46 protein-coding genes and 3 tRNA genes (1 of these 49 running past the window's edge) are annotated in these 56873 nt (G+C 71.7%); 22 read left to right on the top strand and 27 right to left on the bottom strand.

The features are described 5' to 3' along the window. Positions 1-189, bottom strand: the 5' portion of a protein-coding gene (locus tag ABD378_RS14625) for a YtxH domain-containing protein (protein WP_344521246.1). It extends 114 nt beyond the left edge of the window; the window shows 189 of its 303 coding nt (coding positions 1-189); its start codon is at positions 187-189; its stop codon lies beyond the left edge, outside the window. Positions 190-367: 178 nt separating this feature from the next. Here ABD378_RS14625 and ABD378_RS14620 point away from each other — a divergent pair. The 3 genes from ABD378_RS14620 to ABD378_RS14610 all read left to right on the top strand — a co-directional run bounded on the left by ABD378_RS14620 (position 368) and on the right by ABD378_RS14610 (position 770). Next, a tRNA-Asn gene (locus ABD378_RS14620) sits at positions 368-440 on the top strand. A gap of 5 nt (positions 441-445) precedes the next feature. Beyond that, positions 446-518 (top strand) — tRNA-Asn (locus tag ABD378_RS14615). A gap of 175 nt (positions 519-693) precedes the next feature. Next, positions 694-770: transfer RNA gene (locus ABD378_RS14610), tRNA-Ile, on the top strand. A 128-nt stretch (positions 771-898) separates the two neighbouring features. Here ABD378_RS14610 and ABD378_RS14605 read toward each other — a convergent pair. After that, complete coding sequence (locus ABD378_RS14605; protein ID WP_344521244.1) at positions 899-1300, bottom strand: nitroreductase family deazaflavin-dependent oxidoreductase; 402 nt, start codon at positions 1298-1300, stop codon at positions 899-901. A gap of 222 nt (positions 1301-1522) precedes the next feature. On the opposite strand from ABD378_RS14605, the gene ABD378_RS14600 reads away from it, so the two are divergent. Further along, a complete protein-coding gene (locus tag ABD378_RS14600; protein ID WP_344521242.1) occupies positions 1523-1756 on the top strand; it encodes a hypothetical protein in 234 nt (77 codons plus the stop codon). 26 nt (positions 1757-1782) lie between these two features. Here ABD378_RS14600 and ABD378_RS14595 read toward each other — a convergent pair whose 3' ends face one another. The 3 genes from ABD378_RS14595 to ABD378_RS14585 are packed head-to-tail and all read right to left on the bottom strand — an operon-like array spanning position 1783 to position 4753. Continuing rightward, positions 1783-3402: a GAF domain-containing protein gene (locus tag ABD378_RS14595; RefSeq protein ID WP_344521240.1), complete on the bottom strand. Its 1620-nt coding sequence runs from the start codon at positions 3400-3402 to the stop codon at positions 1783-1785. A 58-nt stretch (positions 3403-3460) separates the two neighbouring features. Continuing rightward, positions 3461-3664 (bottom strand): CBU_0592 family membrane protein, encoded by a 204-nt coding sequence (locus tag ABD378_RS14590; RefSeq protein WP_344521238.1) that lies wholly within the window; start codon positions 3662-3664, stop codon positions 3461-3463. A 51-nt stretch (positions 3665-3715) separates the two neighbouring features. Further along, complete coding sequence (locus ABD378_RS14585; RefSeq protein WP_344521236.1) at positions 3716-4753, bottom strand: rod shape-determining protein; 1038 nt, start codon at positions 4751-4753, stop codon at positions 3716-3718. Between the two features lie 235 nt (positions 4754-4988). Here ABD378_RS14585 and ABD378_RS14580 point away from each other — a divergent pair, with 235 nt between their 5' ends. Further along, positions 4989-6278 (top strand): MFS transporter, encoded by a 1290-nt coding sequence (locus ABD378_RS14580; protein ID WP_425583845.1) that lies wholly within the window; start codon positions 4989-4991, stop codon positions 6276-6278. A 3-nt stretch (positions 6279-6281) separates the two neighbouring features. On the opposite strand, the gene ABD378_RS14575 is transcribed toward ABD378_RS14580, so the two are convergent. The 4 genes from ABD378_RS14575 to ABD378_RS14560 form a co-directional block, all read right to left on the bottom strand. Beyond that, complete coding sequence (locus ABD378_RS14575; RefSeq protein ID WP_344521232.1) at positions 6282-10406, bottom strand: SAV_2336 N-terminal domain-related protein; 4125 nt, start codon at positions 10404-10406, stop codon at positions 6282-6284. Then, positions 10396-11412, bottom strand: a complete 1017-nt coding sequence (locus ABD378_RS14570) for an AAA family ATPase (protein WP_344521231.1) — start codon at positions 11410-11412, stop codon at positions 10396-10398. The genes ABD378_RS14575 and ABD378_RS14570 overlap by 11 nt, the downstream gene beginning before the upstream one ends. Before the next feature lie 51 nt (positions 11413-11463). Next, a complete protein-coding gene (locus tag ABD378_RS14565) occupies positions 11464-13299 on the bottom strand; it encodes a VMAP-C domain-containing protein (RefSeq protein ID WP_344521296.1) in 1836 nt (611 codons plus the stop codon). A 288-nt stretch (positions 13300-13587) separates the two neighbouring features. After that, positions 13588-13920, bottom strand: a complete 333-nt coding sequence (locus tag ABD378_RS14560) for a CU044_2847 family protein (protein ID WP_344521229.1) — start codon at positions 13918-13920, stop codon at positions 13588-13590. Positions 13921-14150: 230 nt separating this feature from the next. On the opposite strand from ABD378_RS14560, the gene ABD378_RS14555 reads away from it, so the two are divergent. The 4 genes from ABD378_RS14555 (at position 14151) to ABD378_RS14540 (ending at position 22480) form a co-directional block, all read left to right on the top strand. Beyond that, positions 14151-17873: a S8 family serine peptidase gene (locus tag ABD378_RS14555; RefSeq protein WP_344521227.1), complete on the top strand. Its 3723-nt coding sequence runs from the start codon at positions 14151-14153 to the stop codon at positions 17871-17873. A gap of 249 nt (positions 17874-18122) precedes the next feature. Then, the gene (locus tag ABD378_RS14550; protein WP_344521225.1) at positions 18123-20492 is read left to right on the top strand and encodes a glycosyltransferase; all 2370 of its coding nucleotides are present in this window, start codon (positions 18123-18125) and stop codon (positions 20490-20492) included. Further along, positions 20489-21715 carry an acyltransferase family protein gene (locus tag ABD378_RS14545; RefSeq protein ID WP_344521223.1) on the top strand — a complete coding sequence of 409 codons (1227 nt, stop codon included), beginning with the start codon at positions 20489-20491 and terminating at the stop codon, positions 21713-21715. The genes ABD378_RS14550 and ABD378_RS14545 overlap by 4 nt, the downstream gene beginning before the upstream one ends. 393 nt (positions 21716-22108) lie before the next feature. Continuing rightward, positions 22109-22480 (top strand): DUF488 domain-containing protein, encoded by a 372-nt coding sequence (locus ABD378_RS14540; RefSeq protein ID WP_344521221.1) that lies wholly within the window; start codon positions 22109-22111, stop codon positions 22478-22480. 42 nt (positions 22481-22522) lie between these two features. On the opposite strand, the gene ABD378_RS14535 is transcribed toward ABD378_RS14540, so the two are convergent. Continuing rightward, on the bottom strand, positions 22523-24226 hold the full coding sequence (locus tag ABD378_RS14535) for a serine/threonine-protein kinase (protein WP_344521219.1): 1704 nt from the start codon (positions 24224-24226) through the stop codon (positions 22523-22525). A gap of 219 nt (positions 24227-24445) precedes the next feature. Between ABD378_RS14535 and ABD378_RS14530 the strand changes: the two genes are divergently transcribed. Both ABD378_RS14530 and ABD378_RS14525 read left to right on the top strand, forming a co-directional pair. Next, positions 24446-24742 carry a hypothetical protein gene (locus tag ABD378_RS14530; RefSeq protein ID WP_344521217.1) on the top strand — a complete coding sequence of 99 codons (297 nt, stop codon included), beginning with the start codon at positions 24446-24448 and terminating at the stop codon, positions 24740-24742. 117 nt (positions 24743-24859) lie between these two features. Further along, positions 24860-25654, top strand: a complete 795-nt coding sequence (locus tag ABD378_RS14525) for an HAD family hydrolase (protein ID WP_344521215.1) — start codon at positions 24860-24862, stop codon at positions 25652-25654. Here the strand turns inward: ABD378_RS14525 and ABD378_RS14520 are convergent. Both ABD378_RS14520 and ABD378_RS14515 read right to left on the bottom strand, forming a co-directional pair. After that, on the bottom strand, positions 25588-26424 hold the full coding sequence (locus ABD378_RS14520; RefSeq protein WP_344521213.1) for an ABC transporter permease: 837 nt from the start codon (positions 26422-26424) through the stop codon (positions 25588-25590). The two genes, ABD378_RS14525 and ABD378_RS14520, sit on opposite strands and share 67 nt — an antisense overlap. Continuing rightward, complete coding sequence (locus ABD378_RS14515) at positions 26421-27329, bottom strand: ATP-binding cassette domain-containing protein (RefSeq protein WP_344521211.1); 909 nt, start codon at positions 27327-27329, stop codon at positions 26421-26423. The genes ABD378_RS14520 and ABD378_RS14515 overlap by 4 nt, the downstream gene beginning before the upstream one ends. A 132-nt stretch (positions 27330-27461) precedes the next feature. On the opposite strand from ABD378_RS14515, the gene ABD378_RS14510 reads away from it, so the two are divergent. The 4 genes from ABD378_RS14510 to ABD378_RS14495 all read left to right on the top strand — a co-directional run bounded on the left by ABD378_RS14510 (position 27462) and on the right by ABD378_RS14495 (position 31823). Beyond that, a complete protein-coding gene (locus ABD378_RS14510) occupies positions 27462-28670 on the top strand; it encodes a sensor histidine kinase (protein WP_344521209.1) in 1209 nt (402 codons plus the stop codon). Beyond that, complete coding sequence (locus ABD378_RS14505; RefSeq protein WP_344521207.1) at positions 28667-29362, top strand: response regulator; 696 nt, start codon at positions 28667-28669, stop codon at positions 29360-29362. The genes ABD378_RS14510 and ABD378_RS14505 overlap by 4 nt, the downstream gene beginning before the upstream one ends. Before the next feature lie 118 nt (positions 29363-29480). Then, entirely contained in the window at positions 29481-30365 is an 885-nt protein-coding gene (locus ABD378_RS14500; RefSeq protein WP_386545223.1) for an ATP-grasp domain-containing protein, read from the top strand. Positions 30366-30608: 243 nt separating this feature from the next. Continuing rightward, entirely contained in the window at positions 30609-31823 is a 1215-nt protein-coding gene (locus tag ABD378_RS14495) for a Cmx/CmrA family chloramphenicol efflux MFS transporter (protein WP_344521205.1), read from the top strand. Here ABD378_RS14495 and ABD378_RS14490 read toward each other — a convergent pair. From ABD378_RS14490 to pgfA, 10 genes are all read right to left on the bottom strand, one after another. Beyond that, positions 31751-32368: a hypothetical protein gene (locus ABD378_RS14490; protein ID WP_344521203.1), complete on the bottom strand. Its 618-nt coding sequence runs from the start codon at positions 32366-32368 to the stop codon at positions 31751-31753. The two genes, ABD378_RS14495 and ABD378_RS14490, sit on opposite strands and share 73 nt — an antisense overlap. Continuing rightward, positions 32349-33188 (bottom strand): FkbM family methyltransferase, encoded by an 840-nt coding sequence (locus ABD378_RS14485; RefSeq protein ID WP_344521201.1) that lies wholly within the window; start codon positions 33186-33188, stop codon positions 32349-32351. The genes ABD378_RS14490 and ABD378_RS14485 overlap by 20 nt, the downstream gene beginning before the upstream one ends. Continuing rightward, positions 33185-33412, bottom strand: a complete 228-nt coding sequence (locus ABD378_RS14480) for a Trm112 family protein (RefSeq protein WP_344521199.1) — start codon at positions 33410-33412, stop codon at positions 33185-33187. Before ABD378_RS14480 ends, ABD378_RS14485 begins: the two co-directional genes overlap by 4 nt. Next, on the bottom strand, positions 33412-34317 hold the full coding sequence (locus ABD378_RS14475; RefSeq protein WP_344521292.1) for a hypothetical protein: 906 nt from the start codon (positions 34315-34317) through the stop codon (positions 33412-33414). The genes ABD378_RS14480 and ABD378_RS14475 overlap by 1 nt, the downstream gene beginning before the upstream one ends. 15 nt (positions 34318-34332) lie before the next feature. Further along, positions 34333-35067, bottom strand: a complete 735-nt coding sequence (locus ABD378_RS14470; RefSeq protein WP_344521197.1) for a class I SAM-dependent methyltransferase — start codon at positions 35065-35067, stop codon at positions 34333-34335. Next, positions 35064-36629 (bottom strand): condensation protein, encoded by a 1566-nt coding sequence (locus tag ABD378_RS14465; RefSeq protein WP_344521195.1) that lies wholly within the window; start codon positions 36627-36629, stop codon positions 35064-35066. The genes ABD378_RS14470 and ABD378_RS14465 overlap by 4 nt, the downstream gene beginning before the upstream one ends. After that, a complete protein-coding gene (locus ABD378_RS14460; RefSeq protein WP_344521193.1) occupies positions 36626-41218 on the bottom strand; it encodes an alpha-(1->3)-arabinofuranosyltransferase in 4593 nt (1530 codons plus the stop codon). The genes ABD378_RS14465 and ABD378_RS14460 overlap by 4 nt, the downstream gene beginning before the upstream one ends. Next, on the bottom strand, positions 41215-41934 hold the full coding sequence (locus tag ABD378_RS14455; protein WP_344521191.1) for a class I SAM-dependent methyltransferase: 720 nt from the start codon (positions 41932-41934) through the stop codon (positions 41215-41217). Before ABD378_RS14455 ends, ABD378_RS14460 begins: the two co-directional genes overlap by 4 nt. Continuing rightward, positions 41931-43097: a glycosyltransferase family 4 protein gene (locus ABD378_RS14450; RefSeq protein WP_344521189.1), complete on the bottom strand. Its 1167-nt coding sequence runs from the start codon at positions 43095-43097 to the stop codon at positions 41931-41933. Before ABD378_RS14450 ends, ABD378_RS14455 begins: the two co-directional genes overlap by 4 nt. Positions 43098-43317: 220 nt before the next feature. Then, positions 43318-44352, bottom strand: a complete 1035-nt coding sequence (gene pgfA, locus ABD378_RS14445) for a cell envelope lipid trafficking protein PgfA (RefSeq protein WP_344521187.1) — start codon at positions 44350-44352, stop codon at positions 43318-43320. Positions 44353-44542: 190 nt separating this feature from the next. Here pgfA and ABD378_RS14440 point away from each other — a divergent pair, with 190 nt between their 5' ends. The 4 genes from ABD378_RS14440 (at position 44543) to ABD378_RS14425 (ending at position 47743) form a co-directional block, all read left to right on the top strand. Beyond that, entirely contained in the window at positions 44543-44695 is a 153-nt protein-coding gene (locus tag ABD378_RS14440) for a hypothetical protein (RefSeq protein ID WP_344521185.1), read from the top strand. Positions 44696-44764: 69 nt separating this feature from the next. Then, positions 44765-46009 carry a PucR-like N-terminal domain-containing protein gene (locus ABD378_RS14435; protein WP_386546820.1) on the top strand — a complete coding sequence of 415 codons (1245 nt, stop codon included), beginning with the start codon at positions 44765-44767 and terminating at the stop codon, positions 46007-46009. Between the two features lie 39 nt (positions 46010-46048). Beyond that, positions 46049-46897: an SMP-30/gluconolactonase/LRE family protein gene (locus tag ABD378_RS14430; protein WP_344521182.1), complete on the top strand. Its 849-nt coding sequence runs from the start codon at positions 46049-46051 to the stop codon at positions 46895-46897. A 159-nt stretch (positions 46898-47056) separates the two neighbouring features. Continuing rightward, positions 47057-47743 (top strand): SCO2400 family protein, encoded by a 687-nt coding sequence (locus ABD378_RS14425; protein WP_344521180.1) that lies wholly within the window; start codon positions 47057-47059, stop codon positions 47741-47743. Here ABD378_RS14425 and ABD378_RS14420 read toward each other — a convergent pair. Beyond that, complete coding sequence (locus ABD378_RS14420) at positions 47740-48225, bottom strand: MarR family winged helix-turn-helix transcriptional regulator (protein WP_344521178.1); 486 nt, start codon at positions 48223-48225, stop codon at positions 47740-47742. The genes ABD378_RS14425 and ABD378_RS14420 overlap by 4 nt on opposite strands. A gap of 128 nt (positions 48226-48353) precedes the next feature. Here ABD378_RS14420 and ABD378_RS14415 point away from each other — a divergent pair, with 128 nt between their 5' ends. Next, positions 48354-49400, top strand: coding sequence for an NADP-dependent oxidoreductase (locus tag ABD378_RS14415; RefSeq protein ID WP_344521176.1), 1047 nt, complete (start codon positions 48354-48356; stop codon positions 49398-49400). A gap of 138 nt (positions 49401-49538) precedes the next feature. Then, positions 49539-49967 (top strand): organic hydroperoxide resistance protein, encoded by a 429-nt coding sequence (locus tag ABD378_RS14410; RefSeq protein ID WP_344521174.1) that lies wholly within the window; start codon positions 49539-49541, stop codon positions 49965-49967. 73 nt (positions 49968-50040) lie between these two features. Here the strand turns inward: ABD378_RS14410 and ABD378_RS14405 are convergent, their stop codons facing one another. Together ABD378_RS14405 and ABD378_RS14400 are read right to left on the bottom strand one after the other, a co-directional pair. Then, a complete protein-coding gene (locus ABD378_RS14405) occupies positions 50041-51195 on the bottom strand; it encodes a serine hydrolase domain-containing protein (RefSeq protein WP_344521172.1) in 1155 nt (384 codons plus the stop codon). Positions 51196-51438: 243 nt separating this feature from the next. Then, positions 51439-54039: a M14 family zinc carboxypeptidase gene (locus ABD378_RS14400; protein WP_344521170.1), complete on the bottom strand. Its 2601-nt coding sequence runs from the start codon at positions 54037-54039 to the stop codon at positions 51439-51441. A 166-nt stretch (positions 54040-54205) separates the two neighbouring features. On the opposite strand from ABD378_RS14400, the gene ABD378_RS14395 reads away from it, so the two are divergent. Then, the gene (locus ABD378_RS14395; RefSeq protein ID WP_344521168.1) at positions 54206-55039 is read left to right on the top strand and encodes an EI24 domain-containing protein; all 834 of its coding nucleotides are present in this window, start codon (positions 54206-54208) and stop codon (positions 55037-55039) included. Here ABD378_RS14395 and ABD378_RS14390 read toward each other — a convergent pair. Together ABD378_RS14390 and ABD378_RS14385 are read right to left on the bottom strand one after the other, a co-directional pair. Continuing rightward, complete coding sequence (locus tag ABD378_RS14390; protein WP_386546821.1) at positions 55020-56252, bottom strand: pyroglutamyl-peptidase I; 1233 nt, start codon at positions 56250-56252, stop codon at positions 55020-55022. The genes ABD378_RS14395 and ABD378_RS14390 overlap by 20 nt on opposite strands. A gap of 122 nt (positions 56253-56374) precedes the next feature. After that, positions 56375-56873: phosphotransferase (locus ABD378_RS14385; RefSeq protein WP_344521166.1), on the bottom strand; the 499-nt coding region annotated here is incomplete at its 5' end.

The raw sequence follows: 56873 nt of genomic DNA, 5'->3' as shown, positions 1-56873 counted from the left end.
GGTGTGGAAGGCCTTGCCCGCCACGTCGCGTCCCTGCTGCGTCGCGGACTCCACGGTGTTGCGCACGGCCGGGTTCTGCGAGAACTCGCGAGCGGACTTCTTCAGCTTCTCGTAGCGCTCGCGTCCGGCCCGGGTACCGAGCACGTACCCGAGAGCCAGTCCCGCCACGAATGTGAGCCGGTAGCGCATGGCTGCCACCCTTCCCTTGCGTCGGCGTCGAGCGTCTGTCGCCCGTCTGCTGCTCTGAGTCGGCGGTGGGGGATACCGATTGGCGGAGCACCCCCCTGCTTGCGCTAATGTATGTGTCGCAGCGACCGCCCGCCGCCTGGAGAGTTCCCAGCTAGGTGCGTTCGATGCAACGAGACGATCCCCTGTAGCTCAATTGGCAGAGCAGCCGGCTGTTAACCGGCAGGTTACTGGTTCGAGTCCAGTCGGGGGAGCTCGGTCTCCTGTAGCTCAATTGGCAGAGCAGCCGGCTGTTAACCGGCAGGTTACTGGTTCGAGTCCAGTCGGGAGAGCTGTGAGAAGGACCCTTGAGATTGCCCTCAAGGGTCCTTTTTCGTGCCTGGTGGAACCATGTGGGCAGCCCTGAGGTCCTCATGGTCGAGCGATGCCGACCATCCGAAGCAGGAGATCGTATGAGCGGCTATGCTGCGGCAGACGGCGCGCACAAATGTGCGCGACGCGCCGTTAGGGGCGGTAGCTCAGCCGGTTAGAGCAGCGGACTCATAATCCGTCGGCCGTGGGTTCGAGTCCCACCCGCCCCACCACAGCGCTGGGGCGCAGGAACGATTCCACCTGCGTCAACAGCGCAAACCTCCCGGTCCTTCCCTTTGCAGCGACACGCGGATGATCGTCGGCCGGCCCTCGCCGGTCTCCTGGTGGCCCGGAGCGGACCTCAGGCGCGCTCCAGGACCACGACCGGGATCTCCCGGTCGGTCTTGGTCTGGTACTCGTCGTAGGCGGGCCACGTCGCGGCCATGGTCCGCCACATGTCCGGCTTCTCCTCCGGGGTGGCGGTACGCGCGCGGGCGGTGAAGCGGTCACCCTTCACCTGCACCTGGACCTCCGGGTCCGCCTCCAGGTTGCGGTACCAGAGGGGCGGCGCGTCGGCGCCGCCGTTCGAGGCCACCACCAGCACCGCGTCACCGTGCGGCCGGTAGATCAGCGGGGTGCTGCGCTGCTCGCCGCTCTTTCGGCCGGTCGTGGTGAGGATCAGCACCGTGGTGCCCTGCCAGTCGTGGCCCTCCGCGCCGTCGGTCTCCACGTAGCGCTTCACATGCTCTTTGCCGAACAGCATCTGCCGTCTCCTCCGTGTCCTGGCGCTCTCGCGCCGTGCTGACCCGATGTCATGCCAACCCTGCGCTTTCCCACCTTCCCGACGCCGAACCGACACGGGCTCCGCGCGGGGGAGTGAGCTTCAGTACCGGGATCCCGGGCAGGAGGGATTCATGAAGATATTGATCCTCCTGGTGGTCATCGGCCTCGCCGCGGCTTGGTACCTGCAATCGCGGAAGCGCCGGTGAGCGCGCACGCAGGAGACGCCGCCGCCGCTCCGGTGGTCGTGCATCCGCCGTCCCGCACGGGCGGTCGGCGGGTGACGGTCCGCGGGGAGATCCTCGGCCTCGCGCAGTGCGACGCCGACGTCGTCGAGTTCCTGCGCCGGGCCGGGCTGCCGGACGCGGAGGGGCTGCTCGACGATCCGGTTCAGGTGAAGTGGCAGGGCGGCCAGGCGCACCGGTACGAAGCGGCGTGAGGCGTGGGCCGCACGGCCGCCGCTGCTCAGAGAGGGGCCTGCCAGGTGGTCGTCGTGCCCGCTCCGACGCCGTCCGTCGTGCCGTCGTCGTACACCGTCAGACGCACGCCCGTCCGGCCGTCCGGCAGCGTCGCCCGCGCGTCCACCGCCACCTCGATGCGGGTCACGTCGGGGCGGCGTGACGCGGTGGCGAGGGCGCGGCGCAGGGCGGCGAGCAGGTGGCCCGCCGCCGGGTCGGTGACGCGGGTGTCGACGGCGCCGGTGAAGTGCACGGAGGGCTGCACGCCGACCACGGCAGCCGCGCCCGCCGTCTCGCGGATCACCCTGCCGCGGAACGTGGTCGGGGCGTCGGCGGGCGGCTGCTGGAGCGCGAAGATCGCCGTACGGACTTCCTGGATGGTGGACTCCAGCTCGTCCACGGCCTGGTCAAGCGTGGACTCGACCTGGGGCGAGCGGTCCCTGCGCCGGGTCGACTCCAGCATCATGCCGGTGGCGAAGAGCCGCTGGACGACGAGGTCGTGCAGATCGCGGGCGATGCGGTCGCGGTCCTCGAACACCGCCAGGCGCTGCCGGCTCTGCTGGGCGTCCGCCAGGACGAGGGCAAGGGCGGCCTGCGAGGCGAACTGGGTGGCAAGGAGACGCTCCACGGAGGTGTAGGCGCGCTCGCCCCTGCGGCGGGGCAGCGCGAGCGTCCCGATGAGCCGTCCGCCCGCCTGCAGCGGCAGCATCAGGCTCGGCCCGAAGTTGGTCCGTACGTGCGTGGTCATCCGGGGGTCGGTCGCGGAGTCTTCGATGAACACCGGCTCGCCCCCGAGCAGTTGCTCGAGGACCGCGCTGCCGGGCTCGATGGTGGTGCCGATGAGGTCGTTCTGGAGCTCGTGGGGGTGGGCCGGGGTGTCGTTCGGTGCCTCGCGCGGGGGATCGCTCGGAGGCTCGGTGTCCTCCGCCGTCGCCGCCGCCACGATCCGCATGCCGCCCTGGTCCGTGGGCTGCAGGATCACTCCCGCCGAGGCGTTCGCGAGGATCCGGGCCTGCTGGGCGACCGTCATCAGCGCGTCGGCCGCCGGTTCGCCGGTGAGCAGGGCCGTGGTGACCGCCGCCGCGCCGTCGATCCACCGCTCGCGCTGCCTTGCCGCCTCGTACAGGCGGGCGTTGCCGATGGCGATGCCCGCCTGGCTCGCGAGGATGCGGAGCAGTTGCAGGTCCTCGTCCGTGAAGCGGCCCTCGCGCTTCTCGGTGAGGTAGAGATTGCCGAACGCCTCGTCGTGGACGTGCACCGGAACGCCCAGGAAGCTGTGCATCTCCGGGTGCCCCGGCGGGACGCCGCACGAGCGCGGGTCCGTCGTCAGGTCGTCGAGGATGAGCGGCTTCGGCTCGCGGATCAGGGCGCCGATGAGGCCCGAGTGACCGTCGGGGAGGGGGCCGATGCGGTCCCGCTCGGCCTGGGTGACGCCCGCCGTGAACAGGTCGGTCAGCTTGCCGTGCCCGGGGTCGATGACGCCGAGCGCACCGTATCTGGCGCCCGTCAGCTCGGTCGCGCTCTCCACGATGTGCTGGAGCGTGGTGTGCAGTTCGAGGTCCGTGCCGACGCCGAGCACCGCGTCCAGGAGGGGGACGAGGGGGAGGGGCAGGTCGCCGCCGTTCATCGCACGGCTCCGGCTGTGTCCCCGGCGGCCCCGCCGCCCCGCGCCTTCTTGGCCAGGCTCAGCAACGAGACCACCATCCACGCCCCTCCAGAAGCCGAGAACCCCACTGCCGTTCGTGGAGAGCATCGCCCGCCGTGAGCCCTGACCCGGCGAAGTTCAGCCAGCGGCAGGACCAGGTGCCCGTGCCGAGCCTGCCCGCCTGGGCGAGGGCGAAGGCGAGCAGGATCAGCGCGGAGCCGGTCAGCCGCACGGTCATCGACATACGGGCACTCTTCCGCGGGGCGGTGCTGAGATCAGCGCGTGAGGGCCGGGATCAGCCGGACAGCGGGTCGAGGACCAGCGGCTGGATCTTGCCCTCCAGCATCGCCCCGAGCCCGAGCACGGCACACACGTCGGGCCGCTCGGCGATCGCCACCGGCATCCCCGTCGCGTCCCGCAGCATCTGGTCGAGGCCGGGGAGCAGCGCGCTGCCGCCGACCATCATGATCCCGCGATCGGCGAGGTCGGCCACCAGATCCGGCGGGCAGTCCCGCAGCACCTTGCCGATGCCGTCAAGTACGGCGGTGAGCGGGGTGTGGATCGCGTCGCGGACGGCGGCGGTGTCGACGTGCACCGAGCGGGCGAGCCCCGTGGCGACATCGCGGCCGTGGATCTCGGTCGACTCGGGCCCGTGCGGAGTGAGGCCGTTGCCGCGCAGGGCGAGCTGAAGCGGACGTACCGACTGACTGGGCAGCATCAGCTCGTGGTGGTGGCGCAGGTGCTGGACGATCGCGTGGTCGATGGCCTCGCCGCCGACCGGGATCCGCTCGGCGGTGACGATCGACCCGAGCGACAACACCGCGACCTGCGTGGTCGCCGCGCCGCACACCAGGATCATGGTCGCCTCCGGCCGCTCGACGGGCAGCCCGCAGCCGACCGCGGCCGCGATGAGCGTGTCCACAAGCTCGACCCTGCGCGCCCCGAGCCCGACCATCGTCTCGACGGCGGCGCGCTGGGCCAGCGGGTCCGCGTCGTGCGGGGTGCAGGCGGCGGCACGAAGCCGCGGCTTGCGGCGCAGGGTGCGGCGGAGCTTCTCGCCGAGGAGGTGGCGCAGCATGCGCTGGGCCATCTCGATGTCGACGACGGTGCCGCCGGACACCGGCCGTACGACCCGGATGTAGCCCGGCGTACGTCCCGTCATCTGCTCGGCGAACTGACCGACCGCGATGAGCGCGCCCGTGCGCGTGTTCACGGCGGCGGCGCTGGGTTCGTCGACGACGAGACCCGCGCCCTTCACGAACACCCGGGTCCTCGCGGCACCCAGGTCGACGGCGATGTGGCAGCGGCGCAACTGCTCCAGACTGACGGTCATGGCAGGTCCTCCCGAGAGCGCAGACCGTACGGACCGTCGGACGACGGTCCTGTCTCGCATCGTGCGGTGGCCGCGGGCGGCCCGCGCGTTGGGCTGAGCCGGGCGGGGTGCCGCCGCACGGGTGGTCTTGATCGCGTCGCGAGCGGCGCAGTTAGCATCCCGTGTGACGCATACGCCCCCGGAAGAAGACGAAGCCGAAGGACCCCGGATACCCGAGGCCGACAGCGACCCCCCGCTGTCCCCGCTACCAGTGGAGCCCCAGGGGCCCGTCACGAAAAGGCGGATACTCGCCGATCTGACGCCTTTGCGTACGTCCGTCGACTACCGCCGTCTCTGGGCCGGCAACACGATCTCCTGGATCGGCCAGGCGATGACCGCCCTCGCGGTCTCCCTCCAGGTCTACGACATCACGCACTCCAGCTTCTCGGTCGGCCTCGTGGGTCTCTTCTCGCTGGTCCCTCTCGTGGTGTTCGGCCTGTACGGGGGCGCGATCGCGGACACGGTGGACCGGCGGAAGCTGGGCCTCTACTCGTCGCTCGGCTCGTGCGGGCTCTCCCTCGCGCTCGCCGCCGGCGCGTTCGCGGGCTTCCACCACGTGTGGTTCCTGTACTCCGTGGTCGCGCTGCAGGCGGTCTGCGCGGCGCTGAACTCGCCTGCGCGCTCGTCGATGATCCCGCGGCTCCTTCCGCCGGAGCAGCTGCCCGCGGCCAACGCGCTGTCGTCGATCACGACGACAGGGGGCACGATGCTCGGCCCCATGCTGGGCGGACTCATCGTCGGCCTGTGGGGCTATCAGGCGGCGTACACGGTGGACGCGGTGGCCTTCAGCGCGTCGCTGTACGCGATGTGGCGGCTGCCGGCGATGCGGCCGGAGGGGGCTGAGGCGGGGGCTGAGGAGGGGGTGCGCAGGAAGCGGGCGTCGGTGCTCGAAGGGCTGCGGTTCCTCGCGACGCGGCCGAACCTGCGGATGACCTTCTTCACGGACATGTGCGCGATGGTGCTCGCGCATCCGCGGGCGTTGTTCCCCGCGGTGGCGGTGGTGTGGTTCGGGGGCGACGCGAAGACGGTGGGCCTGCTTGTCGCGGCGCCCGCGGTGGGAGCGCTGCTCGGCGCGGTGTTCTCCGGGTGGCTGGGGCGGATCCGGCGGCACGGCCTCGCGATTCTGCTGGCGGTCGCAGGCTGGGGCACGGCGATCGCCGTCTTCGGGCTGACACGGAATCTGTGGCTGGGGCTGTTCTTCCTCGCGGTCGCGGGCTGCGCGGACACCATCTCGATGGTGTTCCGGAGCACGATGCTGCAGGCGGCCGTGCCGGACGAGATGCGGGGGCGGCTGCAGGGGGTCTTCATCGTGGTGGTGGCGGGCGGGCCCCGGCTCGGGGACTTCGTCGCCGGGTCGGTGGGTGATCTGGCGTCGCCCGGGGTGGCGGTGGTGGGGGGCGGGGTCGCGTGTGTCGTCGCCGTGGGGCTGTTGGCCGTCAAGTGGCGGAGGTTCGCTCGGTACGACGCGAAGGCGCCGGAGGCGTGAGGGTCACCTGCGGTCCTGGGCGTCGGTCAGTTCCGACAGGGAGTCGATGGTGTCGAGGGCTCCGGCAGCCCGGAGGCGCACGCGGTCCCGCTCGTCGCGGGTGTGCCCGAGGAATCGGATGCCCAGGCTCCGGGCCGCGGTCGCCTCAGACACGGAGGCCCCGACCATCAAGCAGCGGTCCGGAGGTGTGCCCAGCTGTTGCAGGGTGCGACGCAGGCAGTCCGGATCGGGCATCAGAAGCCGGAGAAACTCGCTGCGGCCGTGGATTCCGCCCTCGGGGGCAGGGAGCTCACGTGCTTCCAGGTACGCGGACACGGCGCGCGGTGACACATCGGTGGCGATGGCGATGCGGGGGTGGCCGGACCGGGCGCGCAGCAGCGCGGCGGCGTGAGGTGTGGGCTTCCCGGTGCGGGCTGCCTGCGTCTCGATCCGCTCGAGCCGCAGGCTCATGTCCCGTCCGAGTCGCTGGTTCGTGGAGTCCCCGTACGCGCGGAGCACGTCCAAGGGATGGAGTCGGCCCTCGCTCCGGGTGATGCGGCCGCCGGGCACTGCCGGTAGGTGGGCTTCGCCTGTCAGGGCGGCGTCGACGTCGCGCTGTTCGACGGCGAGTGCGACGAGGCTGCGGGCGGCGGCACGGGCCGCCTTGCCCGGGTAGAGGTTGATGAGGGTTCCGTCGAAGCCGAGGATCAGGGTCTCGACGGAGGTGGGCCGGGGGGTGACGGGCGGCGTGGCCGTGATCTCGCAGTACCAGTCGTCGGACCGCGGGACCCGCTCGAACCGGGTGTCGCCCATGCGGCCGGAGCGGCTGAGCCTGTCGTGCAGGTCGTTGGAGACGATCACGGTGGCGCGGCTGCCGGGGCGGTTGAAGAGGTGCCGCAGCTCGGCGGGGAAGGTGAGGGCGGCGACCGTGGGGTCCGGCTCGTGCGTGACGGTGACACACAGGCCGATGTGCGGCAACTCGCCCAGCGCCGCGGGGAGTTGTTGCAGGAGGGCGGTCAGTACGTGCAGGACGTGGACCTCCGGGGCGACGTCCACGTCCCAGCCGCGGGCACGGGGCTGCAGCTCGAAGTGGTCGGGGCCGATGCCGCCGGTGATGAGGAGGTGGGAGATCTCCCGGCCCAGCTTGTGCAGGGTCTCCGACTGGGTTCCTGAGGGGCGGGTCAGGTACTCGAAGGTGAGGGTCGTCCCCGGGGGCGTGGGCTGGTCGTCCGGCAGCTCACGGCTGACGCCGAGGTCGTCAAGCTGGGTGCTGGGGAGTTCCTCGTGGGGGGCCAGTACCTCGTCCTCCGTGTGGGGGAACTCCTGGAGCAGCTCGTCCAGTTCCGTCCGCTCCTGCTCGGTCGCGCCGAGCTCCCGGTTCAGCTCCAGGTGTGTCTGGAGGAGTGACTGCCGCAGGCGGCTGATGTCGGCGCGGGTGGCCTGGGCGGCCGGGCCGGGGATGTCCTCCAGGGGGGCGCCCCGCCACAGGTCGAGCGCGGAGCGGACCAGCTCGCGGGCGCGCGTGAAGTCCCCCGCGAAGCGGGCGTCCTGGGCGTCGGCGGCGAGTCTCTGGCAGTGGAACAGGTCGACGACGTCGGGGCCGTACGGCAAGGGCAGGGCGTAGCCGATGTCGTCGGCGACCAGGGTGTCGGGAGCCAGCGTGTTGGCGAGGCGGTGCGCGCAGTTGCGCAGGTCGCCTTCCGCGCGTGGGGTGAAGGCAGGGCCCCAGATTCCCTCGGTCAGTTCGGCGAACGGCACGGTCCGGCCCCGCTTGAGCAGGAGCATGCACAGCAGCGCCTGCTGCTCCGGCTTTCCGACGGTGAGGAGGTGGCCGTTTTGGGTGACGTGAAGAGGGCCGAGCAGGGAGTACGTGCGGTCGCGCGACGCGGGCACGGAGAGCTGCGTGAGCTGCGTGAGCTGGTGGAGGCCCTGGCGTCGGCGGTCCGCGTCGGGGGAGTCGAGGTCCTCGACGGCGGACCGCAGGATGTCCCGGAGCCCGGCGGCCACTTCAGTGCCGTCGTACATTTCGTGTACGAGGCGGCCGAGCGAGCGGAGGTCGGCCGATCCGCTCTCCTCGCGGTAGGGGGCGAGCGTGAAGCCGCAGAGCACGGCGCCCCCTTGCGGCGGGATCCTCACGTAGGCGGGGGAGAGGGCGCCGTGGGCCAGGCCTTCGGCGTCCAGGGCGGAAACCGCGCGGGCGAGGGACGGGATCAGGTCCAGGAGGTAGTGGGTGGGCAGTCCGTTCGGATGGTCCGCCAGGAGCTCCGCGAGATTGCGGCCCTCGATGAACTCCATGACGAGGTAGGGGACTTCACCGTTGGCGTAGTCGTGCACGGCGGCCACCTGCGCATGGCGGAACCGGGACAGTTGCCGCGCGGCCCGCGTGAAGCCGTGACGGAGCCACTGCGGTGCCTGCGGGTAGCGCTGCACCGCCACGGGCCTGCCGCCCTGGCGCAGATCCTCCGCGAGCCACACCCTGCCGCTGTGCCCGATCCGCCGCACCAGCCGGTAGCGGTCACCGAGGAGCCTCGCGTCCCGCCCCCCGCCCAACCGTCGCGCACTGTCCCGCGTGACCGTCGCGAACGGCTCGCCCACCGGGGCCCCGGGCCCGGCGCCTCCGCCGGAGGGAGCCACCGCGCGCAGTACCCCCGGCGCCGCCCCCGCCCGCTCGTCGATCAGTCCGCCCACCCGGGCGAGAAGCTCCCGAGTACGCCCCCGCGCGGTACGCGGCAACGTACGCAGCAGCAACTCCCGTACACCGTCCCGGAATTCATACGCCCCGGCGGCCCCGCCCGAAGCCAGCATTCCGCTCAGGATCACCTCCGCCAGATGCTGCGGGCGCGGACGCTCCTCCACCGCCGCCTGGACGAGCCGCATCACCGGCAACTGCGGCTCGCCCACCGCCAGATGGCCCGCAAGGCGGAAGGCCTCGGGGGAGGCCGTGGAGCGGAAGCGGAGCACGAGGTCCTCGGGGGTGAGGTCCGTGATGGCCGTGATGTCCGAGGTGCCGGCATCGGGGGCCGGTGGCGGTGGGCCGTGGCCCAGCCACCCCACCGCGCCCGGCAGTTGCGCCCCACCCGCGTCCGCCACCAGCGCCGCCCAGTGCGCAAGCCACGTCCCGGCGGGTTCGAGCACCGGGACCGGCACCGCTCCGGCGGGGGGCGGCACATCAGCGGCGTACGAAGTGAACGTGAGAGCGCTCGAAGGTGCCGCAGGGTGCGGGGAGGAGAGGAGCCCCGGAGCCGTCGGGAGCGCCGTGGTGCGCCAGAGGCGTTCCGGGAGCGGCTGGATCACCGCCACCGGCATCTGTGTGGCCCAGCGGCGCAGCGTGCGGTACCAGCGATTGCCTGCCTCGCCCTGGCGCCACTGCGGGCCCATGCAGTCGCTGATCACGAGGGTGACCGTGCGGCCCGACGCGGGCGCGTGGGCCGCCTGGGGCGGGACCGTGCCGTCCGGCTCCGCGCGGTGCAGCTCCACCGTGCGGAAGATGCCGGACTGGGCGAGCGCCGTGTGGAGTTCGTGGACCAGGGGGCGCCAGATCGGCATGGTCGGGCCCGCGTCGTACACCAGCGAAAGGCGCAGCCATCGCTCCGACGCGGGGCGCAGGACCGGCAGCCAGCTTCGCGGATGGCCGCCCAGGCGGGCGATGCGGTCCGCCGTGGCTTCCTCGTCGATGACCTCGCCCACCGGGGAGGGGACACGGCGCTTCAAGGGGCGCAGGGCGCGTTGCAGGGTGAGGGGGTGGGTCACCATCGGGGGGACGGGGACCCGGACAGGAGTGTGGCCGGATGCGGCTCCTGAGTCGGGGGTGCCCGACGGGTTCCCGGACGCGGAGGGCTTCGGCCGTGCGTCGCCGCCCGCCGGGGACGGCAGCCGCAGCGGCACCCGGTCGTCCGGGCGAGGGGGTGGCGTGGGGTCGGCCGGTTCCGGGTTCGGCGGTGACGGGCTCGGCCGGGGTGGCGTGCGCGGTGTCTGCGGCGGGGCGGCGGAGGCTTCCCGCGGAGTCGGCGCGTCGCCGCCCATCTGCCGTGCGAGCCACAGCAGTTCGGCCAGCTCGATCGACGTGGGCCGTGAACCGTCCGCCGCCTCCGCGAGGAGATCGGCGAGGCGCGCGACGGGGCCCCGGTGCCGGGGCGCGTCAGAGTGCATCGGGGCCCGGATCCGCCGCCTGCGTCAGGTACGGCATCAACTGGCGCGCGAGCTCGTCCCGCGAGGCTGTGTCGACGCCCGCCGCACCGGTCAGGTAGATCGCGTTCAGGAGCTGGTCCGTGGCCAGTTCGCCGCCGGTGCCGCGCTCCAGGAAGCGGGCGATGAGGGTGCGGGCGTAGGCGTCGGGCTCGCCGAGGTGGGCCCGGACGATCTCCTCAAGGTGCTCGTCGCGCGGCTGGCGAAGGCGCAGCGTGACGCAGCGGCGCAGGAAGGCGGGCGGGAACTCGCGCTCGCCGTTGCTGGTGAGGACGACGAAGGGGAAGGCCCGGCAGCGCACGCGGCCGCGCTCGACCGTCACCGGGTCGTCCGAGCCGTCGGTCAGGAGGTCCGCCTTCGGGGTGTGCTTGGCGATCCGTACCAGCTCGGGGATCTCGTACTGGCCCTCCTCCAGGATGTTCAGGAGGTCGTTGGGCAGGTCGAGGTCGCTCTTGTCGATCTCGTCGATGAGCAGGGCGCGGGGGCGGCTGTAGGGGAGGAGCGCGGTGCCGAGCGGGCCGAGGCGGAGGTGGTCATCGACGCCCGCGCCCTCCCGCTGCGCCCTCGCCTTCGGGGAGCGGCCCGCCGCGTAGAGGCGCGACAGCGGGTCGTACTGGTAGAGGCCGTCGTGCAGGGCGCTGCGGCTCGTGATGTTCCAGCGCAGGACCGGGCCGAGTCCCAACTCCCGTGCCACCGCGTACGCGAGGCTCGACTTGCCGCTTCCCGGAGGCCCCGTCACCAGGAGTGGCCGTCGCAAGTACAGGGCAGCGTTGACCAGTTGGACGCAGGTCTCCGTGGCCCGGTACGTGTGCGCCCGGTGCACGCGGTCCGGGGAAGTGGCCGAGCCGTCGTCCGTGGGCGTGTCGAGGACCGGGCCGCCGTCGAAGGCGCGCCAGGGCGGGGGCGGGGGCAGCTCGGAGATCCCGTCGTGGGGCTCGTTCGTGCCGGTGTAGACGGGCCACAGGGACATGATCGGGGTTCTCCGTATTCGTACGTCGGGCTCGGGATGCGTACGTCGGGCTCAGGCGACGGGGGAGTGGCGGTGGGCGGCGGGTGCGGCGGGGAAACAGCGGGGGTCGTCCCAGAGGAGCTGCACGTCCCTCGCCCAGTGCGTGTCCGGCTCGTCGGACGCCTCGGCGCTCTCGCGCAACGTCAGGATGGTGCGGGGGAGTTGGGCGGGCGGATGGCCTTCGATGTGGGCGGCGATACGGTCGAGGAAGTCGGAGCCCGCGCAGCTCTTGTCGGTGCGGTGGTCGGTGTCCGCGCAGCCCGTGCGCGACCACAGGAGTACCGGCACGGGTGCGGTGAGCGTGACGTCGAAGTGCGTGACGTCGGTGTCGGGCCCGGCGCGGTCCGCCGGTGGCGGCGCCGCGAACCCCGCCAGGTCCGCGCCGTCCTGTCGCAGCCGGAACCTGAGCTTGTTCGGTTTCTCCTGGGTGCCGCACTCGACGCGGTGCAGGACGGTCGTGGGGCGGCCGTCCAGATGCTCCCACTTCCGGGCGAGGCGGTGGCGCAGACCGCCCTTGCGGCGGGACCGGTCGGTGACGACCAGGGGGTACGAGCAGCCGAGCGGGGTCGGGTCGTCGGCGCCGCATTCCCACTGGGCCACCGGCCAGTTGAGCAGTGCGCGGGGCAGCACGAAGGCCAGCAACTCGTCTGTGCCGGGGGTGAGATGGGAGAAGGCGTCGTCGACGCGCTCCTGGACGTAACGGCGGACGTGGCCTGCGGACAGGGTGTGCGAACCGACCGGGTGACGCAGGCCCTCGCGGTACGCGGACACCTCGACCAGGAGCTGGTCGTCGCCCGCGCCGCTGTGGTCGATCTCGATGAGGATGGGGGACCAGGCGGGTGAGTCGCCGGGCGCGCCGGGCTCCCCGGGCGTGGGCGGGGCGGGTGCCGCGGGTGCTTCGAGCAGGCCCGCGAGGCGGTCGGCGAGGCGCGCCATCGCGTCCGGCTCTTCGATCTCCGAGAGTACGTACCAGGCCGCCGACCACAGCGAGCCGAAACCCTCCGGCGGCACGGGCGGGCCGAGCGGGCCCACCGCGTCGCGGTACAGCCGCTCCGGGTCGAGGGCGAGGCCGGTGTCCGCGGCCCGGTCCACCAGGGCGCGCAGCCGTTCCTTCGCGGCCCGCTGGTGGCCGGGGGTGGGGATCAGATCGCCTAGCGGCGGCCAGTAGCGGGCCATGACGGAGGTGGGCAGCATCCGTCCGTTGCGTACGCCGGTGGAGGCGCGGGCGGCGGCCGACACCATGCCCACGACCCGGTTGCTGTCCGCGAGGGTGACCGCAGCGCCGCTGAACCCGGGCGCCAGGGGCTGCCCGTGGGCGCTCCACGCCTCCAGCTGGACCCACTCGTCGGCGATCCGCTGGGCCGCGGTGGCGCGGTACTCGGCGAGGGTGCCCTCGCGGTAGCCCTTGGGGAATCCGTACACGAGGAGGCGGGGGCGGGGTTCGGTGTACGCGTCCTCGGGGTCCGCGAACTCGGCGGGCCGCAGCGGCACCGCGTGCTCCAGCTCCAGGACGGCGAGGTCGCCGAGGTCGTCGCCGTGTCCGTCCCAGCCGCCGTGCGCGCCAACGGTGGCGGTCACCGTGCCGAGGTCATCGCGGTGCGGGAAGGAGACGGTGACGGGTGCGCCGTCGCTGGCGCCTTCGCTGGCGCGGGCGTTGGGGCGGATGCTGGCGCGGACGACGTGCGCACAGGTCAGGACGTGCCGGTCGGACACGAGGAACCCGGCCCCGACCTCGCTTCCGCACACGATGCGGGCATGCCACGATGTGCTGCTCATGGGGTGGGGGTGGCCTCCGGCGGGGGCGCGGCTAGGGGGCTCGTTCCCTCGGAGGCGTGGCCGGCTGCGGATGCGTCGTGCGTGCTGCGGTGCTGCTGTGTCTTGGGGCGGGGCCGCGCCGGTATGTCCGTCCTCGCTATCGTCCGGTGGCCGCTTTGGTGCTTCGGGGCCGGAGTGCTGGGAACCGTGCTCCGGGCGGACATACCGGCACGTCCCCTCACGAGCGTTGCCGACCGCGGGTGCATGCCATCTCCTGTGCTGCCGTGCGGGATGTCGGTCCTGGAGTGCTGGGAGCCGTGCTCCGGGCGGCGCGTCCCCTCGCGGGCGTTGCCGGCCGCGGGTGCATGCCGCCTCCTGTGATCACGTGGTGGCTGCCGGGCCGTCTGGGGTCCAGGCGAGGCGTACCACCAAGTGGCCCTCCGTCGTGCCCTTCACGATCACCGCGCCTGCCTCCGCCGACATCCGTACGCCGAACTCGATCTCCACCGAGTCCGGGCGCAGCGTGCCGTCGCGGAACACCCGCAGCGCGGACTCGGCGGCCGCGCGTGCCCCGGCGAGCGACTCCTCGAAGGTGTGGACCGCCCGGGAGGGGCCGTTGCCGCGGGAGACGAGGTGGGAGCCGTGCATGTCCTCCACGTCCGCCATGACGACGGGCGTGCCGTCGTCGGTCGTGAACTCCACCAGATCGTCCATCAATGCCCCCGTCGAGCCCTCGCCGCACCTGCCAACTGCATTGTTACGGAAGGTCCTTGTGGCTGTCATCCAAGTCCGGGGTAACGGACGCACACGGGTGGGGCTGGCGGGAAGGTGCCCTGGCGGCTTCCCGCCAGCACCGGTCAACACCCCGGCAACACAAGCCGCCCGACACTCTTCGCAGCACCCGGGAATCACCCCCGCCCGGGTCCGACGAAGAGAGGGCACCCATGACCCGATCACCCGCGTGGCGAAGAGCGAGGCTGCTGCCGGTTGTCGGCCTCGCGGTCGCGCTGCTTCCGGCAGGGCAGAGTGCGACCGCCGCTCCCGTGGACACACCGCAGGGGCGGGCCACCCCCGCCGCCCGCGCCGCCCACACGGTCACCCTGGTGACCGGCGACAAGGTCACCGTCACGGAACTCGGCGGCGGCAAGAAGACCGTCACCGTCGACCGGCCCGCAGGGGCCACCGGAGCCGTGCGGAGTGAGATATCCGGTGACCGCATCACCGTCGTACCGGATGAGGCGCGGCCCTATCTGAGCGCGGGCACCCTCGACAAGCGGCTCTTCGACGTGACGGAGCTGATACGCCAGGGGCTCGGGGACGAGAAGGGCGGCGCGCTGCCGCTCATCGTCACGTACGAGAAGGGCGCGCGGCGTGACGCGGGCCCGGCGACGCCCCGTGGCGCCGACAAGGTGCGCGCGCTGCCCAGCGTGGGCGGCGTGGCGGTGAAGGCGGCCGAGCCCGGTGCCTTCTGGCGGGATGTCGCGCCGGGTGCCTCTGAGTCGCCGAGTGCCAAGGCCGGTTCGGGGGGTGGCCTTGCCGGTGGAATCGACAAGATCTGGCTCGACGGGCGTGTCGAGGCCGACATGGCGCAGAGCAACGAGCAGATCGGCACCCCCAAGGCCTGGGAGGCGGGGCTCACTGGCAAGGGTGTGAAGGTCGCCGTCCTCGACACGGGGGCCGATCTCTCCCACCCCGGTCTCAAGGATCGTGTGGACGCCAGTAAGAGCTTTATCCCCGGCGAGGAAGTCGCCGACCGCAACGGCCACGGCACCCATGTGACCTCGACCGTCGGCGGCAGCGGCGCCGAGTCCGACGGCAACAAGGAGAAGGGCGTGGCGCCCGGCGCCGCCCTCTCCGTCGGCAAGGTGCTCAGCGACGAGGGCTCCGGCAGCGAGTCGCAGATCATCGCCGGAATGGAGTGGGCAAGCAAGGACGTCGGCGCCAAGGTTGTGTCGATGAGCCTCGGTTCGCGGGAGGCGAGCGACGGCACCGACCCGATGGCCGCCGCCGTCAACACCCTCTCCAAGGACACCGGCGCCCTCTTCGTCATCGCCGCGGGCAACACCGGCGCCCCCTCCTCGATCGGCTCGCCCGGCGCCGCCGACTCCGCGCTGACCATCGGCGCCGTCGACTCCGCCGACCAGGCCGCGTACTTCACCAGCCAGGGCCCGCGATACGGGGACAATGCCCTCAAGCCCGACCTGTCCGCGCCGGGCGTCGACATCCTCGCCGCCCGGTCCCAACTGGCCGGCGGTGAGGGCTACTACACCGAGATGAGCGGTACGTCGATGGCGACCCCGCACGTCGCGGGCGTCGCCGCCCTGCTCGCCGAGAAGCACCCGGACTGGAGCGGTGCGCGCCTGAAGGACGCGCTGATGTCCACCTCCGCGAAACTCGACGCCTCCGCATACGAGTTGGGCGTTGGGCGGGTGAGTGTGCCCGGCGCCATCGATGCGCAGGTCACCGCGAGCGGGAGCGCCGATCTCGGCTTCTACTCCTGGCCGTACGGGGACAACAAGCCCGTCACAAAGACGGTCACTTATGCCAATTCGTCCGACGCGGCAGTGGAGTTGAGTCTCGCCGCCGAGGGCGCGGCGGAGGGTGTCGCGAACCTCGCCGACAAGACGCTCACCGTGCCCGCGCACGGCACCGCTTCGACCACGGTGACCGGTGACGGTGCTAAGGCGCCCGTCGGCAACAGCAGCGGCCGCATCGTCGCGAGCGCCGCCGGGAAGCCGGTCGTGCACACCGCGTTCGGCCTGGTCAAGGAGGAGGAGCGGTACACGCTCACCGTCCACGTCAAGGACCGTGACGGGGCGGCGACCGGGGCCGGTCTGGTGCTCCAGCACCTCGTCAAGCAGACCGATCCGTTCCAGGCGGAGGTCGGTGATTCCGGCACCCTTGAGCTGCGCCTGAAGCCCGGGTCGTACGCCCTGTCCTCGTTCCTCGACGTACGCGGCAGCAAGGGGAAGGACTCGCTCGGCATCGGCTTCCTCGCCGCGCCGGAGATCGTCCTCGATCGGGACCGTGAAGTCACCTTGGATGGGCGGAAGTTGCGCGAGGTCGGCGTGGACGTCGGCAAGCGGACGGAGACCCGCCAGCTCCTGATGGAGTACGACCGCAAGGCGAACGGCGCCGAGCTGATGGGCGCGGTCCAGGTGCCGGTCAAGTACGACAGCGTCTTCGCGGCGCCCACCAGCAAGGTGGCCGAGGGCAGCTTCGAGTACCGCACCGTCTGGCGCCTGGGGAAGCCGACCCTCGACGTGAAGGGCCTCGGTCAGGTCGTCGCGCAGCCGGGCGGCACGGTGACCGACGGCCGCAGCAAGCTGCCGCTCGTGGACGTGGGCGGCGGCACGGACGCCGAGTACGCGGGCAAGGACGTCAAGGGCAAGGCCGTCATCGTGCGGCGCGCGCCCGGCTCGGACGTGACGCCCGCTCAGCTCGGGCAGGCGGCCCAGGACGCGGGCGCGAAGGCGCTGTTCGTGACCGATGACGTGCCGGGGCGGCTCAACGCGTGGTTCGGCACGGACGACAACGCGGACCGGCCGCTGCAGATCGGCACGGTCGACGCTGCGGACGGTGCGCGGCTGCTCGCGGCGGCGAAGGCGGGACGCGCCGTGGAGACGACGGCGACCTCCCGCACGCCTTATGTGTACGACGTGTCGGAGGGCCACAAGGGGGCGGTGCCCAGGGACCTGACGTACGAGCCGTCGAAGCGTGAACTCGCGGTCCTGGACACGAAGTTCCACGCGGTGAAGCCGGTGGCGGGCGGCGAGTTCCGCTATTCGCTTACGGACACCTTCTCCGTCGGGATCGGCTTCCAGGAGAAGATCGACTACCCGGTCGAGCGGACGGACTACGCCTCCACCGGCGCCGGTCAGCTGTGGCACGAGTCGGTGTCGGCCGGGCCCGGCGTCTTGGAGGAGCGGAGCGGTCTGGTCGGTTACCGGGGCGGCAGGCACGGCGAGCTGAACTGGTTCAAGCCCGTGTGGCACCCGTGGCTGGGGACGGGGCTCGGCTGGGGGCAGCAGCGGTCGGGCAACTCGCTGCAGTTCAACGTTCCCGGGTGGGGCGACTCCGGTCCTGATCACACCGGGTTCGGCGACGTGTGGAACGACGACTCGATGACGCAGATGAGCGAGGTGTACGCGGACGGGGAGCTGGTCGACCGGCGCAAGAGTTCGGGGGTCTACGTCTGGGACGCGGATCCCGCCGAGCGGACGTACAAGGTCGTGACGGACACGACGCTGGACGCGGACCGGTGGCGGCTCGCGACGAAGGGCCACTCGGAGTGGACCTTCAGGTCGAAGGAGACTCCTGCCGACCGGGACACGTTCCTTCCCCTGCTGAACCTCGGGTTCGACGTGGACACGGACCTCGCGGGGGACGTGCGGGGCGGGCGGACCGTGGATGTCGGGATCTTCTCCGAGTACGTGAAGGGGGCGCCGGACGTCGGGGCCATCGGCGGCGGCAAGCTGGAGGTGTCGTACGACGACGGGAAGAAGTGGACGGAGGTCGCCCTTGACCGGGATGGGGCAAAGGCTTCCTGGGGCGGGGAGTTGAAGGTGCCTGGTTCCGCCGAGTTCATTTCCCTGCGGGCTTCGGCGAAGGACGACCGGGGCGGATCGGTCACCCAGGAGATCGTGCGGGCGGTGGGGGTGCGGTAAGAGAGCGGCCTCAAGCGCCGGCCGGGCTGGATTCTCGGCCCGGCCGGCGCTGCTCGGTCTCTGTCCTGTCTGTCTCTGCCCTCTCTCTACACGTTGACGTAATCAGAGCGTTACGCCAGTGAAGGTGCGGTGTCACAGTGATCGTTGAGGCTGATGTGACCGATTTCCCCGTGTTTCAGGGGTAGTTGGTGGATCAACGAAAACCAATCGGTCCTCCCCCCACAATCCGAACAGGATGGGACCACATAGATGTCCGTCACACCGGTGCTGATACCGCACCCTTCCGAAACACCGCCGACCAGCGGCCATGTCCTGGCCGTCGGCTCACCGGGCCCCAGCCGTGAACTGCTCACCCGGACCCTGAGACTCACCGGGTACGAAGTCACCCACGCCGTCCCCGGCGACGTACACCGCCAGGTCAGGCAGGCGCCACCGGACGCGATCGTGGCCCTCGACGACGGCCCCGACGGCCGGCGTCAGGGCCTCGACGTCATACGCGAGGTCCGCGCCGACCCGGCAGGACAGGCGCTTCCGCTGCTCATGGTCACGGCGGCCCGCGCCCACGCCCCCGGTGCCGTCGCCGATCTGCTGCGGCACGGCGCCGACGACTGCCTGCCGGAGGCCTGTGACCCGCGCGAGCTGTCGGCGCGGATAGCGGCCAAGCTGCACCGCGTCCCGGTCCCGGTGGAGAACCTGCTGCGCGATCCGCGCACCGGCCTCTACTCGGGACCGCACTTCATGGACGAACTCGACCGCGAGCTCAGCCGTCCGTCCGCCGCCCGGCGCGGCGGTGTGCTCGCCGTGGTCGGCGTCGCCGAGATGGCCGCCCTGGAGACACGGCTCGGGCCCCGCGTGCGGCGCGAGGTCGCCGAGCGTCTTGCCGGAGTCGCGGAACGTCTCGGTGGCGTCTGCGACCGACTCGGCTGGGACGAGGCCGGGCAACTGCTCGTGCTCATGCCCGGTGTCGACGAGGAGACCGCGACGCGGAGCCTTCGGGAGTTCGCCGTGTCCGTGGCCGGTACGCGCTTCGTCGTCGCCGACGAGAACGTCCGGCTCACCCCGGCCGTCGGCTGGACCCCGCTCGCCGAGTACGCCGACCACGCCCGGGCGGCCGAGGACGCGCGGGACGCCGTCTCCGAGGCCGTGCGCCACCGGGACCTGCGCCCGGTCCGCTACGAGCCGTGGATGCGGACGAGCGCCCCGCACGGCCACCGCCGGGCCCGCGCGGGGCTGCGAGCGCTGGTCACCTGGGCCACCCGGCTGCTCTCGCCCGTGCTTCCGCTGGTGCTCGGCGTGGGCGTGCCGTTCCTGCTCTACCAGCAGGCGTACGAACTGGGCTGGGACGCGGCCGGGTTCGCGTACTGGGTGGTGGTGGCAGGGCTCGTGCTCTCCGCCCTGCTCATCATGCTGGAGTGCCTGTTCTCGCTGGACGCGACGCCCCGGCCCGACCGCCCTGGCCAGCCCTATCCGCCCGCCAGCGCGGTCATCGCCGCGTACCTGCCGAACGAGGCCGCGACCATCGTCGACACCGTCGAGTCGTTCCTGCGGCTCGACTACCCCGCCGACCTGGAGATCGTCCTCGCGTACAACACCCCGCACCCGCTGCCCGTCGAGGACACCCTGCGCGAGATGGCGGCCCGCGATCCGCGGCTCGTACTGCTTCCGGTGGCCGGGAGCACGTCCAAGGCGCAGAACATCAACGCGGCGGTCACGCGGGTGCACGGCGAGTTCGTCGGCATCTTCGACGCCGACCACCACCCCGCCCCGAACGCCTTCCGGCACGCGTGGGACTGGCTGTCCAACGGCTACGACGTCGTCCAGGGTCACTGCGTGATCCGCAACGGCGACAGCTCGTGGGTCGCGAGGACGGTCGGCGTCGAGTTCGAGACGATCTACGCGGTCAGCCATCCCGGACGGACCAGGATGTACGGCTTCGGGGTCTTCGGCGGGTCGAACGGCTTCTGGCGCACGGACCTGCTGGCCAGGACCCGGATGCACGGCTCGATGCTGACCGAGGACATCGACTCCACGATGCGCGCCCTGAACGAAGGCGCGCGGATCGCCATGGACCGCACGCTCATCTCGCGCGAGCTGGCACCTACGCTCCTTCGCCCGCTGTGGAACCAGCGCTCGCGCTGGGCGCAGGGCTGGCTCCAGGTGTCGCTGCGGCACCTGTGGGGCGCGCTGCGCTCGCCGGTGTACTCGCGCAGGCAGAAGACGGGCCTGTTCGTGCTGCTCGGCTGGCGTGAGGTCCAGCCGTGGCTGACGCTCCAGATCCTGCCGATCCTGGCCCACGCGGCCTGGCGTGCGGGCGGCGCGGACCGCCTGGACTGGGCGGTGCCCGTCTGCCTGACGGCGGCGGCGTTCACCATGTCGGCCGGGGTGGTGCAGGCCGCCTTCGCGTGGCGGCTCGCCGTGCCCGAACTGCGGCGCCGCAAGGCGTGGTTCTGGCGCTACCTGTTCGTGTCGACGTTCTTCTACACCCACTTCAAGAACATGGTGGCGCGCCAGGCGCATCTGAAGGAGGCGCTCGCCGACCGGCAGTGGCGGGTCACGCCGCGCGCCGCCGTCCCCGATGCGGCGACGGCCGCGGTCGCGGAGCCGGCGGTGCGGACATGAGCACGCTGACGGCCGCGCGGCCCCCAAAGGCGCCGGCTCCCGCTCCACCCGCCTCCCGCGGGCGCGCGCTCGAACTCCAGGGGTATCGCGGCCTCGCCGCCCTGAGCACGGTCCTCTTCCACGTGTGGCAGGAGTACTACACGTACGACGCGGCCGGATCGCACCCGCCGGTCGACAGTGCGTGGCTGGGCGCGCTGGTCTCGCTGGAGGTGATCGACCTCTTCTTCGTGATGTCCGCGTACCTGCTCACGCTGTCGTACGCCCGCGCGGCCATCGACGGAGGCTCGATCCGCACGGGGAAGACCTTCCTCTTCCGGCGGGCGATCCGGATCCTGCCGCTGTACTTCCTGGCGGTGCTCGTCGTCTGGGCGGTCCGCAATCCGACGCTGCCGGGCGACTGGCGCGACCTGGTCGAGCACCTCACGTTCACGCACATCTTCGACCAGGAGCGGATCTTCTACACCCTCGGGCCCACCTGGTCCCTGTCCCTGGAGGTCGCCTTCTATCTGGCGCTCGTCGCGCTCGGGCCGCTCGCGGTGCGGGTGTGCCGGGGGCTCGCGACACGGCGGGCGCGGGTCGCCGTGTGCCTGTCGGGGTGCGCGGCGCTCTTCGTGCTGCCGCTGGTCTGGATCTCCGTCGCGCATTACGTCGTCGGGGTGCCGCACACCAACTGGCCGGTGTACTTCGGCCCGCAGGCACGCTTCGGGGGCTTCGCGGCGGGCATGGCGCTCGCGGTGCTGCTCGTGGCGCTCGGCGAGCGGGGCAAGCTGAGCGCGCGGGCGACCGTGCCGCTCTCGGTGGCGGCGCTCGCGGGGCTCTACGCCCTGTCGTACCTCTCCGACGCGGGGAACTTCGCCCACACCTTCTACCACCCGATCGCGGCCCTGCTGTGGTTCGCGCTGCTCTACGCCACGCTGCATGTCCGTCCGCGTGAACAGGTGCGCTGGCACGGCCTGTTGAGGTCGCGCTGGGTGACGGCGGTCGGGCTCATCAGCTACAGCGTCTACATCTGGCACGAGCCGGTCATGCTGCAACTCATCAAGTCCGGGCTCGTGCCGACGAGTCAGGCGGGCTTTCCGTTCGCGGCGCTGATCGTCTTCGCGGTCGCGCTGGCCGTCGGGACGGCGAGCTACTGGCTCGTGGAGTATCCGGCGAGCCTGCTCGGCAAGGCGAAGGACGCCAAGGGCGCGACGCGGGACTTCTATCCGGAATCGACGCGCTGACGACCTCTGCCCGTCCCTGACGTGCACCGACGCGACGACGCCGCCTCCCCTGGGACGGGGGAGGCGGCGTCGCCGTGAGAACTTCGGGTGACGTCAGACCAGCCAGCCGAGGAAGTGGGCGAGACCGGCGACGACGTCAGTGATGAGGTTCATGGTGGTGCTTCTCCTTGTGGGACTTTCTCAGGATGTTCCAACTCCCGGCCGCCGTATGGGACATGGGCTGGGAACGCGGCAACTACGGTCTGCAGCCCGTCGCTTGCGTTCCGTAATCATCGTCAATCACATGCGTCACATGCAATCTCTGGCGCGACGATCACCTGTTCCAGGGAACAACTGCTCCCCTGTTCGCATTTTCGAGATGCGAAGGGTCCGCGGGGGCGCGACGATGAGCCTATGAAGGCCGCCGATGCGTTCCCCGTACGCCGCGTGTACGACCCGCCGGGCGAGGCGGACGGCGTGCGTGTCCTGGTCGACCGGCTCTGGCCGCGCGGCGTCTCCAAGGAGCGGGCAGCCGTCGACGAATGGCTCAAGGAGGTCACGCCCTCCAGCGAGCTGCGGACCTGGTTCCACCAACACCGCGACGAGTACGAGGAGTTCGGCCGCCGCTACCGCGCCGAACTGGCGGGCCAGGAGCAGCAGGACGCCGTCCATCACCTGTGCGAACTGGCGGCCGCCGGGACGGTCACCCTGGTCACCGCCGTGAAGGACGTCGAGCACGGCCATCTGCCCACGCTGCGGGCGGTGTTGATGGAGGAGCGGGGCTAAGGGCTAAGGGGTAAGGGCTATGAGTCAAGGGCGCCGGAGTGGTCAGCCCGTCCGCGTGAAGGACCTGTGCGCTTCGATGAAGTGGCGCTCGCCCTTCGCCGCCTGACCGGCGGGCGCGGAGACCCACAGGTCGTACATCTTGCCGCCCTCGTCCCAGCTCAGGTCGTACGTGCGGCGCGGCCCGCCGTCGCCGGCCCCGCCGTCCCAGGTGAACTCCCAGACGGCGGCGGGGTGGCCGTTGTGCGTGGTCTCCCGGACCGAGCCGTTGCGGTAGCCGGGGTAGTCCGACGGGCCGTCCTTGTGCGCCTGCCGCATCACCGCCACCGGCCCTTCCGGGTCCAGGGGCTGGGGGTGGACGCCGATGCGGAAGGCGTTGTCCGCCGAGTTGTAGAAGACGCGGGGCGGTTCGGCGGAGCGGACGAAGCCGGTGGGCGTCACCATCTTGAAGCCGGTCGGGTCGGAGGCCGTGCGGTAACCCGCCGGGGCCGGGTCGTCGTCGGCGGGCTTGCCCGGTCCGGCGGGCTTGCCCGTCCCCGCCGGGGTGGCCTTGCCGGTGCCTTCGGGGGAGGGCTTGGGGGCGGCCGGGCTCTTCTTGCCGTTGTTGCCGGGCCCCTTCGGCTTGTCGGCGCTCTTGGACGGCTTCTTGCTCGGCTCCTTGGTCTCCTGCTTCTCGCGCACCTCGTCCGCGGCGCCGCCGCCTCCCCTCGCCTCCGATCCCGTACTGGATTCGCCCCGCGTCAAGAGCCACGTTCCGGTGCCGCCCGCCGCGAGGGCGGCGACCAGGGCGCCGGCGAGCAGCGCAGTACGGACCCGGGGGCGCGCGGCCGGCGCGGGGGCGGCGGAGCCGAGTACGATCGCTTCGTCGGACGGGGGCGGAGGCGCGGGCTTGGGGGTCACCGGCGTGCGGGGCACGGTGGGCATCCGCTCCTCCACCAGGAAGCCGCGCAGCGCCTGCGCGGCCTCGTCCGCGCCGAGCCGCCGCTCGGGATCCCGCTCGAGGAGACCGCGTACGACGGGAGTCAGCGGTCCTGCGGAATCCGGGATCCTGATCTCGTCCATGACGACCGCGTGCAGGACCCCCGCCACCGAGTCGCGGTGGAACGGCGACTCGCCCTCGACGGCGGCGCAGAGCAGCACCCCGAGCGACCACAGGTCGGACTCCGGGCCCGTGCGCTTGCCCGACATGCGCTCCGGGGCGGTGTACTCGGGGGAGCCGACGAACGCGCCCGTCTCCGTGAGCGTCGTCTGCCCGTCGACCTGCGCGATCCCGAAGTCGGAGAGGACCACGCGCTCCGTCCCCGCCTCCAGGAGTACGTTCGCGGGCTTGAGGTCACGGTGCAGCACCCCGGCCGTGTGCGCGGCATGCAGCGCGGCGAGCAGGGAGAGGCCGATGCGGGCGGCCTCGGCGGGCGGGACCGGGCCCTCCAGGGCCATCCGGTCGGCGAGCGAGCGGCCGTCGATCAGCTCCATCACGAGCCAGGGCTGCGCGTCGTGCTGGACGACGTCGTGCAGGACCAGGATGCCGGGGTGCTTCACCTGCGCGACCGAGCGGGCCTCGCGCAGCGTGCGTTCGCGCCGGCCCGCGGCGTCGGCCGCCGACTGCCCCGCGTCGACGTGCAGCTCCTTCACCGCGACGGCACGGCCCAGAAGCTCGTCCTCCGCTCGCCAGACCGTGCCCATGCCGCCGCGCCCGAGCGGCGTCGTGATGCGGTAGCGCCCCGCTATGAGATCCCCGTGACTCGCCATGGCCGCATCATACGAACTCACGTTGCAGAAAGCTCAGTTGGGCCGATCGGTGACCGTGGTGCGTGAGTGGCGTGACCGAGTGGTGAAGAGAAGTGAACGGCGCACATGCTGACGGCAGATGCCTCCGCGCGCCGGATACGTGGCGTGTCTGATCGCCTACGGTGGGTGACTCCAGCGGATCGCGTCGGGAGTGGTCCGCACGGTGGAGGGGATCTCAACATGATGCGACGACGCATGGCCGTGACCCTGGGGGCGCTCACGGCCGCCGCGACCCTGACGATCGCGGTGCCGGGGTCGGCGTACGCGGCCGAAGGAACCCTGATCGTCAACGGCAACGCATACGACGACCCGAGCGGCTGCTATCCCGTCGAGTCGTTCCCGTCCTCGGTGGCCAACTACACCGACGCCATCGCCGAGGTCCACTCCGGGCCCGGCTGCGGGGGCCCGGTCGAGTGGCTCGTGCACCCCGGCGAGACGTACTACACGGAGACCGCTCAGAGCGTCTTCATTCTCTGAGCTCCACCAGGACGTAGTACGTGACACCGGCGCCTCGTTCCGCGGGGCGCCGCGTGCGCGGAAGTACGCGGAAGTGCCTTCATCGCGGCTTTACGCGGCGGCAGATAGGGAGGTCACATGCCAACTCCCCAGCTCCTGCCCCTCGCCGGCCCCGAGGGCCCGATCCGCACCGTCGCCCCCACTCCTGTGACGCCACCCAAAGCCGTGCTCTTCGACTTCTCCGGGACGCTCTTCCAGATCCAGCCGTACGAGGACCGCATCCGCGCCGCCCTGCCGGGCCCGGTGGACGAGCCCACGATGGACGCGATTCTCACCTCCCTGGAGACCGGCCTCTCGGACCCCGCCGTGGTCGAGGCCCAGCACGCACGCGACGTCTCGTCCAAGGCCCACCGCCACGCGTTCACCACGTGGTACGCATCGGCCCCCGCACTCGTCCCCTTCGCCGGCGTCCTCTACGAGCAACTCCGCTCCCCGGAGCACTGGTTGCCGTACGCGGACGCCGAGCGCACGCTGGCCGGGCTCGACGCGCGAGGGATCGCGCTCGGGGTGGTCAGCGACGTCGGCTGGGACCTGCGGCCGACGTTCGCCCGACACGGCCTCGACCGCTGGTTCGGCAGCTGGGTCCACTCGTACGAACACGGCACCGAGAAGCCCGACCCACGGCTCTTCGGCCACGCGTGCGCGGAACTCGGCGTGGCTCCCGCGGACACCCTGATGGTCGGCGACCACCCCGCCAAGGACGGCGGGGCCGCGGGCGCGGGGCTTCGGTCCTACGTCCTGCCGGGTGGCGCGGCGCCGGGTGCGGTGCGGGGGCTCGGGGCCGTGCTCCGTCTTGTCGACGGGCCTCACTTATCGCGGCGCCGCACCGCCGTCACCGCGACGGCCGCGGAGGCCAGGGCCCACACCCCGTAGACCGTCCAAGCCCCCGTGGCCGTCCACGGATAGAGGTCCGGCGGGCCGCCCGGCTGCGCCAGGCGGTCCCAGGCGTTGAGGGGCAGAGCGTGGGAGAGGACCGCCGTCCAGTGGCGGTCGTCGGTGAGGACGGCGGGGAGCAGGACGAGTGCCGCGAAGACGGCGGCGATGGTCGTGGCGCCGTGCCGGACGAGCGTGCCGAGCGCCATGCCCGCCAGGGCGCAGACCGGGGCGAGCAGCGCGGACGCCACGACCGCGCGCAGTGCGCCCGGGTGTGAGATCCCGATGCCCGCGTCGCGTCCGGAAAGGACCGTCTGGGTGAGGGCGAAGGAGGCCGCGGCGAGCGCCGCGCCGAAGGCCGTCGTCACCGCGGCGATCACGGTCACCTTGGCGGCCATCACCGAACTCCGGTCAGGGACCGCCGTGAACGTCGTACGGATCATGCCGGTGCCGTACTCGCCGACGACGGGCAGTGCGCCGATGGCGCCGACGGTCAGCATGTAGACGAGCGCGCCGTTCGCGGTGAAGGCCTCCAGGAGCGGGATGCCGTCCCCGATGAAGTCGGCTCGGTCGGAGCCGTTCTGCTGCGACCAGTAGCGGTACGTGTCGTAGGCCGTGCCCACGTTGAACGCGAGGACCGCCAGGGCGCTGAGCACGAGGACCCAGCTCGTCGAGCGAAGCGACCAGAGCTTGATCCACTCGGCGGCCACGACGTCGCGGAAGCGGGCGCGTGGCTCCGCGACCACGGGGGCGGTGAAGGTCGTCGTCATCGGGATTCTCCTGCCGGGTATTCGACGCTGTCCGCGGTGAGTTCCATGAACGCTTCCTCCAGGGAGGAGGTGCGGGTCGTCAGCTCGTTCAGCAGGATCCGGTGCCGGAGCGCGAGTTCGGCGATGCGGGGTGCGGGCAGACCGGTGACGGTGAGCGTGTCGCCGTCCGCCTCCACGGCAGCGCCCTCGGCGGTCAGTACGTCCCCCAGCCGTACGCCGTCCGGCGTCCGCACCGCCACGCTCAGCCTCGCCCCCCGCGCCGCGAAGTCGCTCAGGCTCTCGGCCGCGATCAGCTCGCCCCGCCCGATGACGACGAGCTGGTCGGCCGTGTTCTCCATCTCCGACATGAGATGGCTCGACACGAAGACCGTGCGGCCCTCGGCGGCAAGGCGCCGGAAGAGCCCGCGCACCCACAACACGCCCTCCGGATCAAGGCCGTTGAGGGGTTCGTCGAACAGCAGCACCGGCGGATCGCCGAGCAGCGCCGTGGCGATCCCGAGCCGTTGCCGCATGCCCAGCGAGAACCCGCCGATGCGGCGCCGCGCCGCGTCCGCGAGCCCCACATCCCGCAGCACCTCGTCGACCCGGGCCCGTGGGATGCGGTTGCCGCGGGCCAGGCCGTACAGGTGGGCCACCGCCCGACGCCCGCCGTGCACGTCGCCCGCGTCGAGCAGCGCGCCGACGTGGCGCAGGCCGCGCGGCCGGTCACGGAAGGGGCGGCCACCGATGGTGACCGAACCGCCGGTGGGGGCGTCCAGGCCGAGCAGCAGCCGCAGCGTGGTGCTCTTGCCCGCGCCGTTCGGTCCGAGGAACCCCGTGACATGTCCGGGGCGCACGGTGAAACTCAGGTCCTTGACGGCGGTCTTGCCGCCGTACCTCTTGGTCAGTTCGTTGACTTCGATCACCCGGCTCACGGTGCCGGGGAGCGCACCCCCGCGTCATCGGACCACCGCCGACAATCGCGCGGGCGGATGTCGACCGTGGGTGTACAGCCACGGTCCGATGACCTCCCGGGCCCGCGTCGTTACGATCGGCGCATGTCGGCCACACCGCGTCTTCCCCTGCTCAAGCGCATACCCGTGGGCGTCTGGACGGCAGTGACGTGGTGTGCGGTGACGCTCTACCCCCTCGTCGAGTACGTCCTGACGCCGCCCCGGCAGGGCGTCTCGTACTCCTATCCGCGGGACGGCATGGACGCGCCCGGCGCCCGGCTCCTCCTGCTCCTGGCCACCGCCCTGGCCCTCGCGGGCTGCGCCGTCCTGAGCCGCCGGCCGCTGACCGCGACGGCCCTGCTCGTCGCGGGCACGGGAGCCTCGATGGCGGCGTGGCACCAGACGGAGACGGTGCCGACCGCCTACCTGCCGGTCACGGTCGCCCTCGGCTTCATCACGGCACACCACTCCCGGCGCACCTCGCTGACCGCGGGCGCCCTGGCCTTCGGGGCGCTCTTCGCGCTCTGGGCCCCGCGGGAGCTGCTCGGCTTCGGGCGGGACGACGGCATCGCGGCGGAGCCGTACATCGCGCTGACCGCCGTCGTCGCCTGGCTCATCGGAAACTCGGTGCATCAGGCCCGCGGGTACGCGGAGAACCTGCGCTCCCAGGCCGCCACCCAGGCCGTCACCGCCGAACGGCTGCGCATCGCGAGGGAGTTGCACGACATGGTCGCGCACAGCATCGGCGTCATCGCCCTTCAGGCGGGCGCAGCACGCCGGGTCATCGACACCCAACCCGCCGGTGCGCGCGACGCGTTGACCGCCATCGAGGCCACCGGCAGGGAGACACTGTCCGGCCTGCGCCGAATCCTCGGCGCCCTGCGCGAGGCGGAACCTGGCGGAACGCGGACGCCGCTCGACCCCGAGCCCGGCCTCGCCGCCGTCGACCGCCTCGCCGAGACGACGAGCGCCGCCGGTGTCCGCGTCGACGTGCGGTGGCTCGGCGAACTCCGGCCGCTGCCACCGGAGATCGACATGTCCGCGTACCGCATCATCCAGGAGGCGCTCACCAATGTCGTACGCCATGCGAGCACCGCGTCGTGCCGGGTGTCCGTCGACTGCCGTGCCGACGAGCTGTCCATCGAGGTGATCGACGGCGGCCGCGGCCACGGCAGCACCCCGGACAGCGGCTACGGCCTCCTCGGCATGCGCGAACGGGTCGGCCTGCTGCACGGCGAGTTCTCCGCGGCGCCACGCCCCGAGGGCGGCTTCCGGGTCGCGGCGCTGCTGCCCGTACCGGCGGGGGTCCGATGAGCGTGCAGAGCAGCCCGGATCCGACCCCGGCGCCCTTCCGCGTCGTACTCGTCGACGACCAGCCCCTCGTCCGTGCCGCCCTGCGCATGGTCATCACCGAGGCCCCCGACATCGAGGTCGCGGGCGAGGCGGGTACCGGCACCGAAGCCGTCCGGCTCGCCGAGGAACTCCGCCCGGACGTCGTGGTGATGGACATCCGCATGCCCGGCATGGACGGCATCGAGGCCACCCGCCTGATCACCGAGGGGCCGAGCAGGAACACCCACGTCATCGTCCTGACCACCTTCGACGACGACGATCACGTCTACGGCGCGCTGCGCGTCGGCGCGGCCGGATTCCTCGTCAAGGACATGGCGCTCGACGACATCCTCGCCGCGATCCGCGTGGTCGCCGCGGGAGACGGCCTGATCGCGCCGAGCGTCACCCGCCGCCTCATCAAGGAGTTCGCGGGCCGCCCGAAGCCCAACTCCCGTACGCAGGACGGGATCACCGGCATCACCGACCGTGAACGCGAGGTCCTGACCCTTGTCGGCGGCGGCCTGTCCAACACGGAGATCGCCGCCGAACTCTCCATCAGCGTGGCCACCGCGAAGACTTATCTGACCCGGCTGCTCGCCAAGCTGGACGCGCGCGACCGTGTGCAGCTGGTGATCATGGCGTACGAGACGGGGCTCGTGGGGTCGCCCCGCTGAATTCCGCCGCGCTCGGCCGGGCCCGCCGGGCTCCGTTGACCTGGGCAAGGGCCTTGTCGGGAACACGTCGACAAGGTTGTTAGCCTGCGGGGCGGATCATCGAACCCTGGAGGCCTCCGTGTCACCCGACCGCCCCACGATCGCCCTGGTCACCAGCAGGCCCCAGCTGGAGACCGGCCTCGACCGTGACCTCCCCGAGCTGGCACGCTCGCTCGGCGCGGCGGGCGCCGACGTCGCCACCGTGTCCTGGGACGACCCGCGGGTCGACTGGGAAGGGTTCGACCTCGTCGTCATACGGTCCGCCTGGGACTACAGCGAACGCGTCACCGAGTTCGTGACCTGGGCGGGGCGGGTCGCGCGGCTCACCGTCCTGGCCAATCCCGCTTCCGTGGTGCGGTGGAACACCGACAAGCGGTACCTGGAGGAGCTGGCGGCGGCAGGGGTGCCCGTCGTGCCGACCCGCTATCTGGCGCCCGGCGACGCGACGGAGATCCCGGACGACGGCGATTTCGTCGTCAAGCCCACCTCCGGGGCGGGCGCGCGCTACGCCGCCCGGTACGAGAAGGGCGAGTACGACGCCGCCGTACGCCACATCGAGCGGATGCACGGCGAAGGCCTGACCGCGATGGTGCAGCCCTACATGCCGCGCATCGACGAGACAGGTGAACGCGCCCTCGTCTACGTCGGCGGGCGGCTCCTGCACGCCATACAGAAGGGCGCGGTGCTCGCGCCGGGCACGGCGTACGACGACGAGAAGATGCCGCATCCCGATCTGCGCCCGTGGCAGCCGACCCCCGCCGAACTCGACGTCGCCGAACGGGCGTTGGCCGCGGTCCCGGGCTCGCCCGAGCTGCTCTACGCGCGTGTTGACCTCGTCGATGAAACGGATGGGGACGCGCCCTGCGTCATGGAGCTCGAACTCGTCGAGCCGAACCTCTTCCTCTTCCTGGACCGGGCCTCGCTGGCAGCCGTGACCGAGGAGATACTCACCGCCGCGAGCTAATCGGGTGGACGTGGCGTGTGTGGCCTGATTAGCCTGCCGCCATGTCCAGTCCCGAGTCCGACAGACTCTAGCCACCGGCCCGGCATGTCCGGTGGCCGAGCAGTTCTGCGGGAATTGCAGCGTGTAGCTGCGGGTGCGTCGTGGCTGGTCGCGCAGTTCCCCGCGCCCCTTTCGGGGCGCCTTCGCCGTCGCGCGGACTGACCTTCCCGTTTCCCGGCCAGTGGCCACTCGCGGAGTTCCCTCATGCCATTTGCTCTCTACATGCTCGGCCTTGCCGTTTTCGCGCAAGGCACCTCCGAGTTCATGCTCTCCGGTCTCGGCCCGGACATCGCCGCCGATCTGAACGTGTCCCTGTCCACCGCGGGCACCCTGACATCGGCCTTCGCCGTGGGGATGATCATCGGTGCGCCGGTGATGGCCGTCCTCAGCCGCCGCCGGCCCCGCCGGAACGCGCTGCTCGGCTTCCTCGTGACCTTCCTGCTCGTCCATGTCGTCGGCGCGCTGACCACCAGCTTCGCCGTGCTGCTCGCGACCCGTGTCGTCGGTGCGCTCGCCAACGCCGGATTCCTCGCCGTGGCCCTGGGCGCCGCCGTCGGCATGGTCGAGCCGAACGCCAAGGGGCGGGCCACGTCGGTGCTGCTCGGGGGCGTCACCCTCGCCTGTGTCGCGGGCGTTCCCGGCGGCGCGCTGCTCGGGCAGTTCTGGGGGTGGCGGTCCGCGTTCTGGGCGGTGGCCCTCGTCTCGGTGCCCGCCGTCCTCGCGATCCTGCGGTCCGTGCCCGCCGGTGCGCCCGACACCGCGGCGGGCGACGCGCGCGGGGAGCTGCGGTCGCTGCGCGAGCCACGCCTCGTGGTCACGCTGCTCATCGGGGCGCTGGTGAACGGCGCGACCTTCTGCACGTTCACTTACCTCTCGCCGGTGGCCACCAACGTCGCCGGATTCTCGGAGAGTTGGGTGCCCGCGCTCCTCGCGCTCTTCGGCGTGGGGTCGTTCGCCGGGGTCACCGTCGCGGGGCGGTTCGCGGACGCGCGGCCCGTTCCGTTCCTGCTCACGGGCGCGGTGGCGCTGCTCGCCGGATGGGTGCTCTTCGCGCTGACCGCAGGGAGCCACCCCGTGGCCGCGGTCGTGCTCGTCCTCGTCCAGGGCGCCTTGTCGTTCGGCGTGGGCTCCGCGCTGATCACCCAGGCGCTGTACGCGGCGACCGGCGCCCCCACGCTCGCGGGCGGCTTCGCCACGGCCGCGCTGAACGTAGGGGCGGCGATCGGTCCCGTGAGCGGTGGCCTCGCCCTCTCGGCGGGGCTCGGTCACCGCTCGCCGCTGTGGGTCAGCGCGCTGCTCGTGGCGCTTGCTCTCGCGGTCGGGGCCGTGGCGCTCCTGCGCGGGCGTCAGCAGCCGTCGGGCAACGACAGCCGCTGCAGCAGCCCCCAGGTGAACTCCGCGACGCAGCGCCGCGGCTGACCCGCCCCGTCCGGCGCGGTGAAGGCGAGCCGCCAGCGCGTGGGCGCCGTGCCCTCCAACGGGCGGGCCGGGGCGAACGCGCGGGCGGCCTCGTCGACCGTGCACGACCAGGGGGTGAGGTCGTCCAGAGTGTGCAGCGCGGGCCCCGGGGTGCCGGGTGCGCGGATCAGCCACTCGTTCCACACCGCGCCGTTGGGCGCGCGCAGGACCTCGAAGCGCAGGTCCTGCCAGAGCGGCACCGGCCACAGCAGGGCCTCGCACTCCAGGTCGCCGATCCGGCGGGGCACGGTGGCTTCGGGGGCGCCGAGCACCGAGCGGTAACGGGAGACCGCGCCGCGCGAGCGGGAGGAGCGGCTCATCGCCTGCCAGCGGCGGTTGGCCTCGCGCATGTCCGCGATGGAGACGCCGAGCTCGTGGCGGGCCGCCTCCACCAGGTCCGGATTGTGGTCGGCCATGCGGCGCAACAGGACCAGCTGGAAGTCGAGAGGAGTGAACGGGCCCGAAGATCTGGGGCCGTGGGCGGAGCTAGCGGACATGCGCTCCATGGTCGCGCACCACCGCGGCTCCCGGGCGGCGCCCGCCGGGAAGGAAGAGCACCGAATTGACGTACCGGGGCCGGCGCGGCGTGAGCACTCTGCGCAGCAGCCCCTGCGACACGACGTACGACGTGTCGTTCTGGTGCGCCTCCAGGTCGAAGCCGGCAAGCGGCAGCCAGGTGTCGTGGGGCAGGACCCAGCCCTGGTAGCCGTGGTGCCGGGTGAGCAGCTCGATGATCGGCTTGATCGGCTGGATGCGGGACTCCAGCTCGATGAAGAGGGCGGGACGGTCACGGGTGAGCAGGTCGTGGGCGCCGTGCAGGACCTGGAGTTCGTTGCCGTCCACGTCGATCTTGATGAAGTCGACGTCGCGCAGGCCGAGCCCGTCCAGGGTGAGGCAGGGCACCTCGACCGCCTTGGCGTGGATGTCCCTGCGGATGAGGGAGGAGACCCCGCGGTCCCCGCGGTCGCCCTGCGGCAGCCAGAGCCTGGCCGTGCCGGGGCGGTCGGTGGCCGCGGCCTGGATCACCCGGACATTGCCGGGCGTGGAGGTCTCCAGGAGCCGGGCCAGATGCGGTACGGGCTCCACGGTCACCACGCGGCGCGCACGCGAGGCGAGACGGCGCGACCAGGGGCCGTACCAGCCACCGACGTCGACCGCGGTGCCGCAGCCGCGCGGGCACAGATCGGCGAGGCGGGCGAGCTCCGGTTCGAAGCGCGGGTAGACGAGGCGGGCCAGGGCGCCGATGAGCCGGGCGGGGAGATGCGGGGCGAGGCGGGCGGCCACGGTCTTGTGGGGGCTCGCCCCGGTCTTGTGGGGGCCCGTCACGGGGAGATCCGCTTCAGGAGCTGCTCGTGCTCGTCCTCCGATATCTGTTCCCCGGAGGAGGGCAGGAGCTGCGGTATGCCGTCGATGACCGGGTAGCGGCGGCGCAGCCGCGGGTTGTAGAGCACCTCCTCAGGTACGAGGGGGTCCGCGGGGCCCAGGAGATGCAGCGGCCCCTTGTCCAGCGGACAGGCGAGGATCTTCAGGAGCGGGTCTTCGGGGTTCATCAGCTCGTCAACTCCTTGGTCGGGGGCGTCGGTTGAGGTGGCGGCGCGTCATGCTTGGGCATGGCGAGGAGCACGGACACCGCGAGTGCGGTGCCCGCGATGCGCAGGGCGAGTCGCAGGGGTTCCTCCGGCAGCGGCTCGCCGAAGGCCAGCGTGCCGAGTACCGCGGTGAACAGTGCGGTAACCGTCGTGCACACGGGGACGATGAGCGAGGCCCGGCAGCGCTGCAGCGCCGCCTGGGACATGATCAAGCCGAACGCGCCGGTGAACAGCAGCAGATACGGATACGGGGAGCGCAGCAGGTCGAGCAGCGCGGAGCCGAGTTCGTCCGTGGTCAGATAGCTGGACACGCCCTTGATGGCGAGCGAGCTGACCCCGTAGAGGAGACCGACGGCGACGCCGTACTCGACGCCTGTCGTCGGAAGCCGGTGCCGGTGCTTCGCGCGCCGCTCGGCCGATCCGTAGAGCAGGACCCCCGCGGCGAGCGAGGGCAGGCAGACCGTGAGGACGAGCGGCACGGGCGCGCTGCGGCTCACGGTGTCCGCCTCCTCGCTCAGCGAGAGGACGACCATGAGCAGCGCGGCGAGGATGGCCCCGACGGCGTACCGCTCGCGCCCCGAAGTCTGCTCCCCGAGCAGCACGGAGGAGAGCAGCAGCAGGAGTACGAGCCCCGAGACGAAGATGCCCTGCGCGGCGGCGATCGGCAGCGTCCGGTAGACGGCGAGCTGCGCGCCGAAACCGGCGGCCAGCGCGAGCGATCCGCCGATCCACAGCGGGCTGGAGATCACCTGTTTCAGCAGCCGTGCCGGGCTGCGCACGCTGACGGAGGGCATCGCGGTGAGGGCACGTTTCTCCAGGACGAACCCGGTGCTGTAGAGGACGTTCGCAAGGAGGGCGGCGGCCACACCCCACCACATGCCTTACGTCCTTCGGGCGTGCAGCAGCAGGATCGACGAGGCGCTCGGCACGGCGCAGGCGAGTCGGTCCAGGGCGCGCAGCGGACGCGGTACGCCGTGGAAGGGCGCACCGGCGACACGCACCACCTCGAAGCCGGACGCGGCGACGAACTCCCGCAGTGCGCGGGCGGTGTAGAGCCGCAGATGTCCGACGACCTCGGTCCCCGGGCGCCCGTGGATGCCGCGCAGACTGACCTCGGAGAAGACGGGCTGCACCCCGGCGAGCAGGAGCCCGCGGTTGTACCAGGCGGCGAGGTTGGGCGTGGACAGCATCAGATGCCCTCCCGGCCTGAGCACTCTCCTCAGCTCGTCCAGGGCGCTGTCGGGGTCGACGAGGTGCTCGATGACCTCGCTGAAGAGAACGGCGTCGGCGGAACCGTCGGCGAACGGGAGCCCACCGTCGGTGAGTTCACCGCGTACGACGTACGGAAGGTGCGCGTGGGCCCGCTTGAGGGCGTCCTGGGACCAGTCGACCCCGATCACGCGATGCCCCGCGAGGAGCGGGGCAGCGGTCGCCGCGGCGGTGCCGTCGCCGCAGCCGATGTCGAGGACGACGGCGGTGCGGGCGGTGGCGGGGCCGATGGCGTCGGCGAGCATTCTGGCCTGGCGCAGGCTGCGGGCGTCGCCGGACGCCACGGGGACGGAGGGGTCCTCGTAGAAGTCCCGCAGGTCGCGGGGTGCGGTACTGGTGCTTGTCATGGCGTGGTCCCCTCCTCCGTGTGCTCCGTGTGCTCTGTCGCGTGGAGGTAGTGCTCGAAGAGGTCGCGCAGATGGGCCCCGTCGCCGCTGCTGAGCAGGGTCTTCGACCAGCGCAGGGCCACGTGCAGGCGCCCCGCGGTGGACGCCGTGGTCACGGTCAGGCCGCGTGGCAGACGGGCGGGCGCGGAGAACCAGACGGCGTACGCGCGTCCGGCGTCACCGAAGTCGAGGGAGTACGGAACGCGCCCGATGTTGCTGAGCAGCGTCGTGGAGGTCCAGGGCGCGGCGGCTCTGCGCAGGCCGCGCGTGACGGCGGCCCTGAGGGTGACGGGCAGGACGGGCGAGGTCAGGAGGGCGGCCCCGCGGCCGAGTTGGGGCCGGGGGAGCGCCTTGAGGGCACGGGTGCGGTCGGCGGTGCGGCGCAGCAGTGCGCCGATGTCCGCCGGGCCCCAGTCCTCGGAGGTCAGCTCGGCGGCGGTGAACGGCACTTCGACGAGCCGGGTGCCGTTCCCGATGGGCATGTCCATGCTCCGGGGCCGGTCGTCCACGGGCATGGTGATCCGGAACGGCCGGGGCCGCGCGCCGTGCTCACGGTTCCAGTGCGCGATCATCAGCGCGGTCGCCACCATGAGCTGATCGTTCACGGTGAACGGCGCCCCCTTGGGCCGCCGCGGCACCGGCAACTCGGCGACGAGCATGCCGTTGCCGGGCGAGGGCTCGGGAGCGCCGCGCGAGACGCGGGCAGGGGGAGCCCAGCCGGAGGGCGCGTCGCCGACGTCCTGCGCACGCTCGGGCGCGGCGGGCGAGGGGGTACGCAGAGGCGGCGCGGCGGGGGAGTTGTCCTGCCCGCCGTACAGCTCGGCGGCGGTGGCGAGGACACGGAGGCAGGCGGGGCCGTCGAGGGCGGTGTGGTTGATGGTGAGGAAGAGGACGCTGTTGCTGGCGGGGCGCCCTGAGCCGGTCGGGGTGACGCCCGCGTCGGGGGCGGCGGAGCCTGCCTTGCCGTCTGGAGCGGGTGTGCCCCCGGAGCCGGTGCCTGCGGCCGAGTCGTCGCTCGCCCGGCTGCCTGCCCCGCCCGTAGCGCTGGTTGTGTCAGGGGTGGGCGTGCCCCCCGTACCGCTGCCACCGCCGGAGGCGACCGCGTCGGCGGCCCCGCCAGAAGCGATCACCTCCAGGCGGATCGGTGGGGAGGCCGACAGAGGCGGGGCTTCGGAGAGGGAGCGGGTGCGGGCCTTCTTCAGGGCGTCCCGTTCCGGCACCGGGAACGTCACCACCTCCACGTCCGGCTCCGCCGTCAGCTCCCATTCGTAGCGGCGGCGGTACCAAGGCCCCCGCGCCTCCCGCATCAGGATGCGCGGGTGGCGGCGCAGGGCCTCGGTGAACGCGGCCTTCAGGCGGGCCGGGTCCGGTGTGCCGGGCAGGTGGACCTCGATGTGTACCGTCTCCGGCTCCTCCTCCTGGAGGCAGTGCCTGGCGACCTCGTCGACGACGGGGAACGGCACGCGCTCCGGGGGCCGTTCGGGCCCGTCCGCGTGACGTGCCGGCTGATCGAGTGCGGTCATCGGTCCGTGTCCTCCCCGGGGGCGGACGGCGCCGCGGCTCCCGCGAGCCCGTCGCCCGTCGTCCTTGGCCTGCGCCGCCTGAAGCGCGTGGTCCGCGTGCCCGGCGGTGCCGGTTCCGGCTGGGCGGAGGCGGGGCCCCTGGCGGAGATCGTCGAACTGGTGGCCTGCGGCGCACCATCGGCGCCCTGGCCGCCGCCCGCGCCGCCTGACCCGTCGTCAGCCCCGTCGTCCGCACTGGCACCCGGCCCGCTCTCCCCGCGCTTGCGACGCGGCAGCGGAGTCGTGCCCAGGTCCCGGTCGGGACCCAGCGGTGGCGTGCCGCCGCTCGCCGGGGGAGGCGCCACCGGAGGCGTCATCGGGGGAGCCGCGGGCGGCGGCTGGTGCGAAGGCGGCCCCCATGGAGCTGCCTCGCCACCCCCACCGGTGTCCCCGGACCCGGAGGCCGCCCCAGTGGCCGGAGCCGCACCCCGCACACTCACCAGCGCCGCGAACAGCGCGATGAGCGCGAGGAGTTGGGCAGCGGGGCTGAACGCGCCCTCGTCCGCCGTGGCCGGTTCACCGGCCCCCACCGCCGCCGCGATCCCCGCCCCGGCCATCGCCACGAGGGCGAGCGGCACGAGCAGCGAGTGACGGCGCCAGGCGAGGAGGGCGAGCGCGGGCACGAGCAGGGCGAACCAGCCCGCGATCACCGCGGCCACCAGCGTCAGTGCCACCGTGCCCAGGATCAGACCGGGCGCGGGCGGCGCCAGGTCGGGCCCGTCCGGGTTCGGCTCGCGGCGCCGGATCAGGACCAGGGCGATCAGGGCGAGGACGCCGACACCGCCGCCGATCAGGCCGATCTCGTAGATCCGCGAGGGCTCGTAGGAGAGCTTGACCGTGCCGCCCTCGCCCTTCGGGACCAGGAAGCCCTGCTGCCAGCCGTCGAGGCGTACGGACGACAGCTCCTTGCCGTTCAGCGTGGCCTTCCAGCCGTCGTTGATGTTCTCGTACGTCGAGAGGTAGGAGGCCGCTCCCGCGCCCACCGACACCTCGCGCCGGTCGCCCAGCCAGTCCTTGATGTTCAGCGAACGGGAATCGCGGTCGATCGCGCCCGGCGTCCCCTGCGTCAGCGAGACGTCCATGAGGGCGAGCGGGCCCGCGTCACCGGCCTCGACGGTGTGCCCGCCGGAGCCGAGCGACAGGGCCGTGTTCTCCGAGCCCCGCGAGCAGAGCGTGACCTCGATGGGCCGCCGCTCGACCAGATCCCGTACCGAACCCTTCGCGCTCGTCGCGTGCAGCTTGCCGTCGACGGCGAGATCCGGCCCTTCGCCGCAGGCGAGTTCGAAGGTCGCCGAGGCAGCGGGCTGCTTCGTCCGGTACTTGTCCAGAGCAGGGACGTAGACCTCGGTGAGGCCCACCGGCAGCTGCAGGTTGTCGTCGGCCACCGGGTTGTGGACCGTCAGGGGCGCGGTCTTGGTGACCGTGATGGTCAGCTCGTCCGTGGTGATCGGCGGGAACCGCGTGTTGCCGTTCTCGTCGACGCCGGCGACCGCCGCACCGTCGGGCGAACTGATCTCGACCTTCTCGGGGCGAGTCGAGAGCCCGCCCGCCGCAGGCAGGACGATCTCGTCGATCTCCTGCTTGCCCTTCCACTTCAGATGGACCACCGGACTGTCACCCGCGATCCAGGCCGTCGTCAGATCGCCGTCCGTGAGATTGCGCGGCGACAGGCTGCCGCCGAGCTTCGACGTGGAGTCGGCGCTCGCGACGATCTGGTCCTTCTGCTCCGGCGCCACCTTGTAGAGCAGCTTGTCGAGCTCGGACCCCGCAACGGCGACCGCGCTCGCCTTCACCTCGTACTCGGCCTCGGCCGGAGTCGTGAAGCGGCGGTGCAGCCCCGACTCGGTGTTGACGGGCGACAGCGCGCTCGGGTCCGACGAACGGTGCATCGAGTACGTCGTCGCCTCGGCGCCCGCGGCCGCCTCCCGGCCGTCAGCCGCCCCGGTGTCCGTGGGCATCTGCAGCAGCTTCGTCACCCGCACACCCGGAACGGTGATCTCGGAGAACCCGGCGCCCGTCAGACCCTCCTGGCCCATCTGCGCGTCCAGGATGGTGACCTTCAGCCAACTCGACTCACCGGCGGGCGCCTTGATGCTCTGCCGCATGCCGTTGGCCTGCAGCGAACTGGTGCGGCTGCCCTGCTCCGTCTCCACCCGCACCCGCGTGGGCGCGGCCCGCACGCCCTCCTGCGGCAGCGGTATGACCCGGATCGAGGAGGGGATCGACTCCTTGGACCTGAACTCCGCCTTGATCCAGGCGCCCTTCGGCTTTCCGGGACTGCCCTCGGCCCATGCCGTGCCGGGGTTGCCGTCGAAGGCGTTCACGGGGTCGTACTGCGGCAGGTGGAAGAGCCAGTTGCCGTAGCTCGACGCCGTCACGGACTTCGCGCCGCGCAGATGAGCCGTCGTCTGGTGCTCGATCCCCTTCGTGGGGAGGATCTGGTGCGGCTTCTTGCCCGCGTCCTGGAGGGCCCCGCTCGCGTTGCGTTCGCCCGGTGTGTACGTATAAGAGGTGTTGGAGTTGACCAGGCCGAAGCGCGTGTCGGCGCGGCGCAGACCGTCACCGACCGCCTGCAGTCCGGGAGTTCCGACGCCCGGGTGGTTGTCGCCCGTCAGGACGGAGGGGCGGTCGCGCATCGAGGGGTCGGCGGACAGCTGGAGCAGCGACTCCGGGCCGCCGCTCACCACGGCCGTGTTCGACACCGGCTTGATCCCGGCCTGACCGGGCCGCTCGGCGCCCGAACCCGGCGCGTAGATCTCCACCGCGCGCTCGCGCGGGTAGAGGCCCTCGACCTGGAGTGGCGTGTCCTTGGGGATCGTCCCGCCGGTCTCCGTGGGACCGAAGCCGGTGACGCGATCGAAGCCCGACTCCTCCAGGGTCCGCTTCACGGTCGCGGTCGGTACGTTCCCGATCTGGTCGGGGTCGAGGTCATTGCGTACGACGACGTAGTACATGCCCGCGCGCGTCAAGTAGTCGCGCAGACCGGGGACTTCGCCGCCCGTAGAGAGCGCCTGCTCCACTGCGTCCATCGCGCGCCGGTTGCCGGGCGTGCCGAACGGGACGTAGTCCCGCTGCGCCCAGCGCGAATCGGCGAGCACGTCGAGGGGCTGGTCGATGGGCGAGCCCCAGGTGTAGATGCCGTGCGCGGTGGCGGGCACCACGAGCGCCCGGGAGTCGGGGGAGTACTTCTTCAGCCAGTCACCCGTCGCTTCCCAGTAGTTGGGGAGCTTCTTGAAGGAACCGGGCTGGAGGATCGAGCCGTTCAAGTAGGGGAAGGCGAGTCCCGGAAGCACCAGCAGGGCGGCGATCAGCGGGGCGAACTTGCGCCCCCGCACCGGTCGCGCCCCGCGCGACTGCGCGGCCACGCCCACGAGATGCATCAGGCCGAGGACAAGCGCGAGCGCCAGGCCCGTCTGGAACTTGTAGATGTTGCGGAAGGGGACGAGCCCGCCGTTCAGCCACGACTGCACCGTCTCGTGGAAGGGCGCCCCGAACGCACCGCCGTACCCGGCGAGCGTGACGAGGACGACCGAGAGCACGGTCAGGACGAGCCAGCGCCGCTCGGGCAGATCGCGCCGCGCGAGCCCGGCGAGGCCGAGGGCGGCGGCGAGCGCCGAGCAGACCACGACGATCACGGACGTCGCGACCGTCCACCCGGCGGGCAGCCACGCCTCGCCGAAGTGCAGGTACGCGACCCAGTTGCCGGCGCCGCGCAGTGTCTCCGTGGCCGACATCGTGCCGGTCGTGGTGGCCGAATTCTCCACGTACGGAAGGAAGTTCTCGCCGTAGATGCCGAGCATCAACAGCGGCACCACCCACCAGGCGGTGGCGAGGATGACGCCGGGCACCCACCAGGTGATCAGCTTCCGCTTGCGCGGGCCGTTCGGCCTCGACAGGAGATACAGGCCCACCGGAAGCAGTGACGCCAGCGTCGCCGCCGCGTTCACGCCGCCCATGAAGGGGATGACGAGCGCGGACCGCAGGGCGGCCGACCGGGCGCTGATGCGGTCGTTCGTCAGCGGGAGCAGCACCCACGGCAGCAGGGCGCCGGGCAGCGCGGCAGCCGACGTCGACCCGACGACGACGGTGAACGTCGGCCACAGGGCATACGCCGTCGCGCCGAGCAGCCGGCTGGCGCTGCTGCCGATCTGCAGCCGTTCCGCGAGCCGCAGCGCACCCCAGAAGGCGGTGGCCACGATCAGCGAGAGCCAGAGCCGCTCCGCGAGCCACACGGGGAGCTGGACGAGGTCCGCGAGGCCGTAGAACGGCAGCATCGGCCACGTATAGCCGACGTACTGGTCCTGGATTCCGCCGAACCCGCCCCGGTCGTGCCACAACTGGCCCAGGTCGGAGAGGAACTGCCAGGGGTCGACGGCGACACCCAGCTTGGTGTCGAACGTCATCCGCCCCGGTTTCACGGCGAGGAAGAGGACGAACACCACGGCCCAGAACCCGAGCAGCCAGCGCTTGGAGCGCGGGCCTCCGCCGGGTTCGGGGGCGTCAGCCGTGGGCCGGACTGCCGCCGGGGGTGGGGCCTGGACCGTGGTCATGGACACCGCCTGAGGATGAGGAGGAGATTCCAGGTGGCGAACTCGCGTACACCCGGCACTTTGGTGATGCCACCGGCCAGGAACGGCCAGTAGCGGGACCGTGCGGACACGACGGACACGTCTTCCCTCGCCCGCACTTGGCGCAGGGTCGGGCCGACGTGGTGAGCGAAGAGGTTCTCGCCGAGCGTGTGTTTGGCTGCCTTGCCGGTACGTCGTTCATAGCGGGCCCGCGCACGGGCGCCGCCGAGGTAGTGCCAGGGCGCCCACTCGTGGCCGCCCCATGGTGAGTACCAGTTGGTGAAGGAGACGTAGATCAGGCCGCCGGGCCTGGTCACCCGCACCATCTCGCTGAGGAACGTCTGCGGATCGTCCACGTGCTCCAGGACGTTGGAGGAGAAGGTGACGTCGGCGACGCCGTCCCCCAGGGGGAGGAGGTATCCGTCGGCGACGACGGAGCCCTCCGGCGGTTTGGCTCCCAGCTCGGCCGGGTCCGGCTCGAAGAGGAAACTCTGGGCGCCGCGCCGCCGGAACTCCTCGGTGAAATAGCCACCGCCGCCGCCGACATCGACGACGACACGGCCCTTGACCGGTCCATAGGCCTCGACCTGGTCGGCGGCGTCACGGGCGAGCAGGGTGTAACACCGCTCGGGCTCTTGCTGCTCGCGCAGGAAGGCCCGGAAGAGGGTGACGGAACGGCGCAGGGACGGATCCTTCACGCGGACCCCTGGGCTGCCTGGTGCGAGACGATCGCCTCTGAGGCCACCGCCTGGAACTCGCGTACGGAATTGGCCCACCGGTAGCTGGTGGCCCGTTCGCCCGCCGCCTTGCCAAGGGTCTGCCGGCGCTCGGCGCTCAGCGCCAAGGTGCACCAGGCGGCGGCGAAGGAACTCTCGCCCCGGGCGAGCAGCCCGGTCACGCCGTCCTCGATGGAGTCACGTACGCCGGGTACGTCGAAGCCGATCGCCGGGGTCGACCGGGTCGCCGCCTCGGTGATCACCAGGCCCCAGCCCTCGACGGCGGAGGGGTGCAGGAGCATCCACGCCTCGCAGAGCAGCTGATGCTTCTCCGCCTCGGAGACATGACCTTTGAACTCCACCCCGGGACCGGCGATGTGCTGCAGCCGCGCCAGCTCGGGTCCGTCGCCCACGATCACCAGACGTCCTCCGGTGACGGGTCTGACGCGCTCCCAGAGGCGGAGCAGCAGATCGATGCGCTTGTACTCGACGAGCCGTCCCATCGCCAGGAACATCGGCTCGTCCGAGCGGGGGTGGAGGGGGCCCGGCTCCTCGACTCCGTTGTGGACTATGCGTATTCGTTCACGCTCCACGCCTATCGCACGCAGGGCGCCGGCCGTGGACGGCGAGACGGCCACAAGGAGATTGCCGCGCTGGGCACCGGAGAGCGACCAGTGCTCGAGTCTTCGGCCGAGCCGGGCCGCCGGGGCGAGCGCACCTTGGAAGCGCATCCCCCACAGATCGGTGTGGACGTGGTTGACCAGGCACAGCGTGGGTCCGCGGTGCCACAGCGGCGCCAGGTACGGCATGCCGTTGCAGACCTCGACGAGGAGGTCGCAGTCGCCGACCTGCCGGGTGAAGGCGGAGCGCGAGCGCAGATAGTGCCCGAGGTCACCGCCCGCCGACACGACGCGGTAGTCGCGGAAGGCGGCAGGGCCCCCGCACAGGAGGGTGACCTGGTGGCCGAGCTTGCTCAGGCCGTCGGCCAGCCGGTCGACGAGCAGTTCGGATCCGCCCGCGGCCGGGTTTCCGAGATCGCGGCGGGCCAGGAACACGATCCGGCGCGGCTGCGGGGGAAGTGCCGGGAGCCGTTGCGCGACCCGAGGGGCGGCGTCGCGCAGCGGAGAAGGCACGTGCTGGGGCATGCGTGCTCCAACTCGTCAGGGTGCGGAACCGTTAGGTCGCTATGGGGGGTTGCACCGTTCGGGGGGTGGCTTACGGAGGTGCTGTGCTCTGACTGTGCGGGGCTGGTGCGGGGGCGGTGCGGGGACTGTGCTCGGGTGGGGTCGTTAGTTTTCGCCGCCGTGTTCGACGCGGCTACTCACCGAAGTGACAACTTTCGGGGTTTCAACAGCTGACGTCTCATCACATCGTGGTGGGTTGCAGGGCGGTTGGGGACGTATCGGTATTCGGACCGCCCGGATCCGCCGCTGAACCGGGCCCACCGGGCCCTTGCGCCCCACTGTCGGAACGTCGTCCGCGTATGACAAGAACGCCTCCCGCGATGGCGAGCAGCACACCCAGCGCGCTCGTCCCCACCGGCAGCGTCTCGCCCACCAGCTTCAGCCGGCTGCTGTCGTCGTCGGCGAGCTTGACCTGCGCCTTCTGTGTCTTCGGCGTGAACGCGATGCGCTGGCTGTCGAGCAGTACCGTCGCGTCCTTGTCCGATCCTGGCGCGCGCAGCGTCTTGCGGGGGCCGATCGCCGCGTAGATGATCCGGCCCGTGCGCTTGTCGGCGACCAGTTCGACGCCGTGGTTGGCGTACCACTCCTCGGCGAGCACGTTGCTGCGCTTGGGCTGCCCCACCAGACGGCCGGGCACCATACGGGTCCCGGTCTTCGCGGGCTTCACCTTGGCGGTGAAGCGGTAGCCCTCGTACCCCTGGATCTTCTTCGTGCCACGGAAGGTCAGCGGGACGGTCGCGCCGAGGGTGTTGTCCCACCAGGTGTAGGAGCGTTTCTGCACGTCAAAGGGGAACTTGAGGTAGGCCTCACCCTCGAAGTACGGCTTCTCGTCGCAGCAGTGCACCGGCTTGTTCGTCTCGCGGTCGGTGACCCAGCGCTCCGTCGTGAACTGGAGCGAATCGTGCGGGTCCGCGGCCGGCAGGGACTTGTCCGGATCGACGGACGTGACCACGTCCCAGACCGCGTGATCGCTGTTGCTGTCGTCCACGTCGCCGCGCACCTGGCGCGTGATCGTGAGGTTCTTGTCGCGCACCGTCTTGATCTTCTCGGTGTCGAAATAGCTGCCTTTGCCCTTGAAGACCGTGATGGTGTCGATATCGACGGGTGTGCGTTTGGCCCGCGGCTCGACGTACCACGCGAGCATCGGGGCCAGGACCAGCAGAAAGACGCCGAGTCCGAGGAGGATCAGCGAGAGGGGCGAGGCTGTGCGGCGCATCCGGCACTCCTGGAGGCGGGAGAGAAGTGTTACCGAGCCGTAGGGGCCGGAACGCTAGGCGGACCCTTGACGAAGTGTCAATGCGTTGATGAAACTGTGCTCCTACCGGGTGGGGCCGGTGAGGGACTGTGTGCACGACATCCGCGCGACCTGGGTGGGGACGACCTCCAGCAGAGAGGCTGACCCTGACATGCACCGATTGCTCGCCGCCGGTCTGACCGTCGTAGCCGCCGCGGCACTCGCCGTGGCCGCCGCGTTCGGCGTCGTCGCGCTCCTGAACGCGACGCCGGACCAGCCCAATACGCCCCTTGTGCACTACGAGACTGCCCCTCGGGGGCAGTGAGTGACCGTGCCCGTGACCGAGAGCCAGGGTTCGCTGTCCGTCCGCTCGGCCTGGCGCGACGTACCGCCGATGCAGGTGCGGCAGTTCGCCGCGCTCGCCCTGGACGAAGTGCCCGCCCTCGCCCAGGACATCCTGCGGGAGATACGCGCCGAGTACCCCGGCCTGCCCGTCGTCCTCGACGAATCGGGCGAGCCCATGGCGCTCATCGGCATACGCCGTGCTCTGGAGGGTTTTGTCCAGCAGATCGCGGCCGCCGAGGGAGGGCGGCCGTGCTATCCCCTGGAGGTCTTCCAGGAGTTCGGCAGGGGTGAGGGCCTGCACGGCCGCAGCCTCGACTCGCTCCAGGCGATCTACCGCCTCGGCGTGCGGCTCGCCTGGCGCCGCCTTGCCGAGATCGGCCAGCAGATCGAGATCCCGCCACCGGCCATGTACGAACTCGCCGAGTCGGGCTTCGAGTACCTGGACGGCCTGGTCGACCAGTCCGTCCGCGGATACGCCGAGGCGGCGGCCCGGCAGGCGGGCGAGCGGCTGCGCCTGCAGCGCAAGCTGATGGAACTGCTGCTCTCCGAGCGGCGCGGTGACTCCGGGCCGGGAGCCCCTGCCGACTACGGCCACGGATCCGGCTCGCACTCCGCGTCGGGGCAGCCCGGCGCCCGCAGCGCGCTCGACGAACGAGCGGCCCGCGTCGGCTGGCAGCTCCCCGAGCGGGTCGCCGTCGGTGTGCTCCTTCGCCCCGCGAGGGAAGCCGTGGCGCCCGCCGTCGGCCAGGGCGTCCTGCTCGACATGGAGACCGAGCAGCCCCGCATGGTCGTCCCCGACCCGGACGCGGCAGGGCGCCCCGAGCTCCTGCGGCGCGCCATGGCGGGCTGGTCCGGCGCGATCGGCCCGCCCGTACCGCTCGCCGACGCCGCGAAATCGCTGCGCTGGGCGGAGGCCGCGGTCCGCCTGATGGAGCGCGGACTGCTTCCTTCCGGCGAGGTCCTGCACTGCACCGAGCACACCGAGGCCCTGGTCCTGCTCCAGCCCGAGGAGCTCATCGAGGACTTGGCCCGCCGCTGCCTGGCCCCGCTCGCGCACTGCGGCCCCGCGCACGGCCGCCGCCTTGCCGAGACGCTGCTCGCCTGGCTGGAGACGCGGGGCGGCGCACCGGAGGTCGCGGCCCGCCTCGGGGTGCACCCGCAGACGGTGCGCTACCGCCTCCGCCAGATCAGGGAGCTGTGGGGCGACGAGGTCGACGACCCCGACCGCCGCTTCGAGCTGGAACTGGTGCTCAGGGCGCGGCGGTTGAGAGGGGAGCTGGGACGGGTGGGCTGAGCCGGGGCGTTCGGACAGCCGTACGGGTAGCCTGCCGCAATGGACATAGCGGTGCACGCGCAGGCAGCACTCGGCGAGGGTCCCACCTGGGATCCCGCCACCCGGCGGCTCATCTGGGTCGACATCCTGAGTTCACGCGTCCACACGTACGACCCGTCGACCGGGCACCGCTCGGTCATGGTCACCGAGCAGCACGTCGGCGCCGCGAAGCCGCGCGCGGGCGGCGGCCTGGTGGTCAACCTCCGGGACGGCGTGGGCCTCTACGACTCCGTGGCCGACGGCGCCGCCTTCCGCTGGCTGCACCGCGAGGCCGTACCGGGCCGCCGGGGCAACGACGCGGCGGTCGCCCCCGACGGCGCGCTCTGGGCGGGCACGATGGCCTACGACGAGACACCGGGCGCCGCCAACCTCATCCGCGTCACCGGCGACGGCGCGGCGACCGAGATCTTCGGGGACGTGTCCGTCAGCAATGGCATCGGGTGGAGCCCGGACGGCCGCTCCATGTACTACATCGACACCCTGACCCGGCGCATCGACGTCCTGGAGCTGGGCGACGATCAACTCCCCGTATCCAGGCGCCCCTTCGCGACCGTCGAGGCCGGCGCGGGCTACCCCGACGGCCTCACCGTCGACGCCGACGGCTGCGTCTGGGTCGCCCTGTGGGACGGCGCCGCGATCCGCCGCTACACCCCGTCCGGCGCCCTCGACCGGGTGATCGAACTCCCGGTGGTCCGCCCGACCGCGTGCGCGTTCGGCGGTGCGGGACTGCGCGACCTGTACATCACCTCAGCGTGCACGGGCCTCGAGGCGCCGCACCCCCTGTCCGGCTCCGTGCTCGTGGTGCCGGACGCGGGACAGGGCGTGGAACAGGCGGCGTTCGCCGGGTAGGGCGCCCGCGTCCGCCGGTCGGGAGTGCCCGCGCCCGGCGTGGAACAGGCGGTTTGCCCTATAGAGGGAGCCGATGCCGCTGGAACATTCGATTCCGCACACAACCTTCACGGCAGCGGCTTCCTCTGTTCCCCGCGGCTCACTTAGCCTCCATGCCTCATGGACTACTGCCACCCGTGCCACAGGCACCTCAACGGCGCCCTGGCCTGCCCGGGGTGCGGAACTCCGGCCGAAGCCTGCCGTGAGTACGCGGAGGCGGTCACCGCGCAGGACGAGCCGGACGGTTCCGAGCTCGCGTACGACGACGAGGCGCCGCGCAGCAGGGGCCGCCGCCGGGAGCGTGGCCGCCGTGCGCACCGGCGAAGACGCCGCAAGATCCTGCTGATCACCGCCGGGCTCGCGCTCGCGGCCGGTGGCCTGAGCCTGGCCGAGCTCGGCATCGAGGGCTCATCGGAGGAACCGACGGCGGCGGCATCGCCGGACGGGGGAGCGGGCGGGCCCGCGTCACGGAAGCCGACGGACCCCGACAGCGGCACGGCGACGGGCGCCGAATCCACCGCGGCCACGTCGGCCGCGCCCTCGGAGTCGGAGTCGGCGTCCGCGAAGGAGAAGGCGTCCAAGGAGGCGAAGAAGGCCAAGGACGGCGAGAAGACGGACGAGGCCGACAAGGACCGTGACTCCGCGCCGCCCGCGACATCGGCGCCGGACACCCCGGACAGTCCGGACGCCCCGGACACCCCCCGGTCCCCGCGCCCCACGCCCCCGCCGCCCACGCGGCAGCCCGACCCGACGCCCGAGCCCGAGCCGTCGGAGACGTGCGACCGCTTCCTGTGGTGGTGCACCTAGTCGTACCCGGCGGGTGTGGCGGGGTCGGCTAGTAAGCCCGCGTCCTCGCCGACCATCCTGCGCAGCAGCCCGCGCAGCGAGAGCCGCTCCTCGCGGGAGAGCTCGGCCAGCGGCTCCCGCGCGAAGTTCAGCGACTCCCGCAGGCTGCGGGCGACCGTCAGGCCCTCTTCCGTCGGCGCCGCGAGCTTCACGCGGCGGTCGGCCGGGTCGGGCCGCCGCTCGACGAGACCGCGCGCCTCGAGCCGGTCGATGATCCCCGTGATGTTCGACGGCTCGCACTTCAGCTTCTGCGCTATGCGCCGCATGGGCAGGGGCTCCAGCGAGAGCAGCCCCAGGACGCGTGCCTGCGCGCCGGTGAGGGCGTGCTTGCCCGCCGCGGCGTCGTACTCCTCGTGGTAACGCGCGACGACCGTGCCGATGAGCTCGACGACTTCGAGCGTCAGGGGGTCCGTGCGCTGGGTGCGGGAGCTGGTGGTGGCCATGCGCTCCAGGCTACCCGGTTACTTGACATCATGAAATATGTAGGCGCATGGTTGTTTCACAACGTGAAGCATTTTCGAGACACAAGACTGCTGGAAACGGCAGCCTGAGCAGGAGGAGGACGCCCCGCATGTCCGTCACCCCCGAGGCCCCCGGGTCCGAGCAGCTCCCCGCCGTCAGCCGCGAATGGCACCTCGTGCGCCGCCCGCACGGCTGGCCGGTCCCGGAGGACTTCGCGCTGCGCGAGGCCCCTGTCGCCGCCCCGGCCGACGGTGAGGTCCTGGTCCGCAACCTGCACTTCTCCGTGGACCCGTACATGCGTGGCCGGATGAACGACGTGAAGTCGTACACCCCGCCGTTCCAGCTCGACGAGCCCATGCAGGGCGGCGCGGTCGGCGAGGTCGTCGCGTCGAACGCCGAGGGCTTCGCGGTGGGCGACCACGTCCTGCACTTCGCCGGCTGGCGCGAGTACGCGACCGTCCCGGTCAAGCACGCCACCAAGGTGGACGGGCAGGCCGCGCCGCTCTCCGCGTACCTCGGCGTGCTCGGCATGACGGGCCTGACCGCGTACGCGGGCCTCTTCGAGGTCGCCTCCTTCAAGGAGGGCGACTCGGTCTTCGTCTCCGGCGCCGCGGGTGCCGTCGGCGCCCAGGTCGGCCAGATGGCCAGGCTCAAGGGCGCGTCGCGCGTCGTCGGCTCCGCGGGCTCGGACGAGAAGGTGAAGCTCCTCGTCGAGGAGTACGGCTTCGACGCCGCGTTCAACTACAAGGACCCGCGCCCGGTCGTGGAGCAGCTGAAGGAAGCGGCCCCCGACGGCATCGACGTCTACTTCGACAACGTCGGCGGCGAGCACCTCGAAGCGGCCATCAGCCGCATGAACGTGCACGGCCGCGCCACCATCTGCGGCATGATCGCGGGCTACAACGACACCGAGCCGACGCCGGGCCCGCGCAACATGGCCATGATCATCGGCAAGCGCCTGCGCCTGCAGGGTGTGCTCGTCGGGGACCACGCGGCGCTTCAGTCGCAGTTCGTGACCGAGGTCGGCGCGTGGATCCGCTCCGGTGAGCTCAAGTACAACGAGACGTTCGTCGAGGGTGTCGAGAACGGCGTCGAGGCGTTCCTGGGCATGCTGCGCGGCGAGAACACGGGAAAGATGATCGTTTCCCTGGCCTGACGCCCCTGAAGTGATCGCGCGGCGGGTCGCCTCGATCGAGGCGACCCGCCGCTGCTCTTCCGGCATCCGATAATGTGATTCCACATTGTCGCGACTGTGGGCGCGCATCGCGGAACATCTCAGGAGGAACCGGCACTTATGTCCATCCAGCAGATCGACGTCAAGTACACCGCCGTCGCCACCGCCGAGAACGGCCGTGACGGCCGCGTCGCCACCGATGACGGCAAGCTCGACGTCGTCGTCAACCCGCCGAAGGAGATGGGCGGCAGCGGCGCGGGCACCAACCCCGAGCAGCTCTTCGCGGCCGGCTACAGCGCCTGCTTCCAGGGCGCGCTCGGCGTGGTCGCCCGCAAGGAGAACGCCGACATCTCCGGCTCGATCGTGACCGCCAAGGTCGGCATAGGCCAGACCGAGGCCGGTGGCTTCGGCCTTGAGGTCGCGATCAGCGCCTCCATCCCGAACGTGGACGCGGCCACCGCGCAGTCCCTGATCGAGAAGGCGCACCAGGTGTGCCCGTACTCGGGCGCCACGCGCGGCAACATCAAGGTGGAGCTCGCGGTCGCCTGATCATCGCGTCGCGTACGTCTTGAGTACGCAGCGCAGGGCCGCACCCCGGAATGGGGTGCGGCCCTTCGCTCTGTCAGGTGAGGGCGGCCGTGTGGATCGCCCGCACGAGGCGCTCGTCCTCCGGGGGCGGTCCGCCGGGGAAGGGGAACCGGCGCCGCGTGTAGCCGTAGGCGAGCCCGCTGCGCGGATCGGCGAACGCCTGCGAGCCGCCGGCGCCCTTGTGCCCGATGGCCCCCGCGCCGAGGAACGGGTACCCGGCTTCGGCGGTGTTCTGGAACCCCACCCCGAACGACTTGTGGGCCTGCGTCACCAGGTCGTACCCGTTGGAGTGGATCTGCCCGAACGCGGCCACGGTGTCCGCCTTCAGGAGTGGTTCCCGGCCGTCGAGTCCGGTGACCGCCGCCGCGTACATCCCGGCGAGACCGCGCGCCGAGGCGACACCACCGGCGGACGCGGGTCCGTTGGCGCGCACCAGGCGGGAGTTGGGGAACGACTCCAGGTCGGTGGGGTGCGCGCCGTTGCGGTTGAAGGCGATGGAGTTCAGGGTGTCCGGCTGCGGCGGCCGCGCGTCGAGGAAGGCGCGCTCCGTGGCGGTCGGGATCATCGGCAGTACGGAACGGAAGCGGGGCTCCAGTGCCTCGGGGAGCCCGAGGTGGAAGTCGAGCCCGTGCGGGGCGCGGACGCGCTCCTCGTACACCTCTCGCAGCGTCTGCCCGGTGGTGCGGAACACGACCTCTGCGGCCAGCGCGCCGATGGAGAGGGCGTGGTAGCCGAAGGCGGTGCCGGGGCGCCAGTAGGGGCGCTGGGTCGCGAGGCGGGTGGCGATGGCGTGCTCGTCGGCGATCTCTTCGGGGCTGAAGCCGCTGTCGGCGCCGACGATGCCTGCGCGGTGCGAGAGGAGCTCCCGGAGGGTGATGTCCCCCTTCCCCTCGGCGGCGAACTCCGGCCAGTAGTGGGCGACTTCACGATCCAGATCCAGGGTGCCGTCCTGCACGAGCAGGGCGACGACGAGGTAGGCGGCGCCCTTCGTGGACGAGTAGACCCCGAACAGCGTGTCGCCGTCCGTATCCGGCCCCACCCACAGGTCGACGACCTGCTTGCCCCGTACGTACGCGGAGAGCTGCGAGGCATGATCGGGCTTTTCACCGGCGAGCAGGGCGGTGAACTCGTCCCGCACGGCTTCGAATCCGGGGGCCGTGGTGCCTTGGACTTTGATCTCACGAGTCATGCGTTCTTCCTCCCCAACCCCGCCCCTTCCCAAAAACCCGCTCTGACGCGGGGGCCTTGGCTGCCGTCAATCACCGGCTTCGCCGAGTTCGTCCTCAAACGCCGGACGGGCTGAGAATCTCAGCCCGGCCGGCGTTTGAGGCCATCTTGTACGGGGTCTGGGGCGGAGCCCCAGGTAGGTCCGGGGCGCAGGCATGGTTTTCGGGAAGGGGCGGGGTTGGGGAAAAGATACCCGCCGCTAACCTCAGCTCACACTCAACAACGCCCGCCCCACCTGCGGAAACACCCCCTTGGGGTGGTCCCGGAAAAGCGGCTCGGTGCCGAAGAGAACCACGCGGGACCCCGCAGCAGCCCCACTCACGACAGAAGCCTGACCCGCGGCGTCCGCGGGGCCGCCCGCACCGTCCGCGGCACGCCAGTGCCCGGACAGCAACGGATTCCCGCCCCCGTAGGACTGCTCGACCCGCACGCCGCTCCCAAGTCCCTTGAACCACATGGGCGCATAGACGAACGAATGCGACGGCGCACCCCCGGTAACGGGACCGCCGGAATTCACGACCCGCACCACACCGTTCGCATCCCCGTTCCCGGAGACCGCCTCGACGGAAAGCAACTTCGCGTCGGAGTTCAACGAGGCCCCCTCCGCACCGCGCCCGACAAGTCCACCGCCACCAGCGAGAAACGCGTCGAGCCCGGCCTTCGCCCCGGCATTCAGCTCGCCATAGGAAAGCCCCGCCGACACGAACAGCGCGTCCGCCCCCGACTTCTTCCAGTCGAACCCGGCGTTGAGGACATCCGTCGAAACCGGCACCACGTCGAAGTTCATCTCCCGCAGAGCGAACAGCTCGCCGGGAGTGACGGCCGCCGCGACCCGGGTCGGATGCACGACAGCGCCACCCTTCGCCTTGGTCGCGTCGAAGGCGACGTCGTACTTCTTCGCCGCGGCGACCGCCGCACCCCGCGCCGAGGACGGCAGAATCACACTGCCGTCGTCAGCCCTGCGTACGGAAGTCCCGCGCCCGAGCAGCCAGTTGAGAGCGGCCACCTCCCGCGCGTCGTCGAGCCGCAGCCGAAGATCCCCGCGCGACGCGACATGACCGACCCGCGACGCGGAGTCCACGACGCGCGAGCGCACACCGGACAGCGAGCCGCCCTTCACGGAGTCCACCGTCGCGCCCCACAACCGCCCGAGGCTCCACCCCGAGATGTCGTACATGGTGGACACCTTGTCGCTGATGTCGCGTCCGTCGGCGAGCATCACATTGGCGAGTCCGCGCTTGGGCTGCCGCATGTCGATGACGTACGACCCCTCGGCGTACGAGGTCCCGCCGAGCCTGAAGTCCCGTGTGGCACGCCGCACTTCGACGTCGTTGTCGAGCAGATGCTCCACCAGGCGCGAGGCCGCCGCTGCCGAGCGCTGGCCGCGCTCGCCCTTCTCCTCGCCCCGCGGAATCACGTACGCACGGGGGAACTCGGTCGTGTAGACGTCCTCCGGGCCGATGCCCGGCACCCCGGGCACGGTCTCCGGTGAGACCGGCACCTGCGCCGCACCCGTCGCGCCCCGCCGGAACGTCTCGATCTGGTCGGCGATCACCGAAGTCCGGTGCTTGTGCGTGTAGTCGAGCGTGGCCGTCATCGCGGCGCCCGCGATGTCCACGTTGATCGCGGACCGCCGCCGCAGCTCCGGCACCGGCAGTTCGTCGTACTCGTCGTTGTTCACGGTCATCGGGAACTCGATGGTGTGCGCGGCGACCGCGCCGTGGAACGGCATGTACTGCGGGGTGAAGATCGGCGGCCAGTCGTCCCAGCCCTCCTCCTGGTCGCGGAAGGGGATGATCGCGGGCTCGACGCCGTCCTTCTCGGGGGTGTATCCGAGGCCGTTGACCGCGGCTTCCATGCCGAGGGCGTTGGCGTAGGAGTTCTTGAGGAAGAGGTCGTACTCGTAGTTCTCGCCGTGCGGGGGAGTCGTCGGCTCGATCAGTGTGCCGTTGACGTACCCGTGCAGGTCGATCATGACGGCGGGCTGCTTGTCGATGGCGATCTGCCGCATCGCGCGGACCTCGGGCTGCGACGCGGTGATGAAGTCACGGTTGAGGTCGAAGCCGTTGGCGTTCGCGCGGGTGCCCGCGACGCGGCCGTCGGGGTTGGCCGTGACGTTGAAGTACAGCCGGTTGTGCGCGAGCAGGTCCTTCGACTTGCTGTCCTTCGCCTTCGCGAGCTTCTCGATGAGCTTCAGGGCCGCGTCCGTGCCCTCCCACTCGTTGCCGTGGATGTTGTTGTTGATGAAGACCGGCGTCTTGTACGAGGACTTGACCCCCGGATCCTCGGCGGCCGTGCCCGGCGCGTTCTCGATGAGGTCGCGCATCCGCTCCTGGCGGGCGGTCTCCTTGGCCGACTCGGGCGAAGTGACCGTCACCAGATAGAGCTGGTGACCGCCCGCCGAACGGCCCGCGATCTCCACGCTGACGCGGTCGCCCATGCCCTGGATGTCGTTCAGCTTCGGGGCTATGGAGTGATAGGGGGCCAGACCCAGCTTTATCGACTTGTCGTCAGGATTCGCGGGAGGCGGAGTGAGCTTCTGCTCGCGGGGATAGCCGCGCTTCTTGCCGTGGCCGGGGTCGAGGCCGGGGCTGTCCGCGGCTCCAAGGGCCCGGTCCGCGGCGCTCTCCGGAGCCCCTGCGGCCCGTTCCGTGCTGCTGAGGGGCGATCCCTCGCGGAGGATGTCGCGGCCGCCCGGACGGGGATCGGCGGTCGCGCTGCCGGGGGCGAGGGTGGTGAGGACGAGGGCGCCCGCCGATACGAGGGTGGTGAGCAGAACGGGTCTGGATGGCCGGGATATGCCCATACGTACCTCCTGTAGAGAAGCTGGAGCGAAGCCGGAGTGGAGCCGGAGAGAAGCCAGTACGCGTGGTCTACCCTTTCAACCCCCGCGCAACAAGAGGGCCTTCGGCCCCACGCGTCCCGTGGGCAGCGGGGCAGCGAGACCGCGACCGGCGGATAGGCTGTGCCGCATGCGTGATCTGGGACGAGGCTTCGGCTACTTGATGAAGGGCCAGCGCTGGGTCGCCCAGCACGGCAAGCAGTACGGCGTCGGCCTGTTGCCCGGCCTGATCACCCTGCTTCTCTACGCGGCGGCGCTCGTCGCGCTCGCCCTGTGGGGCACGGACTTCGTCGGATGGGCGACGCCCTTCGCGGACGACTGGTCCTCGCCGTGGGCCGGCCTGTTCCGGGGATTCCTCACGGCGCTGCTCTTCGCGCTTGCGCTCCTCCTCTCGGTGATCACCTTCACGGCGGTGACGCTCCTGGTGGGCCAGCCCTTCTACGAGTCGTTGTCGGAGAAGGTCGACATCTCCGTCGACGGGTACGCCCCCGAGTCGGGCCTGCCGCTCTGGCGCGAGCTGTGGATCTCCGCACGCGATAGCCTCCGCATCGTCCTGCGGGCCGCGGTCTGGGGCATCCTGCTCTTCGGCCTCGGCTTCATCCCGGTCGTCGGCCAGACCGTGGTCCCGGTGGTCGGTCTCTGCGTGACGGGCTTCTTCCTCGTCGAGGAGCTGACGGCGGTGGCGCTGCAGCGCCGGGGCGTCGAGGCCCGCGAAAGGCTCGCGCTGCTGCGCGGCCGCAGGCAGCTCGCGTGGGGCTTCGGCACCCCGCTGGCCGTGGCCTTCCTGATCCCGTTCGTCGCGGTGTTCCTGATGCCGGGGGCGGTCGCGGGCGCGACGCTGATGGCGCGTGAGCTGGTGGGCGAGGACGGGCCGGACGACCCGCGGGGACCGGCCGGTTCGGCCGACGCAGGCGACTCAACCGGTCCCGGCGGACAGACATCCGCTACCGGCGGGCGTCCATAGCGGTCGTCAGGATCTGCCGCACCTGCGCGATGATGTCGAGGCGGTTGCGCACGAACCCGGGATCGGTGATCTCGCCCGTGGCCGGGTCCGTGTTGCCCGCCCCGAACTGCAGGATCGGTGTGTGCACATGGCCGCCGGGCAGCCGGTCGTGCAGCCCGAGGCGGTCGCGCAGCAGCGTCGCCCGGTAGGCGATCTCATTCGACAGGTAGTTCCCGCCGCCGCCCTCGCGTGCCGTCGAACCGGCGGTGGGCCCGTCGGGGCGGACCACGGGAGCCGTCTGGCCCGCCGGGATCTCGGTCACCGAGGTGTTGTCGTACACGGGGAAGCGGCCCGTCTCGCCGTTCACGATCTCCTTGTACGGGAGGGTCGTGGACGTCCACTGGGGCTGCGTGGCCGGGTCGGCCACCGGGACGGTCTCCGTACGCGAGAGGTTCTCGTTGTCGGGGAATCCGCCCCGCCAGGCCCCGTTGGTCCGCTCGATGTCGAAGCGTCCCGCGCGGCCCTGGCTGATGGTGGTGAAGAGGTCGACGCGGGGGAGGTGGGCGCGCAGGGTGCGTTCGACCGTCCCCTCGGCGAAGTCCTCCCAGCGGACGGGGAAGACGGCGGTCTCCACGCGGGCGGGGCCGTCCGCGGTCTGGATGACGGTGCCGTCGAGCGCGAGGGCGGTCGCGCCGGACGGGTTGCTGATGCGGACGTCCCTGTCGAGCGTGAACGGGTCGAAGCCGGTCACGAGGATGCGCTTGACGCGGTGTCCCGCGCGGTCCTTCTTCGGGTAGCTGATGGAGTCGTGCCCGCGCGAGGAATCCTCCAACGCCCGTATCAGCCGGGCGTGCTGGGCCTCGCTCACCCCGAAGCGGGTCGGCTCCCACTGCCGTAGCTCGCGCGTCATGCCGAGGCGGGCCCAGTACAACGGCCGGTCGTCGTCCCGGCTCAGGCCCTCTTCTCCGACTGCGGGCCCCCGCCCCTGCGCCCGGTCGACGGCACGCCGCCACAGCGACTCTCCCTGCCGCACGACGATGCGCTTGGCCTCGCCGTACGAGTGGGCGCGGTCGAGGGCACGCGCGAACTGCGGTGCCACGGCGTCGAATCCGCTGCGCCGCAGGATCTCCTGCGGCGCGGCCCGGTCCAGGCGCTGCTCCTCGGTGGTGGCGGTCGGTGCGGTGGCCGCCGATGCGGGCACGGCGGCGAGGGAGAGCAGCAGGGTGACGCCGATGGCGGCGAGCCTGCGGGGCGCCGGGCCCTTGGGGAGCGGGGAGGCGTTGGGCGTGTGTGACACGGGAGTCCTTCCGTGGCCGGTGGGGTGGCCGCAGTATCCCGGCAGGAAGGCGGCGCCCGCTAGCGGTCCACGGCGGCGTGATCCGCGAGGACCTCGCCGATCACGTGGCGCGCGATCCTGGCGATGGTGGGATTCCTCGTCCGGTAGTACGGCAGCTCGATGAGCGCGATGGAAAGGGCCCAGCCGCGCCCCCGTGCCCACGTCGCGTCATCGTCACCAAGGGCGGCGCGGAAGTCCTCCCGCGCGTCGGCCGTCAGGAGGCTCCACGCGGTGATCAGGTCGACGGCGGGCTCGCCGTGTCCCATGCACCCGAAGTCGATGACGGCGCTGAGCCGTCCATCGGAGATGAGCAGGTTCCCCGGCTGCAGGTCGGCGTGGACCCAGACGGGCGGCCCGTCCCAGCGGGGTGCGCCCAGGGCGGCGTCCCAGGCGGCGGTGGCGGCATCCGTGTCGATCACGCCGTGGAGCTGCGCGATGGCCTCGCGGGTGTCGGCGTCACGGGGCGCGAGGGGCCCGCTGCGGTACGCGGGAGGCGCGTCGGCGGGGTCGACGCGGCGC

The sequence above is a fragment of the Streptomyces rectiviolaceus genome (assembly GCF_039533825.1).
GTDB classification, from domain to species: Bacteria; Actinomycetota; Actinomycetes; order Streptomycetales; family Streptomycetaceae; genus Streptomyces; species Streptomyces rectiviolaceus.
Note: the sequence above shows the minus strand (reverse complement) of the source record. Positions and strands in the feature narration are given on the sequence as shown.

Coding starts and splice junctions, on each gene's coding strand:
- ABD378_RS14605 (WP_344521244.1), bottom strand. CDS start 1,300: ATGCTGTTCGGCAAAGAGCATGTGAAGCGCTACGTGGAGACCGACGGC.
- ABD378_RS14595 (WP_344521240.1), bottom strand. CDS start 3,402: ATGAACGGCGGCGACCTGCCCCTCCCCCTCGTCCCCCTCCTGGACGCG.
- ABD378_RS14590 (WP_344521238.1), bottom strand. CDS start 3,664: ATGTCGATGACCGTGCGGCTGACCGGCTCCGCGCTGATCCTGCTCGCC.
- ABD378_RS14585 (WP_344521236.1), bottom strand. CDS start 4,753: ATGACCGTCAGTCTGGAGCAGTTGCGCCGCTGCCACATCGCCGTCGAC.
- ABD378_RS14575 (WP_344521232.1), bottom strand. CDS start 10,406: ATGCACTCTGACGCGCCCCGGCACCGGGGCCCCGTCGCGCGCCTCGCC.
- ABD378_RS14570 (WP_344521231.1), bottom strand. CDS start 11,412: ATGTCCCTGTGGCCCGTCTACACCGGCACGAACGAGCCCCACGACGGG.
- ABD378_RS14560 (WP_344521229.1), bottom strand. CDS start 13,920: ATGGACGATCTGGTGGAGTTCACGACCGACGACGGCACGCCCGTCGTC.
- ABD378_RS14555 (WP_344521227.1), top strand. CDS start 14,151: ATGACCCGATCACCCGCGTGGCGAAGAGCGAGGCTGCTGCCGGTTGTC.
- ABD378_RS14550 (WP_344521225.1), top strand. CDS start 18,123: ATGTCCGTCACACCGGTGCTGATACCGCACCCTTCCGAAACACCGCCG.
- ABD378_RS14545 (WP_344521223.1), top strand. CDS start 20,489: ATGAGCACGCTGACGGCCGCGCGGCCCCCAAAGGCGCCGGCTCCCGCT.
- ABD378_RS14540 (WP_344521221.1), top strand. CDS start 22,109: ATGAAGGCCGCCGATGCGTTCCCCGTACGCCGCGTGTACGACCCGCCG.
- ABD378_RS14535 (WP_344521219.1), bottom strand. CDS start 24,226: ATGGCGAGTCACGGGGATCTCATAGCGGGGCGCTACCGCATCACGACG.
- ABD378_RS14530 (WP_344521217.1), top strand. CDS start 24,446: ATGATGCGACGACGCATGGCCGTGACCCTGGGGGCGCTCACGGCCGCC.
- ABD378_RS14525 (WP_344521215.1), top strand. CDS start 24,860: ATGCCAACTCCCCAGCTCCTGCCCCTCGCCGGCCCCGAGGGCCCGATC.
- ABD378_RS14520 (WP_344521213.1), bottom strand. CDS start 26,424: ATGACGACGACCTTCACCGCCCCCGTGGTCGCGGAGCCACGCGCCCGC.
- ABD378_RS14510 (WP_344521209.1), top strand. CDS start 27,462: ATGTCGGCCACACCGCGTCTTCCCCTGCTCAAGCGCATACCCGTGGGC.
- ABD378_RS14505 (WP_344521207.1), top strand. CDS start 28,667: ATGAGCGTGCAGAGCAGCCCGGATCCGACCCCGGCGCCCTTCCGCGTC.
- ABD378_RS14495 (WP_344521205.1), top strand. CDS start 30,609: ATGCCATTTGCTCTCTACATGCTCGGCCTTGCCGTTTTCGCGCAAGGC.
- ABD378_RS14490 (WP_344521203.1), bottom strand. CDS start 32,368: ATGGAGCGCATGTCCGCTAGCTCCGCCCACGGCCCCAGATCTTCGGGC.
- ABD378_RS14480 (WP_344521199.1), bottom strand. CDS start 33,412: ATGAACCCCGAAGACCCGCTCCTGAAGATCCTCGCCTGTCCGCTGGAC.
- ABD378_RS14470 (WP_344521197.1), bottom strand. CDS start 35,067: ATGACAAGCACCAGTACCGCACCCCGCGACCTGCGGGACTTCTACGAG.
- ABD378_RS14465 (WP_344521195.1), bottom strand. CDS start 36,629: ATGACCGCACTCGATCAGCCGGCACGTCACGCGGACGGGCCCGAACGG.
- ABD378_RS14460 (WP_344521193.1), bottom strand. CDS start 41,218: ATGACCACGGTCCAGGCCCCACCCCCGGCGGCAGTCCGGCCCACGGCT.
- ABD378_RS14450 (WP_344521189.1), bottom strand. CDS start 43,097: ATGCCCCAGCACGTGCCTTCTCCGCTGCGCGACGCCGCCCCTCGGGTC.
- pgfA (WP_344521187.1), bottom strand. CDS start 44,352: ATGCGCCGCACAGCCTCGCCCCTCTCGCTGATCCTCCTCGGACTCGGC.
- ABD378_RS14440 (WP_344521185.1), top strand. CDS start 44,543: ATGCACCGATTGCTCGCCGCCGGTCTGACCGTCGTAGCCGCCGCGGCA.
- ABD378_RS14435 (WP_386546820.1), top strand. CDS start 44,765: ATGCAGGTGCGGCAGTTCGCCGCGCTCGCCCTGGACGAAGTGCCCGCC.
- ABD378_RS14430 (WP_344521182.1), top strand. CDS start 46,049: ATGGACATAGCGGTGCACGCGCAGGCAGCACTCGGCGAGGGTCCCACC.
- ABD378_RS14425 (WP_344521180.1), top strand. CDS start 47,057: ATGGACTACTGCCACCCGTGCCACAGGCACCTCAACGGCGCCCTGGCC.
- ABD378_RS14420 (WP_344521178.1), bottom strand. CDS start 48,225: ATGGCCACCACCAGCTCCCGCACCCAGCGCACGGACCCCCTGACGCTC.
- ABD378_RS14415 (WP_344521176.1), top strand. CDS start 48,354: ATGTCCGTCACCCCCGAGGCCCCCGGGTCCGAGCAGCTCCCCGCCGTC.
- ABD378_RS14410 (WP_344521174.1), top strand. CDS start 49,539: ATGTCCATCCAGCAGATCGACGTCAAGTACACCGCCGTCGCCACCGCC.
- ABD378_RS14405 (WP_344521172.1), bottom strand. CDS start 51,195: ATGACTCGTGAGATCAAAGTCCAAGGCACCACGGCCCCCGGATTCGAA.
- ABD378_RS14400 (WP_344521170.1), bottom strand. CDS start 54,039: ATGGGCATATCCCGGCCATCCAGACCCGTTCTGCTCACCACCCTCGTA.
- ABD378_RS14395 (WP_344521168.1), top strand. CDS start 54,206: ATGCGTGATCTGGGACGAGGCTTCGGCTACTTGATGAAGGGCCAGCGC.